The sequence below is a fragment of the Pseudomonas taetrolens genome (assembly GCF_900475285.1).
Taxonomy (GTDB): domain Bacteria; phylum Pseudomonadota; class Gammaproteobacteria; order Pseudomonadales; family Pseudomonadaceae; genus Aquipseudomonas; species Aquipseudomonas taetrolens.
The window spans coordinates 1,887,658-1,945,328 of record NZ_LS483370.1 but is presented as its reverse complement, the minus strand read 5'-3'; the positions used below and the strand labels follow the sequence as shown (position 1 = coordinate 1,945,328).

Sequence of the window (57,671 nt, the reverse complement as noted above, 5' to 3'; positions counted from 1 at the left end):
TGATGACGGTACGTCCTTCACAAATTGCCATGGGCTTTCTCCTGTAGGTTGCGGCGCGTCAGAGGCGCTCAATGATCGTGACGTTGGCCTGGCCACCGCCTTCGCACATGGTCTGCAAGCCATAACGGCCGCCGCTGCGTTCGAGTTGATTGAGCAGGCTGGTCATCAGTCGCGCCCCGCTGGCACCCAGCGGGTGACCGAGGGCGATCGCGCCGCCGTTGACGTTGGTTTTCGCCGGGTCGTAATCCAGCTCCTTGGCCCAGGCCATGACCACCGAGGCAAACGCTTCGTTGATCTCCACCAGGTCGATGTCCTGAATACTCATCCCGGCTTTTTTCAGGGCAGCGCGGGTCGCGGCAATCGGCGCCGTGAGGTGCCAGATGGGATCGTCGCCCATCACCGACAAATGATGGATGCGCGCTCTGGGTGTCAGGTTGTAACGCTTGAGCGCCGCTTCGGACACCACCAGCAAGGCCGCCGAGGCATCGCAGGTCTGACTGGAAACAGCGGCGGTGATCGATGGGAATTCGGCCGATACCGGCTCCAGCTCAGCCATTTTGGCCAGGCTGGTCTGACGCGGGGTTTCGTCATCCCACACGCCTTCACACGGTACGATTTCGTTGACGAAGCGCCGGCCGGCAATCGCATCCAGCGCGCGTCTGTGGCTTTCCAGTGCGTAGGCTTCCATCTGCTGGCGGCTGATCTGCCAGTGATCGGCGATGCGTTGCGCCGCATAGAACTGGTTTACCGGCTGGTCGCCGAAGCGGGCTTTCCAGCCTTTGCTGCCGGAAAACGGATCCGCAAAACCCAGCGGCTGGCCGGCCAGCATGGCCGACGATATCGGGATCTGGGTCATGGTTTGCACGCCACCGACGGCAATCACGTCCTGAGTGCCACTCATGACCGCCTGCGCCGCAAAATGCAGCGCCTGCTGCGACGATCCGCATTGGCGGTCAATGGTGGTGCCCGGCACGTTGAGCGGCAGACCGGCGGCCAGCCAGCTGGTGCGAGCAATGTCCCCCGCTTGCGAACCAATGGTGTCGACACAGCCAAAGATCACGTCGTCGTATTCGTTGGCCGGAATCTGATTGCGCTCGACCAGAGCCTTGAGTACATGGGCACCCAGGTCAATCGCGTGAACATGGGCCAAACCGCCCTTGCGTTTGCCGGTGGGGCTGCGCAAGGCGTCAACAATATAGGCTTGGGGCATTAATCAATCCTCGAAGGTATGGCCAGGGCCCAAAGGCGCCGCACCGCTGAGTACGTGTTCGGCGACACGATTTTTATGCAGGGCGCGGTCGCCCCAGGCGTTATCCAGCGCCCAGGCCCGCTTCATGAACATTTGCAGGTCGACTTCCCAGGTGTAACCCATGGCGCCGTGCACCTGGATCCCGTGGCGCGCTGCCAGCCAACTGGCTTCACAGCAGGCCAGACGCGCTTGCGACACCCACACATCAGCGTTTTTCTCGCTGTGGGCCAGTGCATAGGCGGCGCGATAGAGAACCGGTTTGGCGAACTCAAGCTGCGTGGCCACGTCGGCCAGGTGATGTTTGACCGCCTGAAAACTGCCGATCGGCTTGCCAAACTGCTTGCGCTGGGCGGCGTAGTCCACCGACAGGTCCAGCATCCGTTGCGCCAGCCCGAGCAGTTGCCCGGCCACCGACAACGCACCGCGGCTCAGGGTATGCGCCCATAACGCGCGGCCTGTTTCACCCTGCGCCACCAACGTGGCGGCGCTCGGTTGCCAACTGACCCGGGCCAGACGCCGCGAAGCATCAAGGCTGGCGTGCGACTGCACATCGACCTGAGCCCGAGGGACAGCGTGAACCTCATCGCCATGGGCCAACAACAGCAAGTCAGCGTGGGCGGCATCGGCCACCAGCGGATTGACCGGATGCCCGATCGCGACCCGTAGACTGCCATCGGCAATCTGCCCCAACCATTCGCCGCGCAGTGCCACGCTCTGCGGCAAACCGGCGATCAAGGCACTGGCCACGTAGGCGGTGTCGGCCAGCGAATCGGGAATGGCGTAATAACCCAGTTCCTGAGTCATTAATGACCAGGCCACATCGTCCATGCCCAGGCCACCAAAGGCTTCGGGCACCGAGAGTGCCGTGAGGCCCTGTTCGGCAATTTTGTTGCGCAGATCCGGTGAGCGCCCGACGTCGGTTTCCCAGATTTCACGGAGCATTTCCGGTGCGGCTTCGGTCATCAGAAAACGGCTGATGGCCTCGCGGAACGTTTGCTGGTCATCGGTAAAGGTAAAGTCCATACCCGGCCTCACTTCGGCAGGCCGAGCATGCGCTCGGCAATGATATTGCGCTGGATCTCGTTGGTGCCCGCGTAAATCGGCCCGGCCTGGGCAAACAGAAAGCCCTCCAGCCAGTCGTGCGCGTGCACCGATTGGTCAGTCAGTTCACCGCTGGCCCCCAGAATGCGCATCGCGGTTTCGTGGATGCGCAAATCCAGCTCGGACCAAATGATCTTGTTGGTGCTGGATTCAGCGCCAATCTGTGCCCCACGGCTCAAGCGGCCCACGGTGTGGTAAGCGGACAAGGCGTAGGCCTGGGCGTCCATCCAGGCTTTGCAGACGGCATCTCCCAGGCTTGGATCGCGGTCGGCACTGGCACGGTTGGCCTGATACAACTCGACCAGCTTGCGCGCGGTGTGCTGAAAACGCGCCGGGGAGCGCAGCAGCAAGCCGCGCTCGAATCCGGCAGTGGCCATCGCCACATGCCAGCCTTGTCCGTCATCGCCAATACGGTTTTCCAACGGAATGCGCACGTCATCGAAAAACACTTCGGCGAACGCATCCTTGCCGTTCAGGGCCTTGATCGGACGCACGGTCACGCCTGGCGCATTCAGCGGCACCATGACAAACGACAGACCGTGGTGACGGCTGGAGGTCGGGTCACTGCGAAACAGGCCAAACAGCCAGTCGGCAAAAATCGCCCGAGTCGACCAGGTTTTCTGGCCGTTCAGCACATAGCTGTCACCGTCGCGTGTTGCCTTGCTGGTGATCGCCGCCATGTCAGAACCGGCGTTGGGCTCGGACCAGCCCTGGGCCCACATGTCGACGCTGGCAGCCATGCGCGGCAAGAAACGCTTCTTTTGCGCTTCAGTGCCGAATTCCATCAGGGTCGGACCCAGCAGCAACTGACCATTCTGGTTGACCCGCATCGGGGCCCCGGCACCGTAGTATTCCTCTTCGAATATCAGCCACTCGATCAGGTCGCAGCCGCGCCCGCCCAGCTCGGTCGGCCACATCACCATCGACAGACGGTTTTCGAACAGTTTGGCTTCCCACTGGCGATGCTGCTCAAACCCCTCACGGGTGTCGTAGCTGGCCAACGGCTTGTCCGGCAGGTTGGCTGCCAGCCATTGGCGCACTTCCTGGCGAAAGGCCTTTTGTTTGGGGGAGTAAGTCAGTTCCATCGTCAGCTCCTCAGAACGTGGCGTCGCGTTTTTCAACGAAGGCGCGCCGGGTTTCGGCGGAGTCCTCAGAGGTGTAGGCCTGGAGCGTGAAGCCCTGCTCCCAGCGGTACTTGTCTTCCAGATTGCCGTCCTCGATGCCGTTCAACGCCTCTTTGGCGATACGGATCATGGCCGGGCTTTTGCTGGCGATCTTGTGGGCGATCTGCAGGGCGGTTTCACGCAGCTGCTCGCGGGGCACGACGCGCTCGATAAAGCCGTATTGCCGGGCTTCAACCGCACCGATCTTGTCGCCGGTAAAGAACAGGTAACGGACTTTCTGCACCGGAAACAGACGCTGCAAATGGGCTCCGCCGCCCATGGCGCCACGGTCCACTTCAGGCAAGGCAAAGGTGGCACACTCGGACGCCACGACAATGTCAGCGGCGCCGGTAATACCGATCCCGCCGCCCAATACAAAGCCATGAACCGCAACGATGACCGGCACCGGGTTACGGTGCACCGCCTTGAAGGTGGCGTAATTGCCGGCGTTGACCTTGACGATCAATTCGGGGTGGGCGTCCAGTTCCTTGATGTCGACGCCCGCGCAAAAACCGCGCCCTTCGGCACGAATCACGATGACGCGTACCTGTGGATCCTGGCCCAGGGCTTCTAGGGTGTGCGCCAGATCCAGCCATTCCTGGCTGTTGAGGGCATTGACCGGTGGCCTGTCGATCACCAGTTCAGCGACTCCCGCGTCGATACTGGTGTGAAATGCGGTGTGGGTTGCGCTGTTCACATGTGCTCCTGGGTTGGCAATGGCTGGGGAGCAGTATGGGAAGCCGCCCGGAGCGGATCATCGTCCGTTGAGACTAAGCACCAGCGCCCGCTGAACACCCGTGAAGACCTCGTAAAACGAGGGGGCTGCCACTCCAAACGGACTAGTCCGGCTCGGGGTTTGCGCCCGCAGGAGCCCCTTCCATGCTCACGGCCTGATCCCTACTTTTATGACGAGGAGCCTATGGAGCTTGCCCTGACTGACGAGCAGCGAATGATTCAGCAGTCCGCCGAACGCTTTTTGGCGCAGGTCGCCAGCTCCAGTGCCGTGCGCGCGGCAATGGCCAGCGAGCACGGGCATGACCCCGAAGTCTGGACACGCATCGCCCGTGAACTGTATTGGCCGGCCCTGGCGATCCCTGAAGAGTTCGGCGGCCTGGGACTGGGGTTCGTGGAAGTCAGCCTGTTGCAAGAACAGTTGGGCCGCAGCCTCCTGCCTTCAGCTTTTTTTTGCCACCTGCTGCCTGGCTATTCCCGCGCTGTTGCTCAGTGATAACAGCGCGCTCAAGGCGCACTGGCTGACGCAGATTGCCGCCGGCGAAATTACCGCCACCCTCGCCTACACCAGCTCCGCGCGCTGGGACGACAGCGCAATCACGGTATCGGCCCAAAGCTTTGCCGGTGGTTATCGTCTCAACGGCGAGTACCTGTACGTCGTCGATGGTGCCGACTGTGATTTGTTGATCATTGCTGCACGCACACCCGGCAGTATCGGTGAGGCCGGTATTCGCCTGTTCGCCCTGCCCGCCGACACGCCCGGCATCAGTCGCCGGCAGGTGCCGACACTGGACCAGACCCGGCGCCTGGCCAGCGTAACGCTCAAAGACGTCGAGCTGCTGGACGAGCAGTTGCTCAGCGAACCCGGCCAGGGCTGGCCGATGTTGCGTGACGTACTGCGTATTGCCTGTATCGGCCTGGCTGCTGAACAGACCGGTGGTGCGCAACAGTCGCTGGACCTGACACTTGCCTATATCACCGGACGCGAGCAATTCGGCCGCAGCATTGCCAGCTTCCAGGCGATCAAGCACCGCTGCGCGGACTTGATGATGGCGGTTGAGTGTGCCCGTTCGGCCAGCTACTACGCGGCATGCATCGCTACTGAGTATTTGAATATCGACGGCGATCCGAGTGCCAGACAGCAACTGGCCGAGGCTGCCGCAACCGCAAAAATCCATGCCAGCGAAGGCTTTTTCCAGTGCGCGGCCGAGTCGATCCAATTGCACGGCGGCGTCGGATTCACCTGGGAATATGACCCGCACCTGTATTTCAAGCGGGCGCGGGCCAGCGAACAGTTACTCGGGACCCCGGCATTTCATCGCGAACAATTGGCAAAACAGATTTTCGGAGAACAGCCATGAATATCGGCTTTAGCGCTGCAGATGAGCAGTTCCGTCATCAAGTTGCCGAGTGGATGCGCCAGCATCTGACCGGTGAGTTCAGCGTACTGCGTTTGCGCGGCGGCCCCGGTGATGAAGACTTCGCCCCCGAACAGCGCAAACGCTGGGAACAAGAGCTGGCAAAGGGCAACTGGATCGGTGCAGGTTGGTCAATCGAACACGGTGGCCGGGGTTTGACCATCAACCAGCAGGTGATCTTTTTTGAAGAGTATGCCCGCGCTGGCGGCCCAGGACGCATGGGACACATTGGCGAAGGCCTCGTGGGGCCGACCATTGCAGCGTTCGGCACGCCCGAGCAACAACAGCGGTTTTTGCCGCCGATTCTCACCGGTCAGCATTTCTGGTGCCAAGGCTATTCCGAGCCGGGTGCCGGTTCAGACCTGGCCAACATCAAGACCCGCGCCCAGCTCGACGTCGATACGGGGCAATGGCTGATCAGCGGCCAGAAAGTCTGGACCTCGCTGGCCCATGAGTCGGACTGGTGCTTTGTGCTGGCACGCACCGAACCCGGCAGTGTCGGCCATCGCGGCCTGTCTTTTCTGCTGGTGCCGATGAACCAGCCACAGATCCGGGTCCAGCCCATTCAGCAATTGACGGGCACCTGTGAATTCAACGAAGTGTTCTTCGACGAGGCCCGTACCTCGGGCGACAACTTGATTGGCCAGCCGGGCGATGGCTGGAAAATCGCCATGGCGCTGCTCGGGTTTGAGCGCGGGGTGTCGACCCTGGGTCAGCAGATGCAGTTTCAAAACGAACTGGACGAGGTGGTGCGCATCGCCAAAGCCAACGGTGCCGCGCAAGACCCGGTCTTGCGCCAGCGCATTGCCCAGGCCTGGAGCGGCCTGCGCGTGCTGCGCTACAACTCGTTGCGCATGTTGTCCGGGCCGCAGGACGGCAGTCTGCGACCGGAGGCGACCCTTTATAAACTGGCGTGGTCCACCTGGCACCTTGAGCTGGGCAAACTGGCCATGGATGTCATGGGGCCGGAGGCCGAGTTGCTGGACGCCGCACCGTATCAACTGACCCGTCTGCAAGCCCTGTTTCTATTCACCCGCGCTGACACCATTTACGGCGGCAGCAGTGAGATACAGCGCAACATCATTGCTGAACGTGCGCTGGGAATGCCACGGGAACCTCGCTAGCGTTTACAAGACCGCAGCCGCCCCCTGAACCTTTCGCGAAGGTTCAGGGGGAGCCCGGCATTAGCCCGCTGCCGGTTGCGCATTGAGCACCGGATCACCCGCCGGGCCGAGCACACACGAGGTGCCACCGGGGGTGTACATCATGGCCACGCACCGGTTGCAGGCGGTACAGCCACTGTGTCGGGCCAGGCCTTGGGACAATCGGTTGACGAAGTCCGGCTGGCAAATCAACCCCCGCCCCATCGCCACGGCATCAAACCCTTCAGCCATTGCCCGCTCGATGCCTTCCAGACTCGATACCCCGCCCAGGTACGCCAGCGGCAACTTCACCGCAGCCCTGACCTTGCGCGCATGTTCCAGCAGGTACAGCTCCCGGAACACGACCTCGGGCTCTTTCAGGCGCTGCAACGCCATCGCCATGCCAATCAGCGGATTGCCCGCCTTCACCCGGTTCTCCTTGGGAAATGAAGAGCCAAACATGGTGGTAATGGACTCAACGTTCATGCCCGCACTGAGTACCAGCAGATGCGCTCCCGCCGCTTCCAGCAATCTGGCAATGGCCGCGCCGTCCTGCGCGGTATTACCGCCCCGAACGCCATCCGTGATGCTGTATTTGCAGATCACCGCCAGGTCATTGCCCACCGCCTCCAGCACTGCACGCAACACCCTCAGCGGAAAGCGCAAACGGTTTTCCAGACTGCCGCCGTACGAGTCACGTCGCCTGTTATAAAGCGGGGAAATAAACTGGCTGAGCAAATAGCCGTGGCCCATGTGCAGTTCCACGGCATCGAAGCCCGCCGCACGGGCCAGCTCGGCACCCTGTACAAACTGGCCGATCACCTGCGTCATATCGGCTTCGGTCATGGCCTGCTTGCGCCACATCCCGCTCATCAGCCCGACCTTGTTGAATCCACCGCTGGAGGACAGAGGCCTGGGCGTCGAGCGTTCACGCAAAAAGGTAAAACAGCCTCCGTGGGTGATTTGTGCCGAGGCGGCAGCGCCGTGCCGATGCACGGCATCGGTCAGGGCACGCAAATGAGGGACAGTGCTTGCGTCGAGGACTATCTGCCCCGGCAGCGTGCGACCGTCCGGGCTGACCGAACAGTACGCCAGGGTGGTCATGCCCACCCCGCCTTCCGCCAGTGCCGCGTGGAGCTTGACCAACTGTCGCGAGGGAATCCCTTGGGGCGCCATGCCCTCATTGGTTGCCGATTTGATAATCCGGTTACGCAACGTCAAGGGGCCAATGGTCAGCGGTTCAAACACATGTCGGGCATTGTTCATGAGTACCTGCTCTCCCGTCTCAGAAGGTGTACTTGCCGTTTAACGACAGATAATCGCGGTCAGCCATCATGCGGCCCTGGGCGATGTCGGCCGAACTCAGGTACATCACGTAGGTCATCCCCAACTGGAAATTACCCAGGTACTTGAAGTCGCCGCCCAGGGTCAGACGCTTTTCGGCGCGGCCCAGACCCGAGTAGGCACTGCCGTCGATGTTCTGGGTCCAGGTGGCCTTGGTGGTCAGGTCCCAGCCGGCAAAGACGTTCGGGTGATCGAAATACGCACCCAATCCCAACAGCGTTGAGCCCCGGGTCTGACCGTCATAGACGAATTTGTTGAACGTGCCGTCGGTGCCTGCACCACCGCCGGTGATCGTCAGGTCATCAACCCCCTGGATTCGCTGGTGCACCACTTCGGCCATCAGGTTGGTCTGTTGCGCCATGAACGAAGGGCCAAGGATATACACCGCGTTCAGGTTGCCCTGCCACACCTGTCCACGTGCCGGGGCGCCATTGCTCAAATACACCGCCGCTCCGTCGCGGTAGCTCAGGTCACCGGCAAACTGCACCGAGTCACCGACCTTGGTGGTAAAGCTGGCCCCGGTGAGTTTGATGTTGTCGAAGTAGCCCAATTGATAACTCGGGCCGTTACCGCCACCGCCGACTTTGCCCAGCGAGGAATAGTGGGTCTGGCCGGTAAAATCGAAGAACAGTGCCGGTACGCGGTCGTGGTAGCGGTAATGAAACAGGCCGATCTCGGTATTTTGCGTCAGCCGGTAACGGGTGCCGAGGCCCCACTCTCCGCTGTCGCCCGGCTTGACCGAACCGGCATAGTCCACGGCCCGGAACGACGGGTCTGGAAGGTTCTGGATAATGCCCGGTGCCAGGCGATAGAACTCGGCGCCCGGGCCAAAGGTGTCACTGCCAAAGTAGTCGCCCACCGGGTTGAGCTGGGTTTCTTCCCACTTGTACTGGTAGAAGCCAAGCAAGGCCAGGTCATCGTTAATCGACCACGACCCCGAGATCTGCCCCACCGGCAAGTAAGCGTCCTTGGCTTCAGTGCCGGGAACGTTGAACTTGGTTGAATCGACCGGCGCCTGGCCTTGGCTGATGTTCGGCCAGAACAGGCTTTCGCCCCAGGCCACCAGGTGCCGCCCGGCCTTGAGGGACACGTATTGGTCGTCGTTGACGGTAAAATCACCGTACACGTAGGCATCCAGCAGGCGCGCCTTGCTGCCACTGAGTTTGCGCGTGTCGCTGCTGAATTCGTTGTAACGCCCGGTCTTGTTGACCGTGTCAGGCGAATTGTTGTCGTTGCGCTGGTGATAGACCTCGTCATAGAAATGACTGCCACGGACCACGGCACCGAGGTTTTCGTGCTTGAGCATCAACTCGCCAAACACACTGACCCGGTTGTTGATCAGCGATCCGCGCTTGAAGTTGCGGGTGGCGTCGTCGTTGTTGATGTCATTGAGGTATTCGTGATCCGGCTTTTCGGTACGCATCGAGGCCGTGTAGTTCACGGTCAACGATGAGTCGAGGGTGGTGTTCTCGCCCAGTTCGATGGTCGGTGCCGCCAGCGCCATCCCGCCGCTGATACCCGCCAGCAGGCCGGTGCCGACCACCTGGCAGGTGCTGCGTTTAACTCGGTGGTGCCTAAACATGCAGTGCTCCTTTTTATTGTTGTTTGCTCATGTCCAGCAGATCCTCGAGCACGGCCCGGCCAACTGCGCGCAGGCTGAGCCTGCGGCAGGTCGGAACACACCGTGTCGGGGGGGATTACAAGGTTATTTACCAGCCCGGCGAGCCGCTTCCGGACCAAAGTCGCCCGGTGCAAAACCGCCCTTGTTCAGCACATAGCCGTTACGCTGTTCGTTGATCAGGTTGAAGGCCAGATAGCTGCCGGCGTTCAGGTCGTGATACAGGCCAACACCGGCCTGCCAGCTCTGGGTTTCCGGGGCGTAGAAATAATTGACCATCGAGGTGCGCCACAGCTCGCCACGGTTGTCGTAGTTGTCGCCCATGATCGGGAACCAGGTGTCTTCATCGATGTACATCGTGCGCTTGCCATACAAATGCCGATTGCCCGGCTTGAGTACGCCTTCAAGCACCCACACCCGGTGCAGCTCGTAGCGCATGTTGTCGGGGTTGATATGACCCGAGGTCAGCATGTCGGCGTACTTGAGGTTATTGGCGTGCAAGCGTGCCGTGTTGTAGGGGATATACAGCTCTTTCTTGCCCACGATGTTCCAGTTGTAGCGCTGGGCCGAACCGTTGAAAATCCGCACTTCGTCAACCGTGATCGAACCGCCCGACCCCGGAAATGCCATGTCGAAACCGTAGCCCGGAGACTGGCGCACACGACGCGTCCCCGGATCGTAGCGCCAGCTCTGGCGCGGCTCGGTCTTGTCGTTCCAGTATTCTGTACCGGTATTGATTTCTCCCTTGTCACGCTGTGGCAACAGGGTTTCGTTGCGGTAGAACGAAGAGTTGCCCGTGGTATCGCCAATCCTGCCCGGCTCCAGCCCCGGCGCCAGGTTGCGCGAGTGCACGCGGCCCCAGTTTATATTGCCGCCCTTGAGCACGTAGGCGTTGTCCGAGATGTATTCTTCAGTCCAGGCACGCACGGTGAACAACGAAGCATTTTTCAGCAGCTCGATGCCGTTTTGCGGGATTGGAAAAGCCACCCCGCCGGTTCGGGCGACAACCCCTTCACCGTCGTCAACCAGCTTGGCCACTGTGGCGTTTTCCTGAGTCGCCTTGCACACCGTGTCAGAGAACCGGAAATCCCGGTGCGACGGGTAAATCGGCATGCGGAAGCTTTGCGGGTAGAGCTTGAACAGCGCTTTTTGCCCTTCGGAGAGGTGCGCAGCGTATTGGTCGAGGTTTTGCGAGGTAATCACGAACAACGGCTTTTCGCCGGGATAAGGATCCAGCGGATGCTTACCGGTGCCCTCGAACTTCATCCCCGGTGGTGCACCCAGCCATTGGCCGCTGAAGGCCGGAATCGTGCCTTCGGCATTCCCTTCTTTTTGTGCACCGACGCAGGTCAGATCCTTGCCCAGCCGGGCAACCTGGTCGGCCGGGGCCTGGGCGTGAGTCAGCCCACTGTAGCCGTGTAAAGCCAGCGCGACTGAGAGCCAGCCGCTTACCCGAGAAAGACGTCGCATGAGGTGTTCTCCTTTTTATTGTAATAACGCCAAACCCCGTAGCAGCTGTCGAAGGCTGCGTTGGAGCGCGAAGCGGTCCTGATGGAGCGACTCAATCTGCCTGAACGGTGGTATCAAGCGATTGACTCGCGCTACGCGGCCGGATGCAGTCTTCGGCAGCGGCTACAGGGGATCGGTCAGCCACCAACGGCTTGCCCAGGTTGAACCAGGCAGCCAGGGCAGGCAGCAGGAAGATCGCACCCAGCACGTTGACCATGAACATGAAGGCCAGCAGCACACCCATATCGGCCTGGAACTTGAGCGGTGCAAAGACCCATGTGCACACCCCCAGTGACATCGTCACGGCGGTAAACACCGCTGCCGTGCCGCGCTGGCACATGGCGCGATAGAACGCTTCGCGCAGGTTTTGCCCCTCAGCCATCTCGTGCTCGATGCGCTCGTACAGGTAAATGCCGTAATCCACGCCGACACCGACACCCAGTGCCATGACCGGTAGCGTTGCCACCTTGAGGCCGATACCGAGCATCGCCATCAGCGCATTGCACAGCACCGCGACGATGGCCAGCGGCACCAGGATGCACAGCACGGCGCGCAGCGAACGGAAGGTCAGCAGGCAAAACAGCGCCACGGAGAAGAACAGCGCGGCCAGCATGACCACCTCGGCCTGCTTGACGGCCTCGTTGGAGGCCGCCATGACCCCGATATTGCCACCCGCCAGCCTGAAGTCCACGCCCGGCACATTGATCCCGGCAATCACGCGCTTGGCTTCGCTCAGTACGTGGGCCACGGTGGCGCCTTCGTGGTCGGTCAAAAACACCAGAATCTGCATTTTCTGACAGCCATCCGTCACCAGCCCCGAGTCCGGCGAGTAGGCATACGCGCCCTGCTGCAAACCCTGGGCAGACCCGGGGATTGCTGCCCAGCGAGGATTGCCTTCGTTGTTGCCGGAAATCACTTGCTTGCTCATTCCAGCGACGCTTTGCACCGATTGCACACCGGGCACTTCGCGCATTTTGAAATCGAACGTCTCGACGGCACGCATCACCGCCGGGTCGAGGCAGGCCTCGCTGCGATCGGCAATAGTCAGGAACACCGACAACACATCGAGGCCGATCGAGTAGGTGCTGATGATCTGCTGGTTGTCCTGGTTGTAACGCGAATCTGCCCGCAGCTCCGGCGCGCCGGCACCAATGTCACCGGTGGCCAGTTCCCGCGCCTTGATCGCGCCCAGGGCCAACAGCAACAGGCTCAAGGCAAACACCCACAGTGCCGGCCCCGGGGTCGCCAGCGCCGACAGACGCCACCACAACGGGTGACGCTGGTGCGCCAGTGGCACGGGTTCGCTGAGCAAGCGGGGTTCGAGCGGCAAGTGGGCAATGATCAAGGGCAACATGATTTTGTTGGTGATGATCATCAGCATCACACCGATACAAGCCGTGACCCCGAGCTCATGCACAATGGGAATGTCGATCAGCATGATCACCCCGAAACCCAGGGCATTCATCAGCAGCGCCAGCGCGCCGGGAATGAAAATCTTGCTGAAGGCCGCCTTGGCCGCATTGACCGAATCGCTGCCGGCCAGCACTTCCTGCTTCCAGGCATTGGTCATTTGCACCGCGTGGGAAACGCCAATCGAAAAAATCAGAAACGGCACCAGAATCGACATCGGATCAATCCCGAGCCCGAGCAACGGCAACAACCCGAGCAGCCAGATCACTGGCAGCAAGGCGACAAAAAGCGCCACCAGGGTCAGGCGCAATGACCGCGAATAGAGCCACAGCAACACACCGGTAATCACGAACGCGATGGCAAAAAAGCCCATCACCGTGTTCAGCCCCTCGACCACATCCCCCACCAGTTTGGCGAAGCCGACGATGTTGATCTCAATGTCAGCGCTGCTGTATTGGCGGCGGATCTCTTCAAGACGCTGGGCAATTTGCACATAACTCACCGGTTGCCCGGTTTTGGGATCAACGTCTTGCAGATCAGCCCGTACCATGGCCGATTTCAGATCGTTGGCCAGCAAGCTGCCGATCTGGCCTGAACGCGCCGCATTGCTGCGTACCTGCTGCAAGTCTTCCGGAGTGGCGGCGTATTGCGGCGGCACCACCAGGTCACCGACATAACCGTCTTCGGTGATTTCGATATAGCGCACGTTGGGGGTGAACAGCGACGTCACGCTGGGACGGCTGACCCCGGAAATGAAGAACACGTCGTCCGTGACCTGTTGCAAGGTCTGCAGGAACTCGGGGTTATAGATATCGCCCTCGCCTTTCCAGTGCACGCTGACCAGCAAGCGATTGGCACCGGTGAAGACCCGACTGAACTCGAGAAAGTTGAGCATGTAGGCATGCCGCACCGGGATCTGCTTGTTAAACCCGGGGTCCAGCCTGACATGGGTGGCGCTGTAGCCCAGCCCCAGAGAGATCAACAGGAACAGTCCCAGCAGCAGCTTGCGGCGTGCCATCAACTGTTCGGCACAGCGGTTGACAAAACGCTGCATGGGGGTGAGATGAAGCGCGCTGGCCGTCACGGCCTTGCACCCTCAATGATTACCGCACAGCCGCACACGGCAGATGAAAAGACCCATGCCTTCATCCTCGCAATCCCTCACATTCTTCTTGTTTTAGGGTCCGGCTGTGGTGGCCAGCCAGCGTAGAGCGGGATCGATCATCAAGTGCGGGCAGGACGCGATACATCGTCCATAAGGCCTAGGCCATTTGGAGGGAGCATTTCACAGAGGCAACTGCGGTGAGCATCCCGCAGGGTTGCGCTTGAAGGCCCTTCGGGCCTTATCGCAGCCTGCGGCAGCGGCTACAAAAAGCATTCGTCGCGGCGGGATCAACGGCAACGAACATCCTGTAGCCGCTGCCGCAGGCTGTGACGGGCTGCGCAGCAGCCGTAAAGCGGGGTTCAGACCTGCGCGGTCGTCTGAAGGCGTTCGAGTTCGCGACGCACCATGCTCGCGTATTCGGCGGGTCGCAAGGCATACAACTGTCCGGCAACCCAGGTGAGCCATGCGCCTTGCAATGCGGACTTTTGCGCGAATAACTGCGCAGCCTTGGCCTGTGCCTGCTCAAGGTGCTGGCGGTGAAACTCGCTGCGCGAGGCTGTCACTCTTTGCTGGCCTTGAACGTCAGCTCGCCCTTGGGCCATTTGGCAGCCTTGGCGGTGACGGCTTTCAGGGTTTTGGTCAAACCCTCTTTAAGCTGTTCCTGGGCGGCGAAGATCAACATCACGGTTTGACCTTCCTTGAACACAATGCCCTCGCCCAGCGGCGAAGTGACATAGGCGTATTCGCCCAGGCCATAAATAGTCATTTTGATTTCGCGAAACTTGATTTCGAACTTGCCACCTTCGCGACTGGGCAAGACAGCTGCGCGAAAATGATCACCGACCTTCAGTTCCAGGCCTGGTTTGTCATCCACTACCAACGCTGCATCCGTATCGATTTCAGCGATGTAAATACCTTCTGCCGTTTGTTCGGTGATGTACACAAAACGCGATTGGAACAGCTTGACCAATCGTGCCCGCAAGTCACCCAACACGAACAACGCATGCATCTCCAGATTGCTGACTGCCAACGAAAAACCCTCGAAAACTTGAAGTGAAACTGCCCGAAAAAAAGACAGGCAGCAAAAAAAGCCTGAATGACCTGCTTAAAAACCCGAGTACAACAAGGTCGCCTGACGGCCTGGATCAGGCGTGGCGTATGACATCAAGACGCATAGATTCCCGGTTTGATCCCTGGCAAACAAACGGCCGGAGCAGATGAAATTTAACCGGGACTTGAATCAACGCAAACAGGCTAAAGAACACACCGAAAAAGCCTGCGATCAAAGACGTAACGTCTGGCGCTGTGTTTTTTAAATAAACCTTACAAATACAAGAACAACAACGGCTGCCAATTCTAGTGCACGTGCAGCCCGTGGGCCATTCAAACAATGCCCTGACATCAAAGCGCATGAGGACAACACCCGTGAATCGACCTGACACCCCTGCAGCGCAGCCATTGGGCAGTGAAAGCCTGCAACCGCCCACTTCCAGCGGGCCATTCTACCGACTCACACCCGAAGTTGGGTATATGCATCCACGCTTGTTTCAAGTGATTGCCGTCAGCCAGGGGTTTTTCCATATCCGGGAGGCCGGTACAGGTCAGGTCAAAGGCTTTCGATGCACCTATAGCGATGCCTGCGCACTGGCCGAGCACTTCGAAAAGGCCTTGCCCTAGGTTTTCTGGAGCCTTCAGCGGCGTTTTTACAGGGCTTTCGTCGCCTGAAGGGTGATCACCGCGCCACGAGGTGTCAACTGCTGCCATACTCGCACGAAAATCGACCTGGCCCATGCCGCCAGATCGTCTGGACTCCATTACCTCCAAGGGAAAGTGACACGTGACGGAATTTGATATTGGCGAGTTTTTTATCCGCGGTGAGTCCAAAGAAGTCGACGGCGAGTTTCAGGCTGTGATTGTGATGCGGGCCAAACCACCGCTCACCACTGTCACTTACCATCAGGTCGAAAAGGATCGCTGGTTCAAGACTGCCGAGGTCGCGGATATTGCGGCAAAGGAATCAGCAAAGGCCTTGAAGGCTGCTGTTGATGAAGGCGCGCTCAACATCTGAACCGAACACGCTGTGGCGGCTCCGTCACAGCGTCCGCCCTCGAGGCATCCTGCATGATTCCCCTCCTCGCCACCGGGCACGCGCCAGTAATCGGCTACGCTGCAGTCCCGGCATATGACGGCTTTGAACCCTTGACGTTCACAGGCCTCATATACCTTGAGCCCACCCTTTTGCAGAGGACATGAACATGGACGAAACCCCGAACACCCTTGAACACCTGTTTGAGCAACTTGGGCTGGCCGCCGATGAAGCCTCGATCGAGGCGTTCATTGCGAGCCATTCGCCGCTGCCCGAAGACGTCAAGCTCGCCGATGCGCCCTTCTGGTCATCTGCACAATCACAATTTCTGAAAGAAAAACTGCTGGAGGACGGCAGCTGGGCCATTGTCATTGATGAGCTCAACCTGAGTCTGCATCAGGCGCGTTGAGCCTGCGGCATGGCGATGGGGCTGGCGCCCAGTTGCGCCAGCCACGCTTCACGGCACTCCTCCGCTTCCAGCCGGCTGGAATAAGCCGTACCGCGCTGCTCACCATTGACCAGTACCACCCAGCAGGCCTTTTGACCTGCCTCGCGCAAATTTTTTGGAACACCGCTGCCGATCATCACGGCGACATCAACCTGGTTTGACATGATGGTCACTCCATCTATTTAGTTAGTCTCCTAACGATGTCAGCCATATTAATGTCTAAATGCCGCTAGAAAAAGCGCGCTATCGCAGAGATCAATTGCATGAACTGTAACAATCCCTGCGTAGACTCAGGCAAAGCCGGGGGCCTTTTGCTCGAAAACTGAGCGACCGCCCTCTTGCGGTATGTCGAAAAAAACCTTGTCCAGCACCCCGGTCCCCTCGCCAATTGCCGCGTTCCAGTTAGCAGACAGATGGACATAGCGCTGACGCAATACGCGCTCTTGCGCCTGAGTGAATGTCGGAGTCGTGCCCTTTGCTAGCTGGCCCTCAAGCCTGCGCTCCAACGCCAGCAGCTCATCGGGCAATCCGCTCTCTGCATCATCGGCCAATGGCCGCAGGGGCACGCCGTTCTCGCGCGCCAGGCGGTGCATGAGGCGCAAATACACCCGGGAAAGATGGCCATACAGCTGACGCTGCATAAAAACCGCCGCCTGTACGCGCTTCATCGGGTCTTTGCGCGAGCCTTCCCTGACTGCGTGGCTGCGCACTTCCAGCAAGCGCTCCGGATCAAGCGGGTCAAGCAGATCCCTGGCCTGCCATTCCTTGAGCTGGGCCGCTGCAGTTTTCCAGGCGTGTGTCAGCTCGAAGGGCGTGGACGGGGCCACCAGGCTGGTCTCCCAGCGTGTCACATACACCTGTTCTGACATCTGCAGCGGATAACCGCCCCCCACATCGGCATGTGCGCCGGGCACTGCGATATCCATGGGCCATTGAGGCGCGATACGGCTCAAGGAAAAATTGCGCCGCTGCTCATCACGCGCACTCAGTTGTACCACCTGCTTCGCACTATCCGGCCCCAGATAAAGGTTGAGCCCGGGATTGATGTCGTCACTGACATCTCCCAGGTCGGTCAATCCACCCATGGCCGCCACGGTATCGAACAAGCCGATAAAGTTGATGGTGCACTCGAAACCGGGGGCCAGGTTGTGCCGGTCTTCAAACCGGGTCGCGTTGACCAGATTGGCAAAGTGGCGGGCCGCGGCTGCGCCACGGCTGAAACCAAACAGGTCCAGCTGCACATCGCTCAGGGTGTGTTCGGGCAGTTGCTGCACAAAATGCTCGAGGCATTCAGCCAGTTGCGTCCGGGCTTGCGCTGCCTTGCCCAATACGCCCGTGCTGCCACGGCCATAGGTCTGCGCCGGAAAACGGGTATCCCCCGCGCCGGTAGTGGTGCCGATACCGCTGATGTAGAGAGAGGTCACTGCCATGCCATTGGCATCGAAGGTCGACTGCACGGGGTAACACTGGTGCAACCTGGCGATATTGGTCGGCACTTTGGCATGGCTGCTGTCGGCATCGATCACCTTGCCTCGCGCCTGACGCTCCAGCCCCGACTGGCTGTTGAACTGGTTGTTGGCCGTTCCATCGAAAAAAATACCGATACGCAACACGCGTCGTGTGTTGCTTGAAGTGCTCATGAATCTTGCCCTCTGTATATTCGTCCTCGCGCAATGATGCAGCGCCAGCGACTAGAGTGCTGATCAGCAGCGACCGGTTCAAGGCTTACGGGTTGTTTCAGAAAGGGATTACAACAGGGTGCGAGCCAAACGTGCGAGTAACGGCTGAATCCAATTGGCTGCCGGAACCGCTGGGTGCGGCCCCGGCAAGGGCAAGCCCTTAGGCCTGACGCTGGTGCTTGTCGATTTGCTCGTGACGCTCTTGAGCTTCGATGCAGTACTTGGTGGTTGGGCTGATCAGCAGGCGCTTAAGGCCAATGGCATCGCCGCTGTCATCACACCAGCCGAAGCTGTCTTCTTTAATGCGCTCCAGTGCTTGTTCCAGCTGAGGCAGCATGCGCTGATCGCGGTCGATCGAGTTCACCAGCCAGGTGCGCTCCTCTTCCACCGAAGCGGCGTCCGCAGGGTCGGCCGGGGTGTCCAGGCTTTCGATCGCGATGCGGTTCTGCTCAATGCGCTCGTGGGTTTCAACCTTCATGTTTTGCAACAGCTCAGTGAAAAAAGCATGTTGCTCGGCATTCATGTAGTCATCCGCCGGCATGGCCAGCAACTTATCCTTTGTCATTGATTTCTCTATAAAAAATACGTGCATTAAGGCTAATTGGGGAGCGTTCCGACCGATCTTCATCCCAACCAGTTAGGTGCCATCTCTTTAAAGCGCCACCCGGCACTCAATTTAAGAGGGGCGGCAGTCTAAGGCCGAGTTATCGAGTCAGCAACCGAAAAAACAGCTATTTGTCCAGCAAAACATGGAAAGTGATGAAAAAAGTGTCTTGCGGGGCCTAATGGAGTGCGTTTATAGCAAGAAATTCAATGCCGGCGCTAAAAATGACAACACCACGCTCGAAGGCGTGGTGTTTTGAATCGCAGCGTGGCGACTCGGTAAACAGGCTCAGCGCTTGAGTTTTCGCTTGTTGCGGTATTGGTCGATGACGACCGCGACGACAATGATCAAGCCTTTGATGATGTCCTGGATATACGCGTCGACCCCGACGAAGGTGAAGCCGCTGGCCATGACCCCGAGGATCAGCGCACCAATCACAGTGCCGGTGATGCGCCCTACTCCGCCCGCCAGGCTGGTTCCGCCAATGACCGCTGCGGCAATGGCGTCCAGCTCATACGACATGCCCATGCCCGCTTGCCCGGTGGCAGCTCGTGCCGAGGCCACGACACCGGCCAGGCCCGCCAGCAGGCCGGCGATGCTGTAGACGATGATCAAGTGACGCTTGACGTTGATGCCCGAGGTGCGCGCCGCTTGCATGTTGCCACCGATGGCGTAGGTGTACTTGCCATATTTGGTGTAGCGCAGTGCGATGTGGAAAATCAGCGCCACCACCAGAAAAATGATGACCGGCATCGCGCCGTTGCCAATGGCCGTATACGACTCCGAGAGCATGCTCACCGGCTGGCCCTCGGTGTAGTAACGCGCCAGGCCTCGGGCCGACACCATCATGCCCAGCGTTGCAATGAACGGAGGTATACCGGTGATGGCGATGATGCTGCCGTTAATCGCTCCCGCCAGCAGGCCCACGCCAAGCCCCGCGATCACCGGTATCCATACTGGCAAATCAGTCAAGGAGGGGAAAACCGCCCGGGTGAAGTCCGAGGTTTGTGCCAGGCTGGCGGCGATCATCGCCGAGAGGGCCAAAACCGAGCCCGACGAGAGGTCGATGCCGGTGGTAATGATGACCTGAGTGACACCAATCGCCAGCAGCCCGATGACCGACACCTGCAAAATCATCAGCACCAGGCGCTGGGAATTCATCAGGAAGCTCTGGTCTCGTACGATCCAGCCAAACACTTCAAATACCAGACCAATGCCTATCAGGACCAGAAAGATGCTCAGCTCGGTCGGAAACCGACGGCGGTTCCGGGATTTCGGTTCAGCCGCGGTCGGCTTGTTTTCGGTTATCGCATTCATGGACGTTGCTCTCTCATTCTGCTGCGCCACGGGCCCGGTTGCAGCCACTGCGCTGAAATCGTTAATGAATCGCCGTGATACCGGACGCCAGTTGCATGACGCGCTCTTGAGTCGCCTCGCTGCGGTCCAGCGTGCCCATCTGCTCACCTTCATGCATGACCATGACCCTATCGCTCATGCCCAGAACTTCAGGCAGTTCCGAAGAAATCATGATCACGGCCATGCCTTCGCTGGCGAGGAAGGAAATCAGGCGATAAATCTCGACCTTGGCGCCGACATCGATGCCCCGGGTCGGCTCGTCCAGGATCAGCACGCGCGGGTTGGTCATCAACCAGCGCGCCAGCAACGCCTTTTGCTGATTGCCGCCCGACAAGGTGTCGATGCATTGCTCAAGCGAAGGGGTTTTGACCCGCAACTTCTTGCACATGTCTTCACACAAGGCGCGCAAGGCTTTTTGCTGGATAAAACCGTTACCGGCGTAATGCGGCAGAATCGCCATTTCCATGTTTTCCAGCACTGACAGGCAGGGGAACAGCCCGGTCAACTTGCGGTCTTCGGTGAGCAGTGCAAAGCCCTTCTCAATTGCCTGGTTGGGGCTGCCGATGCGCACCGCCTGGCCGTCGAGATGAATCTCGCCGCCCGTGCTGGGGGTGATGCCGAAAATGGCTTCCGCGATATTGGTCCGCCCGGAGCCCATCAACCCGGCAATCCCGAGGATCTCGCCAGCGTGCAGGTCGAACGAAACTCCTTCAAAAATCCCGTCCAGGCTCAAATCCCGCACCGACAACAGCAACTCACCCAGCGGGCTCTCGCGCACCGGAAACAGCTGGGTGAGCTCACGCCCGACCATCATCGAAATCAGGCTGTCGCCGTTCATGCTGTCTGCCCGTTGCAGGCCGATGTAGGCACCGTCACGGAACACCGCCACTTCATCGGCGATGCTGAAGACTTCGTTCATTTTGTGAGTGATATAGATGATGCCTTTGCCTTGGGACTTGAGGTCGGCAATGATCGAAAACAGGTGGGCGACTTCCTTGTCGGTAATCGCCGAGGTCGGTTCATCCATGATCAGGATGTCCGAGTCATACGACACGGCCTTGGCAATTTCGACCATCTGGCGCTCTGCAATGCTCAGGTTGCCCACCAGTTCCTGGGGATCAAGGTTGATCCGCAAGCGTTCCAGCAACTGCGCTGTACAACGGAACATTTCCCGGTGGTCGATCATGTGCAGGCCGTTGAGTTGCTCACGACCGATCCAGATATTTTCGGCGATATTCATGTGCGGCATCAGGTTGAGTTCCTGATGGATCATGGCAATCCCGGCCTGCAGCGCCGCCAGCGGCCCGGCAAACGTCACCGGTTTGCCCCGCAGCCGCAGCTCACCGGCATCGGGCTGGTAAATGCCGGCGATGATTTTCATCAGGGTCGACTTGCCTGCGCCATTCTCGCCCATCAGGGCCAGCACCGAACCCGGGCGCACCCGTAGTTGCACATCATCGAGCGCCACCACGCCGGGGAAGCCTTTGCTGACGTTGATCACCTCCAGCAGGTAAGGCGCCTCTTCATTGACCGCCGTGGGGGTGGGCGCCACAGTCGGGGTGCTTGAAACCGTCGCTGACGCGAGCATAGCCAGTACTCCTCGATTGCCCCGATCAATGCCCGGGGCTGTGGGCAAGGCTTGGGCCTCGCCGCCTATTGTTTTTATGGGTTGAGTGAACGACTACTTGAAGTCTTTGGCGTTGTTCAGGGTGATCAGTTGGAAAGGCACCCAGACCGCCTGATCAACCGGCTCTTTCTTGATCATTTTCATGGCCGTATCGACTGCGCCATAAGCTTGGCCCTTGGCGTCCTGGAACACCGAGATTGCCAGCTCACCCTTCTCCACTGCACGCACGCCGTCCGGCGTACCGTCAACACCGGCAATCAGTACCGTGCCCTTGGCGACACCCGCCTGTTTCAAGGCCATCGCAGCACCAATGGCCATCTCGTCGTTATTGGAGACCACTGCATCGAACTTGCGGCCCTGAGTGATCCAGTCGTTGGTCAAGGTCATGGCCTTGTCCCGCAGCCAGATCCCGGTCTGTTCCTGGTCAACCTTGATGTCCGGGTACTTGGCCAGGACCTCTTTCACACCCTTGGTGCGGTTGGTGGTGGAATTGTTGGCCAGGTCGCCCAGCAAAATCACGATGTCACCCTTGCCGCCCAATTTGTCGGCCAGGTACTGCATCTGCATTCTGCCGGCCTCCAGATCGTCGGAGGCCACGGTGGCGACGCCTTGAGGCAAGGTCGCGTCATCAGGACGGCGATTGACATAGACCAATGGGATGCCGGCCTTGACCGCCGCCTTGGTAATACGCCGGGTGGCGGCAGTGTCCACAGGATTGACCACAATCGCGTCGACTTTTTGCCCGATAAAGCTTTCTACCTGGCTCAGTTGCTTGACCACGTCAGCACGGGCGTCTTCAAACTGCAGCTGGACGCTTTCGGGATAGGATTTGGCTTTTTCGTTCATCGACTCACGCAGGTAAGTCAGATAGGTGTCATCGAACTGAGACATGCTGACGCCGATTTTAATGTCGGCGAGGGCCGAGCCGCTGGCCAGCAGCATCGAGAGGGCAAGGGAAGTAAAGCGCAGGCGGTGTTTCATACAGGCAGTCTCCACATTCTTGTTGGTTTTATGGATGCGGCAGTGTCGGTAACCTGAAAAAGACTCTATTGGAAAATATTTTCTATATCAACACATTTTAGAATTTTTTAGACAAATCGTTCTATTTAGGTCTGGCCAGCCAGCCTGACCACCTGCCCGGTCTCGTCACTCAACCGCGCCGCGTCCAGCACACGCAAGGTTTGCAGGACGTCCTGAGGGTCGACCGGCAACGCGCCCCGGCCTTGCGCGGCGGCGATCATTTGCAGGTAAAACTGCTGCCAACAGCCATGCTCGGTGGGTACGCGCTCACGCTCCTCGCCCTGCTCGAACCAGCCCCAGCGTCGATGCTCTTCGGCCCCCCAGCGCTCACCTTCGGTTTTCGGGGACAACCCCGCGAGCACCGCCGCTTCCTGACCGTCAAAGCCTTCAACGCTGTAGCTGCCCAACGTCCCGCTGACTCTGAACCGTGGCCGCGGAGTGTTTTGCAGGCAACTGCCGCCCACATGGGAAATCACCCCACTGGCATGGGTCAAGGCCATAAAGAACCCGTGGTCGATCTCCGGGTGTTCAGGGGAGCAGGCCCGCTCGGCATAAACCGATTGCACCGGGCCAAATAATTGCAGCGCCTGGTCCACCAGATGACTGCCCAGATCCCTGAGCCAGCCACCGCCGCTGGCATCCCCCACCGAGGCTGGCGAAAAACGTTCGATAAATGACTCAAAGCGTGTGACGTGCCCCAGCGCCCCGCTCTCTAGCAGTTTGCGCACGGTGAGGAAATCCGAGTCCCAGCGTCGGTTCTGGTACACGCTGAGCAGCACCCCCTGGCGCCGGGCAGCGTCCACCAGACGCTGTGCCTGGGCCGTATCGGCCGCGAAGGGTTTGTCGCTGACGACCGCCACCCCGTGTTCGATGGCCTGCATGACGAGTTCCGGACGGCCTTGGAGCGTGGTGGAGATCACCAGCAGATCCACCCCCGCCTCAACCAGTTGACCGAGGTTGTCAAAGGCGTTTACGCCGGGGTACCCGGCTGCCAGCAACTGACGCCGCTCGGGTGAACGGGTCACCACCCCGGCGAAGGTCACGCCCGGCAAACTGGCGATCAGGGGAGCATGAAAAAAACGGCCACCATGGCCGAAACCAACGAGTCCAATACGCATAAGTATTCCCTGTTGTTATCGACGCAAGTCGGGATCTGTAGCCGCTGCCGAGGTACGAGGCTGCGATCGGCGACGATCGTCGTACAGTCCGAGGGGGCGATGTTTCAGACAAGCCTCGGGCGCTGCGCTCGAGGCACATCTGGAACATTTGCCTTACCCGTAAAAACGCGGCCGCTCGGGCAGCGCCACGTTGACAATCGCCCCGCTCTGCTGGGCCTCGATACAGGCATCCGCCGCGACGGCTGCTGCATAACCGTCCCAGGCCGAAGGACCGCCAACCTGTCCCGCGCGTACCGCGTCAATAAAAGCTTGGAGTTCGACGTCGTAGGCCCCGATGAAACGGTCTTTCCAGTCCATCAAGATGGCATTGGACAGTTTGGCGCCACTGCGCAGTTGCACCTGCGATGGCTCCGGCAATTTGGCGATGCCGGTTTCACCGACCACCTCACACTGGATGTCATAGCCGTACTGGCAGTTGACGAACACTTCCACATCGATGCGTGTGCCTTTGGCGGTTTCCAGCAGCACGATTTGCGGATCTCTCAAATGCGCGAGGGCTTTGCTGGTTTTACGCGGAAACACCACTTGCACCGAAACATAGTCGTCGTCGAGCAGCCAGCGCAGTACGTCCAGCTCATGGATCAGAGTGTCGGTGATCGCCATGTCGGTTTTGTAGTTTTCACCCACCCGCGGGTTACGGTGTGCACAGTGCAGCATCAACGGTTCGCCGATCTGGCCGCTGTCGATCACCGCTTTAAGTGCCTGGTAGCCTTGATCGTAGGGACGCATGAAGCCCACTTGCACCAGCCGCTTGCCATAGGCCACTTCGGCGTCGACGATGGCGCGGCAACCGGCGGCGGTGACCGCCAGCGGTTTTTCACAGAACACCGGCTTGCCCGCCTGGATCGCCGCCAGCACGAACTCTTCGTGGCTAGGGCCCCAAGACGTCACCAGCACCGCCTCGACTTCAGGCGCAGTGATCAGTGCCTGACCGTCCGGGTAAACCTCGGCCGCCAGCCCAAGCTCAGACACTACCTGGGCGGCTTGCTGCAAGTTGATATCAGTGACCGCCACCACCTGGCTATTGAGCAAGGTCTGACTGCACCGGCGAATATGATCACGACCGATAGCGCCGGTACCGATCACGCCAAGTTTGAGAGGTTGAGTATTTGACGACATGTGCGGACTCCTGTTGGATTTTTTGTCAGAGACGGATCAGTACTGGCGTGCCTTGGAAAGTGCGATGTTCGACTGGTGTGCCGCGGCGTCCGTGCGGGCGCTGGTGGAGACTTGTGCCACACCGACCCGCCACCAGGTCAGGTAGCTGTGAATCATGGTTTTGGGCAGCACTTTGATGTCGATCAGGGTCGAGACGCTCTGCAAGCGTGCATCAGCCAGGGCCGCATGCAGTTGCTCAAGAGTGCTCACTTTGTAGGTCTTGCAGCCATAGGCCGCAGCGCTCATGGCGAAATCGACCGGCACAAAACCGCCGTCGAGCTTGCCGGTTTCAGGATTGCGATAGCGGAACTCGGTGCCAAAGCTGTCCATCCCGTTGCCCATCTGCAGGTTGTTGATGCAGCCAAAGGTCATGTTGTCGAACAGCACCACGTTGATCTTGCGCCGCTCCTGAATCGAGGTGGCGAGTTCGGAGTGCAGCATCATGTAGGAGCCGTCACCGACCAGCGCATAGACCTCACGGTCGGGCTCGGCGAGTTTGACCCCCAGCGCGGCGTTCACTTCATAGCCCATGCATGAATAACCGTATTCAACGTGGTAAGTGTTCACCCCCTTGCTGCGCCATGCCCGCTGCAAGTCACCGGGCAGGCTGCCGGCCGCTGCGACAATCACCGCATCCTCGGCCAGGGTGTGATTGAGTCCCCCCAGTACCTGGCTTTGGGTCAGGCAGGAACCGGTCAGCTCGATAAACTCGCGCAGCACGGCCGGGTCCAGATGGTCTGCGATCTCGGGGGCAAAGTCCGGTTGCTGATAATCCACCTGATACACCCGGTCCACTTCGGCTTCCAGCCGGGCTCTGGCTTGTTGCGGTGCATCGCCCCACTCGGAACGATAACCACTGCTGGCCAGGACCTCGGTCAATGCTTCAAGCCCGGCCCTGGCATCAGCCAGTAGCTGCACGCCATCCAGTTTGAGGGCATCGCACGGGCTGATATTCAGGTTGAGAAATTCTGCCTGCGGGTGCTGGAAGAGTGATTTCGACGAGGTGGTGAAGTCGGTATAGCGCGTACCGATGCCGATGATCAGGTCCGCGTCCCTGGCCAACAGGTTGGCGGCCAGGCAACCGGTTTCGCCGATGCCGCCAACGTTCAGCGGGTGCGCCGAGACGATGGCGCTTTTACCGGCTTGGGTTTCAGCGAACGGAATGTCAAAGCGCTCGGCAAAAGCCTGCAGTGCCGCATTGGCACCGGCGTATTTGACCCCGCCACCGCAGATGATCAGCGGTTTGCGCTTGCGTTGAACGATGGCCTGGGCGTCAGCCAGCATGGCTTGGGTCGGTAAGCGCCGGTCAATGCGATGCACACGCTTTTGCAGAAAGTAATCAGGGTAATCGTAGGCTTCAGCCTGCACGTCCTGAGGCAAGGCCAGCGTCACGGCGCCAGTCTCGGCCGGATCGGTCAGCACCCGCATGGCGTGGATCGCCGCACTCATCAACTGTTCGGGACGGTTGATACGGTCCCAGTATTTGCTTACGGCCTTGAACGCATCGTTGGTGCTGATGCTCAGGTCATGGAACTGTTCGATCTGCTGCAGCACCGGATCAGGCTGGCGGCTGGCGTATACGTCACCCGGTAATAGCAGCAGCGGAATCCGGTTGGCCGTGGCAGTGGCCGCAGCGGTCAGCATATTGGCCGCCCCCGGACCGACCGACGAGGTGCAGGCGTAGATCTTGCGCCGCAGGTTTTGCTTGGCAAAGCCGATTGCCGCGTGGGCCATGCCCTGTTCGTTGCGGCCCTGGTGCACCACCAGGTCACCGCTGTCCTGCTCCAACGCCTGCCCCAGGCCCAGCACGTTGCCGTGGCCAAAGATGGTGAACACACCGGCGATAAACTTGCTCTCGACCCCGTCCACTTCAACGTATTGGTTATCGAGAAATTTCACCAGGGCCTGGGCCATGGTCAATCGTGTCGTACTCATGTTTGCACCCTAAATAAGTACAGGTTCCTGCCGCAGCAGCAGCTGCAGTGAATGGCAAAGCCGTTACAGGGTCTGTATCAGGTCAATGCTTTTTGTAAGTGACTGATGCTTGCTCCCAGCGCCTGCCCGACGTCGGCCAGCTCATGCACGCTGTCTGCAAAGGGTTCAAACGACACATAGCCGGTGTAGCCCGTACTGAGCAAGGTATCGATTTGCGCCGTATTGCCCAGGATGTCGCCCTCGCCTACCAATACCCGATGCCCGTCGCGAATGGTGGTCAATGGCGCTTGCGCGTCTTCCACGCCGGAGATGTGCACCAGCCCGGTCAGCTCCGGGAAAAACTCATGCTCACCCGCCAAATGATGGTGAAAGGTGTCGTGAACCAGACGGAACACATCCAGTCCGCCAATTGACTTGATTGCCTCGGCAGCCGTGCGCTTGTGGCGCAGCGAACACTCTTCAAACCCCAGCGGCTCGATAAAGCCGAGAATGCCGTGATCACGCAGGATCGGCGCTAGGGCGCTCAAGGCCGTGCGCAAGCCACTGGCGCGCTCGGCAGGCGTGCGGGTATCTGCCACATCGTTCAGCGGGCACATGACCAATCCCCGGGCACCGCAATCCCGGGCGTATTGCGCCAGATGCAACGCCTGTTCGCGACGCTGGTCGTTCCACACATCGAAGGGATACAACGCGTTGATCGACAGCACGCCGATCCCTTGCGCCGCGCACAGCGCACGGACCTGTTCGGGGGGTGTGCCGTCTTCGATCTCAACCCCGTGAAGGTCGTTGCGAATCTCAATGGCATCGGCCTTGAGCGTGACGGCCAGGGTAATAAAGTCCGCCAGTGGCATTCGGGGGGCGACCATTCGATTCAGAGCAAAACGCAGTGGCTGGCGCATAATCTTTATCCTCCAATACCGTGGGCTTGTCCGGGTTATTTGGCAGTCGGCATGCTGAATTCAGGGCCTTTGGCGATGCTGTCGGGCCAGCGCTGCATCACACTTTTGTAGCGGCTGTAGAAGCGGATGCCTTCTTCGCCATAAGCATGGTGATCACCGAACAACGAGCGTTTCCAGCCACCAAACGAATGCCAGGCCATCGGTACCGGGATCGGAACGTTGATCCCGACCATGCCGACCTTGATGGTGCGGGCAAAGGCCCGGGCCACGCCGCCGTCGCTGGTGAAGCAGGACACACCGTTGCCGAATTCGTGAGCGTTGATCAGCGCCACCGCGCTGGCAAAGTCCGGCACCCGAACCAGCCCCAGCACCGGTCCGAAAATTTCCTGGCGGTAGATGCTCATCTCGGGGGTGACGTTGTCGAACAAGGTGGCGCCGACAAAGAAGCCCTGCTCGGCACCCGGCACTGTCAGATCGCGACCGTCCACGATCAACTGCGCCCCCTGAGCCACGCCCTCATCGATAAAGCCGATGACCTTGGCCTTGTGCTCGGCGGTCACCAGCGGTCCCATCTCGCTGTCGGGCTGCAGGCCGTTGCCCACTTTGAGCTGATCGATGCGCGGCAGCAGTTTTTCAATCAGGCGGTCCGCCACATCGCCCACGGTCACGGCGATCGAAATGGCCATGCAACGCTCGCCCGCCGAGCCGAAAGCTGCGCCGATCAATGCATCCGCCGCCTGATCCAGGTCCGCATCGGGCATCACGATCATGTGGTTTTTCGCACCGCCCAGTGCTTGTACGCGCTTGCCCCGCGCAGTGCCCTGCTGGTAGATGTACTCGGCAATCGGGGTGGATCCCACGAACGAAATGGCTTCGATATCCGGGTGCTGCAACAGGTCGTCGACCGCGCTCTTGTCGCCCTGCACCACGTTGAATACGCCATCCGGCAGACCGGCTTCGGTCAGCAGGCGGGCCATCAGCAGGCTCGCCGAAGGATCACGCTCGGACGGTTTGAGGATGAAGCAGTTGCCCGTCACCAAGGCCAGCGGGATCATCCACAACGGCACCATGACCGGGAAGTTGAACGGCGTTACCCCGGCACACACCCCCAGCGGCTGACGCAGGTTCCAGTTATCGATACCACCACCGATGTTGTCACTGAAATCGGTCTTGAGCAGGTTGGGCGCACCGCAGGCGTACTCGACGATTTCAATGCCGCGGGTCACTTCGCCCTTGGCATCGGAAAACACCTTGCCGTGTTCGCGGCAGATCATTTCGGCCAGTTCATCATGGTGCTCGTCGAGCAGTTGCTTGAACTTGAACATCACCCGCGCACGGCGCAGCGACGATTGCTCGGACCAGGCCGGGAACGCCTTCAGCGCTGACGCAACAGCGTCATCCACCGTCTGCCGGGTGGCCAGAGCAACCCTGGCCTGTACGGCGCCCGTCGCCGGGTCGAAGACATCACTGAAGCGTTCGCTGCCTGAATCCTGAACGCGGCCGTTGAGGTAATGGCCGATAACCGGGGTAGTGCTCATTGTTCTTGTTCTCCGAAAACGTTAGAGATCCATCAGCCAGCTGTGCTGCGGATCGTTGTGGAATTGCCAGACGCGCTTGGGCCCGGCCATGACGTTCAGGTAGTAGGACTCGTAGCCATAAGGCACGCTGACCGGGTGATACCCTTTGGGCACCACCACCAGATCGCTGTTCTCTACTGCCATGGCCTGATCGAGGCTGCGGTCATCGGTGTAGACCCGCTGGAACACAAAGCCCTGAGGTGGGTTGATCTGGTGGTAATAGGTTTCTTCGAGAAAGCTCTGGTGCGGCAAGTCATCGGTGTCGTGCTTGTGCGGCGGATAGCTCGACGAGTGCCCCGACGGCGTACGCACCTCGACCACCAGCAGTGAATGCGCAGGCTCGGTATCCGGCAGGATGTCGCACACGTAGCGGGTGTTGGCGCCTTTGCCGCGCACGCTGCGTTTCATCGTGTCGGGCTTGATCAGGCGTGCGCCCAAACCGGCACTGGCCAATCCGGGGGCTGAACACACGGCAATTTGCACCTCGCTCAATGCCAGCACTTGTGCCTGGCTGCCGGGCGGCAAATAGACGGCAAACGGCGACTTGTCTTCGAACACCGACTGCCGGTCACCGATGTTTTCCCAACTGAACGCCCCCTGCCCCGGTTCTTCTCCCGTCACCGTAACCCGGCCGCCGAGCAGTACCAGACACAACTCATGGTCACCGGCACTGACGGGCAGGCGTTCGCCGGCGGCCAATTGATAAGCACTGAAACCCACGTATTCCAACGTCCCCTCGGGCAATTGCACCAGGGTCTGGCCGGCAGTCTGACGCTTGATCAACAAGTTCATTGGCCCGTCCTCGCATCCAGCAGGCCACGCAGGGTTTGATAGCCTTTTTGCGCATAGGCATAGCTCGGGGCCACAGCCGGGTCCTGCTCTGCCTCGACCACCAGCCAGCCCTGGTAATTGGCGGCCATCAACACATCGAGCAAAGAAGCGAAGTCGATGTCGCCATCACCCGGTACGGTGAACGTGCCGTTGATGATGCAGTCAGGGAAACTCCACAAGTTATTGCGCGCCAACTGCACCACCGCCTTGCGCACATCCTTGAAGTGCACATGACAGACGCGGTCGATGTGTTTGCGCAGCACCTCGATCGGTTCGCCGCCGCCCATATAGCAATGCCCGGCGTCGAACAGCAGGCCGACGTCACGGTTGGTCAGGCTCATCAGGGTGTCGATATCGGACGGTGATTCGACGTAGGCCCCCATGTGATGGTGGTACGCCAGGCGCACGCCCTGGGAAAGGGTGAACTGCGCCAGTTCGTTGAGTTTGTCGGCGTAGGCTTGCCAGGCTTGCTCAGTGTGAAAGCGCGGACGCTCGATCAACGGAATACGCTGGCCCTGGATCGAGTCAGCCACTTCGCCATACACCAGCACCTTGGCGCCATTTTCGGCCAGCAGCTGTACGTGGCTGGCAATCGCATCAATTTCTTGCGCGGCCGAACGCCGGGCCAGACGGCTGGAGTACCAGCCCGAAACCAGCGCCAGGTCGTAGGGCCGCAACACATCGCCAACCCCTTTGGCGTCCTTGGGGAATTTACCGTTGAGTTCGAAACCTTCGTAACCGATCTGCTTGCCTTCACTGAGCGCAGTGCTCAACGGCGTCTCGCCACCCAATGACGGCAAGTCATCGTTACTCCAGGAAATCGGGTTGATGCCAATACGGATAGCGGGCATGGCTGCACCTATTATTGTTTTCTGAATAAAGTATCTGCAGGGACGGGATCGCTGCGGTGCATCAGATGCACCGTGTTGCCTGCATCCCGGGCAAGCTCGCGCCTACAGCTTCAGCGACGGGCGGACTGCCAGGACTCGATCAACTGCACGAACGTTCCCTGCACCCGTTCGATCAGCGCCCGGTCATCGATTTCTCCGGCCAGCCAGGCGCGGCTGGGCTCCTGAAAAATCGTCCGGCCCACCGCGAATCCACGGCAGGTCGTGCTCTCCCGGGCTTGCCGGAACCCTTCGGCAAGCACCTCGGGCGGTGCATTCAGCCCCAGCAGCACCACGCCCCGGCAATACGGGTCGCGTTCCTGAATCAAGGCATCGAGTTGCTGCCAGACTTCTGCGGGTTGCGCTTCGATTTTCCACCAGGCCGGGAAGATCTCGAGGTTGTACAAACGCTTGATGGCGCGGTACAGCACGTTGGGATGCGTCGAAGGGTGGTCTTTGGGCGGGATGATCTCCAGCAGCAGTTCATGGCCGCTGGCCTGCGATGCCTGATACAAACCCTTGATTTGCGCTTCCTGCTCGAGACGCAGCAGCGGTTCGTCATCGGGATGAAACTGCACCAGGCATTTAATGATCTGTTCCTGCGGCCAGGCGATCAGGTTGCTGCCAATCGAGCGACCGTGCTCAAACGCCAGTGGTCGCGAACCCTGAACCTCCACCGGGCGTGCAATCCACCAGCCGCGGCCTGTGGCCTCGTTCAGTGAATCCTGACCGAAGCGCTGGTCTGCCAGCAAACCGACATCGGCGTCGATGCCCTGCCGCCGCAAGTCGCCTTCGACCTGTTCGACCGCGCGGATGAACAGCTGCTTGAGGGCACCAATACAGGTGTGATCACGGCCGTACTGCTGCGCGATTTCAACCAGCTGCCAGCGGTGATCGAAGGCGAACACAAACAGTTGCTTCCACTGTTTGCGCGGTACGCTGACCTGATGCAGGCGCTGCAGAGCCATGTCCTGATCGGGACGGGTGATCGGCACCGGGCTGTTGAACAGGTAGTCGAGTTCGGCCCGGGTCGGCATGGCCGGGGCACAGGCGTGACGTGACACCACGAGCCCGCCGCAGGCATTGGCCAACTGGCAGCAGCGTTCGTCGCTCGCCTCTTCCAGCCAGCCACTGAGGAAGCCGGACATAAAGGCATCGCCGGCACCCAGCACGTTCAGCACCTCGACCCGCACACCCGGGTAAATCGAGCCGTCTTCAAGCCGGGCCGGGATCTCGCCGTGAATCACTGTGCACCCCTGAGGGCCGAGCTTGACCACCAGAGTTGCGGGGGTCAGTTGCCGAACAGCGCGCAAGGCTGCGAGCAAGTCGGTGCCACCGCCGGCAATCAGGAACTCTTCCTCTGTGCCCACGATCAGGTCAAAGCGCGGCAGAATCGACTGCACATGGGCAGTGACCTTGTGGTCGGCCACAAAGCGCGTCTCGCCATCGGCCTTGCCTGCCAGCCCCCAGAGGACCGGACGGTAATCGATGTCGAGCACGCGCTTGACGTTGTGCTGCTCGGCGTAATCGAGTGCGGTGATGCTGGCCTGATACACGCCCTCCGTGGAGAAGTGGGTACCGGTAATCAGCAGGGCCTTGCTCGAGGCGATGAAGGCCGGATCGATGTCTTCGGCCCGCAGGGCCATGTCCGCGCAGTTTTCGCGATAGAACACCAGCGGGAAGGTTTCGCGATCCTTAAGGCCCAGCAACACCAGTGCGGTCAGGCGCTGCGGATCGATGGTGATGGCACTGACGTCGCAACCTTCTCGAGCCAGGGACTCGGTCAGAAAGCGCCCCATATGGTCATCGCCCACACGGCTCAGCATCGCCGAGCGCAAGCCCAGCCGCGCCGTACCGAAGGCTATGTTGGCCGAGGAACCGCCCAAGTACTTGGCGAAACTGCTGACATCTTCCAGGCGCGCCCCGACTTGTTGCGAGTAGAGGTCGACGCCCAGGCGTCCAAGGCAGATCAAATCCAATTCACGCCCTGTGGCAAAACGAGTCTGTCCCATGCTGGCTCCTGTTATTTTTATCAGCCTGCACTCATCACCTCACACGGCCTGAGCGCTCTAGGTGGGATGAAGACTAAAACGTCAGCGCACAATAAACAATATTTATTCCATAAATTTTTAATGTAGAATTTTTGTTCCATATCCAGCAGCAACTGGTGATTCACTGCCCTGTAACGATTCAGCGAGCAGGGACTGAATCGCTGGTCAGGATTTTTTCAGCGCCTACCCTGTAGACTGAGCACGCTAACCGGTTACCTGCCAATGCTTGTGTCGAACCCGCAAAGAGCCATTCATAAGGACTCATCTATGTCACCCAGCGATCAGCCAGAGCGCGAATTGCCCAACCCTGCGCTCAATGCCGAGGGTTTATTGCAGCTTATAACCGAGGAGTACGAGAGCCTGCCGCGACAGCTCAAGCGTATTGCCAGTTACATGAGCCAGCAAAGCGACCGCATCATGGTTGACCGGATCAGTGATATCGCCCGCGAGTGCGAGGTCCACCCTTCGGCCATCGTGCGTTTTTCGCAGCGCTTCGGATTCAGCGGTTTCAGCGAAATGCAGGCCCTGTTCCGCGAGGCGTATACCCACAAGGCAACCCCGGTCCAGAACTACCAGCAGCGTATCCGCAGCATGATCGCCAACAAGTCACAAAAAGCCAGTGGCGGCGATCTGGCGCGCGAGTGCATCAATGCCACGCTGTCGGGCATCGAGCGGCTTGGCCTTGAACTCGATGATCAAGCCTTCGACAAGGCGGTGGATCTGGTGGTGAATGCCGACAACATCTACGTGGTCGGCGTACGTCGCTCCTTCGCTGTTGCCGACTACCTGGTGTACAACCTGCAGCACACCAACAAGCGGATTCATCTGGTCTCCGGGCTGGGCGGCAGCTACCGCGAGCAGATGCGCAGTGTGCGGGCCAACGACCTGGTGATCGCCATCAGCTTTACGCCTTATGGCAAGGAGACCCAGCATTGCCTGCGTATTGCCCAGTTGCATCAGGCCAAAACTCTGATCATCACCGACAGCAACCTGTCGCCCCTGGCCAAAAGGGCAAACAGCGTGTTGCTGGTCAATGAAGGCAGCTCGTTTGCGTTCCGGTCGCTAAGTGCGACCTTGTGCCTGTGCCAGGCACTGTTCATTGCCGTGGCTTATCGCCTGGAACTCAAAGTCGACGAAATCCACGAACAAGTAGGCTTTGAGGATTAGGTTCTCAATTAGTAACCATTTCAACGCCTGGAAACCCACGGTTATCTTTGGACGGATGTACTGCCCTGTAGGGCGTTACATCGGAAACCCGTATGCCTGAAAACAATTGAGGGTATGAATCAAGGCACTCAATACTCTTGCCATATGGATTGAATAATCCTACGAACTTCTCCGTAAATCTTCTTTTCAGCTACGCACAGCCTGACAATACCGGGCAGGTTTCGCGTTTTACAATCGCTGACACAAATCCCAGATCGCAACCAGAGTAAATGGTCCATGTGTCACCGCGTGTATCGCAACGCTAAACACCGGTGGCTCTTTCCACGCTGGTGATGAGCCTCTGCGGCGCAGACCAGCCCTGCACAGAAACGGTTGTACGCCGTGGACACCTGCCCTGCATGCGCTCATTACAGTGTTATCAAGGATCTGCCCCCCACCCCTGAAGAGCCTTTCCGAACGGAGCATGCCCCATGAATTATTCCCTGCTGGCCAATGCCGAGCCCCCGCTGCGGGCCCTTGCCGAACCTTGCGCGCTGGGAAATCAGGGGCATGGCCAGACAGCCCCCCTGTGCCTGCCCGAACTGGGCAACCTGATCAAATTGCGTGACGCATTGCTGGTGCTGAAAGGACCATTGGCCAACTGTCCAGGATTGCGCAGCCTGATTGAGCATCGATTGCTGGGCAATGACGTGCATGATCGCATTCTGGGCAAGCGGTCCGACACTCCATCCACCCGCGCGCCTTAAACAATCAAGCCTGGCGGCCACAGGCCCGAGCTGTTGATTTCGCCCAATAACTCAAAATTAATGCATTCAAGCATCATTATTATGAATTTGCGGATTGTTTTTACGGTGTGCACACTGCACAGGTTCCTCCCCCAAATGAAGGGACATTTCAAGGGCTTGCCGGAAACCCCGCCAAGCCCTTTTTTTATCTGTTTCGCCGCCAAACCGGATTGTTCTCACCATGCAAAACCGCTGGATCAACCGTTTTATCCCCCCCGCCACCCACACCCGTCCCACCGAATGGAGCCGTGCCGCACTGGGTGTTTCCCTCGGTACCCTGTTCAGTGTCTGGGTTTGCAGCCTGTTCTTTGGCCTGCCTGTCGCCCTGCATTTGATCGGCCCGCTGGGGGCATCAGCCGTTCTGCTGTTTGCGGTGTCATCCGGCGCGCTGGCGCAGCCCTGGTCGATTCTGGGCGGCTACTTCTGTGCCACTCTGGTGTCCTTGTCGGTGGTGCATTTCTTCGGCCGCGACCTCGACAGCGCCTGCCTCGCGGCTGGCCTGGCACTGATCACCATGTGCATGCTGCGTTGTCTGCATCCACCTGCCGGTGCCCTGGCGTTGCTGGTGGTTCTGGCTGACCCGGACAGCGCCAGCCTCGGCTGGGCAGTGCTGGCCCCTGTCATGCTCAGCGCGGCGTGCATGCTGCTGGCGGCCCTGGCCTACAACAATCTGACGCGGGTGAGCTATCCGAAAAAACCGGCAGAGCCCAGCCCTCCTCTCGTTGCCCCAGCGGTGATCGGTGATCCGGGTATTACCGCCGAAGACTTGCAGCTGGCTCTGGAAGACATGGATGCTTTCATTGACGTGACAGCCGAAGATCTCGAAGCCCTGATCCGGGCCAGTGAACAGCACGCTCGCAGACGCAGCGTCGGCGAGGTATTTGCGCAGGCCAATTGAGTTCAGGCCGGGCGCGGGCACTATCGATAAACCGTCAACTCCTGCTAGGGTTATCAGCACCCAGTCCGGGCTCAGAGGCCGCTTGCAGCAGTAGCAAGCGACCTCCTGCCCTGTTGACCGCGATCAAGGCCTGCAATGCTCAAAGCCATCGAAACTGATATTTCAAAACAAGCCCGCCTCAGCGCCTTGCAAGCCGAATTTGCCCAACATGATTTCGAAGAACTGCGTACTTTTTGCCGACTGACCTACATCGCCAGCACTTTTATCTGGCTGTTGTTTGACCTGATTGTCAGTTTCAAAGGCCAACAGGGCTTTACCGGGCTGTCAGTGTTGTTGCTTGGCACCATGATGATGGCCACCCTCATTCTGGGTTTCATCGTCGAGCACCGGCATTTCGACGTGCTCAACGTGTTTTTTGTTGCCGTGATGGCTCTTGGCATTCGCTATATCGTTGATGGTCTGCCGGAAGAAGTGCAACCCATCTGGCTGGTTCTGGCGACCGCCAGCATTTTCTACAGTGCCTCTGTGCTGCCCTTGAGCCGCTGGGCATTCCTCGCCGTTGTGCTTCTGACCTGGCTGACGCTCAATCCTTTTCTGATGACCTCCGCTGAGGTCCTGGATCTGCGAGGCTCACTGATTCTGTGTTTTTATGTGTTCCTCAGCAGCGTGACGATTTACTGCTTTTTCAAATTGCGCCAGGTGAAGCTGTACAACTTCACCCTGTCCAAATTGTTGATGAGCCAGGCATACATGGATGCCCTGACTGAGATCCCCAACCGCCGCTCTTTCATGGCCCAGGCCACTCAGGTTCTGCTGGCCCGTCCGCGGGAGCACGATCACTACCTGGCGATGATCGACATCGACAATTTCAAGAAGATCAACGATCAGTATGGCCACGATGTGGGGGATGAAGTGCTGGTACGCACCGCCGTCTGTATCAAATCGGTGATGGCCGGGCATCAATATGCCCGCCTGGGCGGAGAGGAATTTGCCGTGTATTTGTCAGGCGTGCGTCGTACCGATGTGGAGGCCCTGATGACCACCCTGTGCCGGCAAGTGCGCGAGGATCCGCACGAACATCCGGTCACCGTCAGCATCGGGCTCACCCGCCTCGACGATGACGAAAGCCTCAACCAGGCGCTGGCCAAGGCTGACAAGGCGTTATACGCCTCCAAACATAATGGCAAGGACCGGTTCAGCTTCTACCTCTGAACCTGCACGCGTCGACACGCAGAAAATACCCAGGGTTTTTGCGACGGCTGCGTCGCCGGACGCGGCCTCGCTTCGCTCGACCGCTGCTACGGATCGTCCTTATTTGTAACCGCTGCCGCAGGCTGCGATGGATAGCGCGGCCCCTCCTTTTCGCAGCCTTCGGCAGCGGCTACAGGGTCATTGCGAATCCGGGGCCGTTGACGTTCGGCGGCGGTTATTTTCATTGGCACTCAGGTCGGTATTGCCGTCCCAGCCACCACCCAGTGCAGCGATCAGTTGCACGCTGGCAATCAGCCGGCTTTGCAGCAAGTTGAGCACGCTACGTTCGGTGGTGAGTGCGGTGGTTTGCACCGAGACGACGTCGAGGTAGGCAATCAGGCCGGCCTTGTACTGATTGCTGGTCAGGCGCAATGACTCACGGGCCGACTCCAGCGCCTGTTCCTGCACCACTGATTCGTCCCCCAGTACCTTCAACTGCACCAGGTAGTTTTCCACTTCGCGAAAACCATCGAGTACGGTCTGCCGGTACTTTGCCACCGTCTGGTCATACAGCGCTTCGTTACGGTCGACCTCGGCAGAGCGTTGGCCGCCATCGAACAGTGGCAAAGCAATTTTCGGCCCTACCGACCAGAAACGGTTGGGCACGCTGATCCAGTCGTCATAGGTACTGCTGCTGTAGCCGCCCGAAAGGCTCAGGCTGAAATCCGGGTAATAGGCGGCCTTGGCAACCCCGATATTGGCATTGGCGGCGATGATCGAGCGCTCGGCCGAGGCGATGTCCGGGCGACGTTCGAGCAATTGCGATGGCAGGCTCACGGGTATCTGCGGCAACGCAGGTACGGTATCGACTTCGGCCAGGCTGAAGGCCGAAGGCGCTTGTCCGGTCAGCACCGCAATCGCATTTTCAAACTGGGCCCGCTGCCAGATCAAGTCGATCAGGCTGGCCTGGGTATTACGCAATTGGGTTTGTGCCTGGGCCACGGAATCCTTGCCGGAAATCCCGGCTCGGTACTGGTTGTCCGTCATTTTCAGTGAGCGCTGATAGGCCTCGACCGTGGCCTCCAGTAAGCGTTTTTGCTCATCGATGACGCGTAACTGCAGGTAGTTCTGCACCAACTCGGACTGCTGGCTCAGGCGCATGGCCGCCAGGTCGGCCAGGCTGGCTTCAGCGGTGGCTTCGTTGGCTTCGAGGCCGCGCCGCAGCTTGCCCCAGACATCGGCCTCCCAGCTGACACCAACCTGTGCATTGTAGGTGTCACGAATCCCGCTGCTGGAACTGCTCAAGCTTGAGCTGCTGCTGCCGGTGCCCTGACTGGAGCGGGTTTTACCCACGCTCAAGTCAGCACTCGGGAAAAAAGCCCCGCGTGCAGTGCGCACCAACGCCTGGGCCTGACGAAACTGGGCTTCGGATTGGGCAATGGTCTGGTTGGAGCGGTTGAGCTGCTCCACCAGGCCATTAAGCTGCTGATCACCGTACAGCTCCCACCAGGCGCCGCGGGCCAATGCATCACTCGGGTTGGCCTGGGTCCAGCCGGCAGCTTCCTTGTATTGCACCGGAGCCGCGAGTTCGGGCCGCTGGTAGTCCGGGCCAATCGCGCACGCGCTGAGCAACAAGCCTGATATCACCAGCCCCAGCAGACGCGAGCCTCGGGCCAGGGCCCAGCGTTGGGACGACAGTGCCGGAGCAAGGTTTAGCAAACGAGAGGTCATAGCGGAGTTTCCAGAGCAGCATCAGTGCGCACACCGCGCCATTTGTTGAAGCGATGGCGTGTGCGATCGAGATAGAGGTAAACCACCGGAGTGGTGTAAAGGGTCAGGATCTGGCTGAAGATCAGACCGCCAATGATGGTCAGGCCCAGAGGCTGACGCATTTCCGCGCCTTCTGCAGTGCTGAGCATCAAGGGCAAGGCCCCCAGAATGGCTGCCAGGGTGGTCATCAGAATCGGCCGCAAACGTTGCAGGCACGCGCTGCGGATCGAAGCCTCGGGAGCAAGGCCCGAATGCCGCTCGAGTTGCAGTGCAAGATCGATCATCAAGATTGCGTTCTTCTTCACCACGCCGATCAGCAGGAACAGGCCGAGCAGTGAGATCAGGCTGAACTCGCCTCCCGTCAGGTAGATGCTGAGCAAGGCGCCCACCCCGGCCGACGGCAATGTCGACAGAATGGTCAGCGGGTGGATGTAACTCTCGTAGAGAATCCCCAACACCAGGTACACCGCCACCAGCGCACCCAAAATCATGAACGGCTGACTTTTTTGGGTCGCGGCAAAAGCATCGCCGGTGCCGGCCATTTTGGCGATCACATCTTCCGGCAAGCCCAGCTTGGCGATGGCCCGTTCAATGGCCGCGGTGCCCTGCTCCAGTGATACACCGGGTGCCATGTCAAACGAGATGGTTTCCGATGCAAACTGCCCTTCGTGCTCGACCCGGTCGTCCTGCAGGCTATTTTCGTAATGGGCAATGGTCGATAACGGGATCCGCTGGCCATCCGCAGTGATCACCTGGACCTGATTCAGGGTCTGCGGGTCCTGGGCGTATTTGGGGTTAACCTCCATCACCACCTGATATTGGTTCAGGCTGTCATAGATGGTCGAAATCTGCCGCTGGCTGTAGGCGTTGTTCAGCACCGAGGTGACCATGTCCATGTCCACCCCGAGACGCTTGGCCTGATCGCGGTCGACCACCAGCGTCACTTGCTGGGCGCCCCGCCCTTCGCGGGCATCGATGGCGGTCAGCTCGGGCAAGGCTTTAAGCGCAGCCACGACCTTCGGGTACCAGATACGCAGCTCGTTGAGGTCGCCACTTTGCAGAATGTAGGAGTACTGCGAACTGGTTTGCTCACGACCGCCGCCAAACTGCAGGTCCTGGTCAGCCATCAGCATCAGGCGTCCGCCCGGCACTTTGGGCAAGCTCTCACGCAGGCGTTCGATGACTTTTTGTGCCGAGATCCCGCGCTCCGAGACCGGCTTCAGACGCACGATCATAAAGGCATTGTTGGTCCCGCCATTGCCCCCGATAAAACCTGCAACGCTCTCCACCGCCGGGTCGGCCAGCACGGCCTTGCGGAAGATTTCCATCTTGGGTTGCATCACGCTGAACGACAGGCCGTCATCGCCGCGGACAAATCCGATCAGTTGCCCGGTGTCCTGTTGCGGCATGAAGGTTTTAGGCACCACCACATACAGCGCCACATTGACCCCGATGGTCACCAGCAGGCTGAACAGGGTCAGGCGCTTGTGACGCAACACCCAGTCCAGGCTACGGGCATAGCCGCGAACCATTCGGTCATTGAGGTGCATGCTCCAGCGCTGCATGGCATTTTCAGTGCCCGGCACATGGGGCTTGAGCCAGCGGGCACAGAGCATTGGCGTCAGGGTCAGCGACACCACCAGCGACACCACAATCGAGGCGGCCAGGGTGATGGAGAACTCTCGGAACAGACTTTGGACAATCCCCCCCATAAACAGGATCGACAGGAACACGGCCACCAGCGACACGTTCATCGAGAGCAGGGTAAATCCGACCTCCTTTGCCCCCAGGTACGCCGCTTTCATGGGGGCGATACCGTTATCGATATGGCGGGAGATGTTCTCCAGCACCACAATCGCGTCATCCACCACCAGTCCGGTCGCCAGAATCAGGGCCATCAACGACAGGTTGTTCAGCGAGAACCCGTACAGGTACATGATGGCAAAGGTGCCAACCAGTGACACCGGCACCGCCAGGGTCGGGATCAACGATGCCCTGAAGTTACCCAGAAACAGAAACACCACCAGAATCACCAGGGCCACGGCAATCAGCAGGGTCATCTCGGCTTCGTGCAGGGTGGCCTTGATCACCGGCGAACGGTCCATCGCCAGGTTCAGTTTGACGCTGGCCGGTAACACGGCCTCCAGTGCAGGCAACTGGGCCTTGATCGCATTCACGGTCTCGATGATATTGGCCCCGGCCTGACGATTGACCACCAGCAATACCGCCGCATCGTTGTTGAAGAAACCGCTGTTATAGCGGTCCTCGACGCTGTCCCTGACCCTGGCCACATCGCTCAGACGCAAGACTGCACCGTCCTGGTAACGAATGACCAGCGGTTCGTAGTCCTTGGCTTTTTCCAGTTGATCGTTGGCCTGGATCTGCCAGTTGCGCTCCCCGTCAGACACAGCGCCCTTGGGCCGGCGCACGTTGGCGCTGGCGATGGTGCTGCGCACATCATCCAGTGACACACCGTACTGATTGAGCAGTTGCGGCTCCAGCTCAATGCGCACCGCCGGCAACGAACTGCCGCCGATCTGCACTTCACCCACACCCGGCACCTGGGACAGGCTTTGCGAAAGGATGGTCGAGGCCAGGTCGTAAAGCTGGCCCTTTTCCAGCACATCGGACGTCAGTGACAGCACCATGATCGGCGCCTGCGACGGATTGATCTTTTTGTAGGTCGGCATGCTGCGCATGCCGCTGGGCAGCAGGTTGCGCGAGGCATTGATCGCCGCCTGCACCTCACGGGCTGCACCATTGATGTCCCGGTCCTGGTCAAACTGCAAAATCACCCGCGTCGAGCCCTGGCTCGAGCGGCTGCTCATGGTGTTGATACCGGCAATCGAGCCGAATGAGCGTTCCAGCGGGGTGGCCACACTCGACGCCATGACCTCGGGGCTCGCCCCCGGCAAACTGGCAGACACCACGATGACCGGGAAATCAATCTGCGGCAGCGGTGATACCGGCAGCAGGCCAAAGCTCACGCCCCCCAGCAACATGATTGCCAGGCTGAGGAGCATGGTCGCGACGGGACGCTTGATGAAAGGCCCGGACAGGTTCATGCCGAAGCCTGCTCGGCCTTGGCCGCATCACCCCGCCAGCGGCGGCCCATTCGATCGAAGTACAGGTAAATCACCGGCGTGGTGAACAACGTCAACACCTGACTCACCAGCAAACCGCCGACCATGACCAGACCCAGAGGCTGACGCAACTCAGCGCCGGAACCGGTGGCGAGCATCAGCGGTACGGCACCGAACAGCGCCGCCAGTGTGGTCATCAGAATCGGCCGGAAACGCAGCAACGCAGCCTGGTAAATCGCCTGCTCCGGGGCCATGCCCTGATTGCGCTCGGCATCGAGTGCGAAGTCGATCATCATGATCGCGTTCTTTTTCACGATGCCGATCAGCAGGATGATGCCGATGATGGCAATCATGCCCAGGTCATTGCCACTGAGGATCAGCGCCAGCAAGGCTCCGACCGCCGCTGAAGGCAAGGTCGACAGAATGGTGATCGGGTGGATGTAGCTCTCGTAGAGCACGCCAAGCACGATGTACATGGTGACCACCGCCGCCAGAATCAGCAGCAAGGTGCTCGACAACGATGCCTGGAACGCCTGCGCGGCGCCCTGGAACTCCGTCTTCACGCCCACCGGCATACCGATGTCTTTTTGCACCTGATCAATCAGCTCCACCGCCTGACCCAGCGCCACGCCGGGTGCCAGGTTGAACGAGACCATGACTGACGGGAACTGGCCGATATGCGAGATTGCCAGCTGCGCCTGGCGCTCCTCGACCCTGGCCAGGCTCGACAGCCTGACCTGGCCGCCGTCGGTGGTCTTGACGTGAATCTGGTCCAGCGCCTGCGGGCCGATTTTCTCGCCATCTTTAGCCTGCAATACCACACGGTACTGGCTGGCCTGGGTGTATATGGTGGAGATCTGCCGCTGGCCGAACGCGTCGTACAGCGCATCGGTGATGTTGGCCACCGTCACCCCGAGGCGGGAGGCCGCATCGCGGTCAATCACCAGAAACACCTGCAACCCCTTGTCCTGCAGGTCGCTGGCAACATCGACCAGTTCTGGCTGGCTGGACAGCGCCGTCACCAGCTTCTGGCTCCAGGTGCTCAACATTTCGGCATCCGGCGACGACAGGCTGAACTGGTACTGGGTGCGGCTGACGCGGTCTTCGATGGTCAGGTCCTGCACCGGTTGCATGAACAGGCGAATGCCTGCCAGCTTGTCGAGCTGCGGTTGCAGGCGGGCAATCACCTCGGAGGCACTGTCGCTGCGCAGGCTGTGGGGCTTGAGGTTGATCAGCATGCGGCCGCTGTTGAGTGTCGGGTTATCCCCGTCCACACCGATATACGAGGACAGGCTTTCGACATCCGGATCTTGCAGGATAATCGCACCGAGCTCTTGCTGACGCTGGCTCATGGCGCTGAACGAGATCGACTGCGGCGCTTCGGAGATGCCCTGGATCACACCCGTGTCCTGCACCGGAAAGAAGCCTTTGGGCACCACCATGTACAAAAATACGGTCAGGGCCAAAGTGCCAACGGCCACCAGCAGGGTCAACGGCTGGTGCTTGAGCACCCACTGCAACATGCGCCCGTACTCAGCGATCATCCAGTCGATGAAGGCACCGCTGGCGCGGTAGAAGCGGCCTTGCTCTTCTTCTTTAGGCTCGGCCTTGAGCAAGCGGGCGCACATCATCGGCGTCAGGGTCAGCGAGACCACCAGCGAGATCAGGATGGCCACGGCCAGGGTGATGGCAAACTCGCGGAACAGACGCCCCACCACGTCAGCCATGAACAGCAACGGGATCAATACCGCAATCAGCGACAGGGTCAGCGAGATCAGGGTGAAGCCGATCTGCCGGGCGCCCTTGAGCGCGGCCTGCATCGGACTGTCGCCTTCCTCGATGTAGCGTGAAATATTTTCCAGCATGACGATGGCGTCATCCACCACAAAGCCGGTGGCAATGGTCAGCGCCATAAGGGTCAGGTTATTGACCGAGAAACCGGCCAGGTACATCACGCCAAACGTACCGATCAGCGACAGCGGCACGGCCACCGACGGAATGATCGTGGCACTGACGCGCCGCAGGAACAGGAATGTCACCATCACCACCAGGGCGATGGCGATCAGCAACTCATGCTGCACATCGCGCACCGAGGCGCGGATGGTTTGCGTCCGGTCGGTCAGGACCGTGACATCAATACCCGCTGGCAGGTTGTCGGTGATGCTCGGCAACAGCGCCTTGATCCGGTCAACCACCTCAATCACGTTGGCACCCGGCTGGCGCTGGATATTGAGCAGCACGGCCTGGTTTTCATTGGCCCAGGCGGCGAGACGTTCGTTCTCGGCACCGTCGACGATTTCTGCCACGTCTTTCAGGCGCAGCGGCGCACCGTTGTTGTACGCCAGGATCAGCTCGGCATATTCCTGCGGGGTTTTCAGCTGGTCGTTGGCGTCCAGCATCGACACCCGGGTCGGACCGTCAAAGTTGCCCTTGGGCTGGTTGACGTTGGACGCACCGATCAGTGCGCGCACATCCGACAGGTTCAAGCCATTGGCGGCCAGTGCCTCAGGGTTGACCTTGATCCGTACCGCCTGGCGCTGACCGCCGGCGATGCTGACCATGCCGACACCGCTGATCTGGGCAATTTTTTGTGCCATGCGCGTGTCGACCAGGTCATTGAGCTTGGGCAGCAACATGGTCCTGGAGGTGATTGCCAGGGTCAGCACCGGGGTATCGGCCGGGTTGACCTTGTTGTACACCGGGGGGGCCGGCAAATCGCTCGGCAACAGGTTGCTGGCAGCATTGATCGCGGCCTGCACCTGTTGCTCGGCGACGTCCATATTGATATCGAGATTGAAGCGCAGCGTCAGTACAGAGGCCCCGCCGGAGCTGGTCGAAGCCATTTGCGTCAGGCCCGGCATTTGCCCGAACTGGCGCTCAAGGGGCGCGGTCACCGCACTGGTCATGACATCCGGGCTGGCGCCGGGGTACAGCGTCATGACACGAATGGTCGGATAGTCGACCTGAGGCAAGGCAGACACCGGCAACATGCGGTAGGCAATGATCCCGGACAACACAATGGCCAGCATGCACAGCGTGGTTGCGACCGGACGCAGGATAAACAGCCGCGACAGATTCATTCGTGCGCCTTGGCCGGCGCAGCACCGGTGTCAGACCCGCCCTGTAATTGCGCGGCAGGCGTTTGCGGCACTTCAGCGCTGTCGCTCACCACTTCCACCGCGCCACCGTCACGCAGACGATCTGTGCCTTCAAGCACAACACGGTCACCGGGGGCCAGGCCTTCGTCGATCACCGAAACATCACCGTCCGTGACTCCGACTTTAATCGTACGGATCTTGACCTTGTTATCGCCATCCAGCGCGTAGACGAACGAGCCGTTGGTGCCGTACTGGATGGCGGCCGCAGGCGCAAGCACCACGTTTTTAAGGGTTTCAGCCAGCAGGCGCACATTGACGAACTGGTTGGGGAACAGGCTTTGATCGCGGTTCTCGAACAACGCCTTGAACTTCAAGGTGCCGGTAGTGATGTCGATCTGGTTGTCGATGCTGCTCAACACCCCTACCGCCAGCTGTTTGCGATCTCCCCGGTCCCAGGCCTGAACCGGCAGGCTCGCGCCGCTGCGATAACGGGCCAGCACCAATGCCAGATCACTCTCGGGCAAGGTAAAGCTGACCACAATGGGCTCGGTCTGGGTAATCACCACCAAGGCCGTGGTGTCGTTGGCCGCGACCAGATTACCCATGTCCAGTTGACGCAAGCCGACACGGCCGCTGATTGGCGCACGAATCTTGGTGAAGTCGAGGTTGAGCCTGGCATCGTTGACCGCTGCCTGATTGGTCTTGACCGTGCCTTGAAGCTGGCTGACCAGTGCCTCGGCGGTATCGAGGGTCTGTTTGGCGATGCTATCTTCCGCGTACAAACCACGGTAGCGCTGCACATCGACCTGAGCATTGCGCAACTGGGCCTGGTTCTGCAGCAGCGTACCTTCCGCTTGCAGCAGCGCGTTCTGATAGCTGCGCGGATCGATTTCAGCCAGCAAGTCACCCGCCTTGACCATTTGCCCTTCTTTGAAGTTGACCTTGACCAGTTCCCCCGCGACGCGGCTGCGCACGTTGATCGTATTCAGCGCAGTCACGGTCCCCAGAGCCTTGTAATAGACCGGAAAATCACCGCGCGTCACGTCTGACACCCGTACCGGAACGGGCAAGGTCGAGCCGCCGAAGCCGGGACGCATCATCCCCGAACGGCCGGTCTGCCCGGCGGACTGTGCCGTCTGTGTATTTTTCGAAGTCGACGGCCATAACCACCAGCACACGCCAATGACAATCAACAAGACCAGCAGGCCAACCAGCCAGCGACGAGATGTGGGGGAAACAGAGGATTGCATGGAGTGACCAACCATTGGGCGCGAGGGCTTATTTTCAGAAGGCTGAACGATAAGCAGTGTCGACGGTTATGAAAAGACTCTTTACCGGCTATTTACGTTAGAGGCTCTCTATTGCGAGCTTCAGAGCCGTCAGCCGTGATGTCATCTCGGGGAGGTTAGCGTCTGTTGAAGGGAAAACAGGGCGTGACTCACAAAAAAAAAACGGCCTGGCAATCAAGGCCAGGCCGTTTTGGGCAGTGCGGTACGACTTACTTCAATACGGCCAGTGCGGCTTCGTAGTTCGGCTCTTCAGCGATTTCTTTGACCAGCTCGCTGTGCAGCACGTTGTCGTTTTCGTCCAGAACCACAACTGCACGGGCAGTCAGGCCGGCCAATGGGCCGTCAGCGATGGCAACGCCGTAGTTTTCGATGAACTCACGACCGCGCAGAGTCGACAGGTTCTGAACGTTTTCCAGGCCTTCTGCACCGCAGAAACGCGCTTGTGCAAATGGCAGGTCAGCCGAGATGCACAGTACGACGGTGTTTGGTACCTGGTTGGCCTGGGCGTTGAACGTGCGCACGGAGGTCGCGCAGGTCGGGGTGTCAACGCTTGGGAAAATGTTCAGCACTTTGCGCTTGCCTGCAAAGTTCGCCAACGTCACATCGGACAAATTACCTGCAACCAGCGAAAACGCCGGCGCTTTGGAGCCTACTGCTGGCAGTTCGCCGTTGACTTGAACAGGGTTGCCTTTAAGCGTCACTTGAGCCATGAACGATGTCCTTCTTAACAGTTTTTTGAAGAGGCCGAAGTTAAACACGAATCAGGCGGCCGACCTATGCGTCAGGCACATAATTTGTCATGACATGCGTTACAAAAAGACTATTCCCTCCCCTGTTGTTACCCAATGCCTGCCTTAAACAGGTCTGTGTTCCGTTTTGCATGCCCGCAGTTGCCAACGGGCATGTAAGAGGACGTGACAGAGCCAGCAGCGGCAGAGCGAGTTATTTTTTCAGTTTCAAGTAAGACTGGTGCAGGTCAGAGGCCCAACCATCGATCACCTGCTTCACGTCATCGGTCTCGAGCACCTGGCTGTCATTTTCCAGCGGCTTGCCAGTGCCTTTGCGCACAACCTGGGCAACCACGGCCTGGGTCTGCCCATCAAGGAATACCGCCTCGGTCGCCAGCGTGGTTTCCTGATCACGTATCCCCGACGCCGTACTGACGGCCGCTGCCACCAGCGCCACAGGGATCAGTTCGTAAGGCTTGAGACCTTCGGTTTTGCTGCTGACTGCGGTAATCGCCGGACGCACGACAATCACTCCCGGCCCGGGCGCGCTGGCCAGTGGCAACGATTTGCCCAGCTCACGCTTCAACGCCTGATCGTAATAGCCGGTAATGCCGGTCAATGTGCTTTTCGGGATTTTCGCCGTCGGTTGCGGCGCCGGATAGAACTGGCTGGGTTCAATATAAACCTGGCTGTACTGGTCCACATTCAGTTTGGGATCAATCCAGCGCATCACTTCTGCGCCCGACGGTGAGCGGGCCTCTTTGAGACGGCTGTAATCCTTCAAAAACCCGGAATATTCATCTGGTTGCTGGACTTTGCTCGCACAACCGATCATCCCGATCGAAGCAATACACACTGCACTGATCATTAATCCAAGCTTCATGCTGTCACTCCCGCTGAGGTGCAATCGTATGCACGTGGAGTCTTAGGTATAGCTAAACCTTGATAACGTGCTGCAGATCCCGGTTTCCTTCACTGCCCTGTGCAGATTTAATCTGCCGCACGAGTTGCACAATGAACGTCTTCGACGGCATTCTGATGCTCTGAGAACTTTAAATCGAAGACACGCTCAATCTGTACATTCATTAATACTTTTCCGACAGAGACGCTCATGACTTCCAAGCTGGAACAACTCAAACAGTTCACCACCGTGGTTGCAGATACCGGCGACCTCGACGCGATCACCCGCCTCAAACCCGTGGATGCCACCACCAACCCTTCCCTGCTGCTCAAAGCGGCTGCCATGCCGGGTTATACCGAGCTGCTGGCAAACGCCATCGCCCACGCCAAGGGTGATGTCGGCCTGGCTTGCGACCACTTCGCGGTGTCTGTGGGTAGCGGTATCTTGAAAGTGATTCCGGGCCGTATTTCGACAGAAGTCGACGCCCGCCTGTCGTTCGATGAGCCCGCCCTGCTGCAAAAAGCCAATCAGTTGATCGAGCTGTATGACAAGGCTGGCGTAGGCCGCGACCGCGTACTGATCAAGCTCGCGTCGACCTGGGAAGGCATCCGTGCTGCCGAGAAGCTTGAAAAAGCCGGCATCCAGACCAACCTGACCCTGTTGTTCTCGTTTGCCCAGGCCGCTGCCTGCGCCGACGCCGGGGTCTTTTTGATCTCGCCGTTCGTGGGCCGCATTTACGACTGGTACAAGAAGTCCACCGGCAATGAGTACACCGGTGCCGATGATCCAGGCGTGCAGTCCGTCACCCGCATCTACGACTACTACAAGACCAACGATTACAACACCGTGGTCATGGGTGCCAGCTTCCGTAATCTTAACCAGATCGAACAACTGGCCGGTTGCGATCGCCTGACCATCAGCCCGGACCTGCTGGAGAAACTGTCCCAAGAACAAGGCACGCTGGAGCGCAAACTGAACCCGGGCAAAGGCGGCGAGCCGCGCCTGATCCTCAATGAAGCGCAGTTCCGCTGGGCCTCCAACGAAGACGCCATGGCCACCGAGAAACTGGCCGAGGGCATCCGCCAGTTCGCGCGTGACCAGGAAAAACTCGAAGCGTTGCTGGCGGGCAAATAACCCGGGATTATCCAGTGAGTGGAACGTCGCCTCGTTCCACTCGTCAACGGCTACAAATGACCTTGTAGCCGCTGCCGCAGGCTGCGAAGACCTTCAGACGGTTTACGACGGCTGCGCCGCCGGACGCGGCCTCGTTCTACTCGACCGCTGCTACAGGCTGGGTCCGAAGGCCCTTCAAGATGTCAGAATCACCCTGAATCCGTAACAGCAGTCGAGCGCAGCGAGGCCGCGTCGGGGCTTTACGGCGGGTTACGGAAAACGGGGGGCGCTGCTACGAACGGTCCCTGTAGCCGCTGCCGCAGGCTGCGAAGACCTTCAGACGGTTTACGACGGCTGCGCCGCCGGACGCGGCCTCGTTCTACTCGACCGCTGCTACAGGCTGGGCCCGAAGGCCCTTCAAGATGTCAGAATCACCCTGAATTCGTAGCAGCAGTCGAGCGCAGCGAGGCCGCGTCGGGGCTTTACGGCGGGTTACGGAAAACGGGGGGCGCTGTGCCCCCCTCGCAGCCTTTGGCAGCGGCTACAGGATTCCCACCGGCTTCAGCGCATCAGCGAGTGGGCCAGCGAGTAAACCAGCGACGAAATAGCTACCAGGCCTACCAGTGTGACAAACACGTTGGAGATAGGGCCCGAGTACTGGCGCATGGCCGGCACGCTACGAATAGCGTACATCGGCATCAAAAACAGAATGGCGGCAATCACCGGACCACCCAGGGTTTCGATCATGCCCAGAATGCTTGGGTTAAGGGTTGCCACCGCCCAGCACACCACCAGCATGAAGGCTGCGGTCATGCGGTCCAGGGACTTGGCTGCCGGACGCTTGCCAGTTTTGAGGATCAAACCCTTAAGCCCTTCGCTGGCACCGATATAGTGGCCCAGGAACGACTTGGCAATGGCCACGAATGCAATCAACGGCGCCGCAAAGGCGATCGTCGGGTTGCTGAAGTGGTTGGCCAGGTAGGACAGGATCGACAGGTTCTGCGCTTTGGCTTCTGCCAATTGCGCTGGCGTCAGAGTCAGCACGCAACTGAACACGAAGAACAGCACCATCACCACCATCAGCACGTGCGCTCGGGACAGTATCTGCGAGCTGCGCTCTTCGGCGTTGACGCCATAGCGACGCTTTTGATCCACCGCGAAGGCCGAGATGATCGGCGAGTGGTTAAACGAGAACACCATCACCGGGATGGCCAGCCACAAGGTGTGCAACAAGGCCGAAGGTTCAGGCATGCTGCTTGCAGTGCTGAGGATGCCGCCATTCCAGTGCGGGATCAAAAATACCGCCAGGAACAGCAATGCCACGATAAAGGGATAGACCATCATGCTCATGGCCTTGACGATCACCTGTTCGCCGCAGCGCACCACAATCAGCAGGCCGAGGATCAACAGCAGCGACAGGATTGCCCGTGGCGGCGGTGTGATCGACAGCTGGTTGAGCATAAAGCTGCCAACGGTATTGGTCAGTGCCACACTGTAGATCAGCAGGATCGGGAAAATGGCCAGGAAGTACAGCAGCGTGATGACAGCACCGGCCTTAAGACCGAAATGTTCTTCTACGACATCCGTGATGTCTGAGCCTTCACGCCCGGACAGGACGAAACGGGTCAGGCCTCGATGCGCATAAAAGGTCATCGGGAATGCCAGCAACGCCAGGATCAATAGCGGCCAAAAGCCGCCAAGCCCTGCGTTAATCGGCAAGAACAAGGTACCTGCGCCGATAGCCGTGCCAAACAGGCCCAGCATCCAGGTGGTGTCATGACGGTTCCAGCGACTGAGGGTCGCAGGTGTCTCGTCGAAGCGTTCGTCGACGCTATTAGCCTGGTCATTCATCCGGTCGAATCTCCGCTAGCCGGTCGTTACCACGCAGCCGGGGCGGACAAAAAAACACCTTACTGACCACGCCCCAGCCATAAGAGGGGCGCGATTGTCCGGGATTAGACATAAGAAGCAAAGGTTTAGCTGAGGAATGGTGCAAATGATCTCTCTGCCCAAAGCAAGACCTGGACACCTACTGATACACTTTTGAAGCCTAAAAACCGCGCACAAGGCCTGTCGCCCATGACGTTTTCATACCGCTGCACCGCATTGACCGGACTGCTCCTGGCCCTCGCCCTGCCCTCTGCGTGGGCCGACGCCCCGCTCATCACCTGGCCCGGTGACTGGGAAGTGCAAGACGTCCCGCCGGCTCCCGATAACAGTGGCCAACGGCAACGGGCCGTGAAGAACGATGCCAATGGCGACCCCTTGATGGTCATGGAGCTGACCTCGACCACGCTGACGCCGGAGCATCAGGTGAATATGGAGGCGGTCTTGCTGCAAATGCGCAAGACCCTGCAGCAAAACTTCGCAAAAGCCGGTTATCAAAGCGCCTGCAATAAAATTCACAAAAGCACCCTGGGGGGGCTGGAAGCGTTGGAAACCCGCTGCAAAATTACCCAGAACGGCAACCATGTCATCACTCAGACACTGGTGGCCGCGACCCGGGAAGGCAAAGCCTATGCCTTGTCCTACGCTGGACCGGCACAGGGCTATACCGCCACCGAGCCCGAAGTCCAGGGCATCCGTGCCAGCCTGCAGCTGAAATAACCCTTGCTTACGGTGAATCCCGACCCAACCTGACAAAACTGTCATCTTGTTATCAGCCACCTGACAGTACGCGTCGGGCAGGCTGACATTATCTGAAAATGGCGCACCAACGCCTACGACCTCCAGAGGAACTCGATGAAAACCCCATTGCGCCTTGTCGCTCTCTCGGCCCTGCTGCTGACCTCGATGGCCCAGGCTGCTGAACAACTGACCATTGACGTACACCGCGACGCCAATTGCGGCTGTTGCAAAAGCTGGATTTCTCACCTGCAAGCCAATGGTTTCAAGGTCAATGACCATGTTGAAGCCGACATGAGCAGCGTCAAACAGCGCCTCGGTGTCGCCCCGCGCCTGGCGTCGTGCCACACCGGTGTGATCAATGGCAAATTCGTTGAAGGCCACGTGCCCGCCGATCAGGTCGTTGCCCTCACCCGCCGTGATGACCTCAAGGGCATTGCCGTACCGGGCATGCCAACAGGTTCCCCGGGCATGGAGATGGGTGATCGCAAAGACGCGTTCCAGGTCATCGGTTTGCGCAACGACGGACGGGACGAGGTGCTTGCCGAATACCCTGGCAACTAAGGCCATGCACCCTATTGGTGCAATCACACTACATACCCGATGAACACAGGCGCGCAATGCGCCTGTGCCTGCTCATGGGGCACGCAACCGGTAAATGCTGCAGTTCATCTGACGACTCGGTACATCAATTCTGACGCAGGCCCGTCACCGTTGGGCAGAAGGCCGTGTTTGAGCCCTCGCCTGCCTTGCCATCTCTCCTACACTGATTCCGGCATGTATTTCAGCCATTAAAATTGGAACCTTCAACAACTGCGATTTGTCGGTTAAAGAATAGGACCAGGCTTTTTGGTGCAGTCCTTGCACAGCTTTTTTTGCCTTTGGGGTCGTATGGCCATTGGTCGCTTTACCGAAACAGGCAGTGTTGTGCATTAACCCACAGGAAGTGAGTACACACCCGGCTTCGTGCCTGGGGCAGATCAATAAATACAATGGAGAGAACCATGATCAGTGCTGCTGCGCCTACTCCCCCTGAAAGTCTTGACTCGTTGGTCAATGACGCAATTACTGTCTCGGGTATGGCCCCCTCGAACAAAGCAGCGCTCCCGGGCCGCAGTGCCAGCCCGCATAAAAAGAAGGTGCTGTTCGTCACGTCCGAGCTGGCCGACCTGATCAAGACCGGCGGTTTGGGAGATGTTTCAGCGGCCCTGCCGCGTGCCATGCGCCACCTGCATGATGTCCGGGTGTTGATTCCCGGCTATACGCAAGTGATGAACAGCGATAACCCAATTCATGTCATCGGCGAGCTGGGTGGCCATGCGGCCCTGCCAGCCTGCAAGATTGGGCGCATGGACTTGCCGGACGGGCTGGTGGTCTATGTACTGATCTGCCCCGAACTGTATGAACGGGAAGGCACACCTTACGGCGCGAATAATGGCCGCGACTGGCCGGACAATCACATCCGCTTCGCCCGCCTTGGGCTGGCCGCCGCAGATATCGCAGCCAACCTGGCACAGATTCACTGGCAACCCGATCTGGTACATGCCCATGACTGGCCGGCCGGACTGGCTCCGGCGTACATGCATTGGCGCGGTCAACGCACGCCGACACTGTTCACCATCCATAACCTGGCCTACCAGGGCGTAGTGAGTCTGGCCTGCTGCCCGGAGCTGGGCATTCCGCCCCATGCACTGCAACAGGAAGGCATGGAGTTCTACGGCAAACTGTCGTTCCTCAAGGCCGGGATGGCTTACGCCAGCCATATCACCACGGTCAGCGCGACCTATGCCGCCGAGATCACCACGCCAACGTTTGGTTGCGGGCTGGACGGCTTTCTGGCCTGTAAAACCCAGCAAGGTCTGCTCAGCGGTATTCCCAACGGCATCGATGACAGCTGGGAAGCCTCGACCGATCCGCATTTGATCGCGCCGTTCAATATCGGTGACTGGCAGGGCAAGGCCTTGAATGCCGACTATGTGCGCACCCTGTTTGAGCTCAAGCCTTGCACAGGTCCCTTGTTCGCCGTGGTTTCCCGCCTGGTGTACCAAAAAGGTCTGGACCTGACCGAAGCCGTAGCGGACTACATCGTCGCCTCTGGCGGGCAGATCGTGATCATCGGTCGTGGTGAACCAGAGGAAGAACAGGCCATGCGTGAGCTGGCACTGCGCTTCCCCGGGCAGATCAGCGTGCGCATCGGTTTTAACGAAACCGATGCCCGGCGCATATTCGCTGGCAGCGACTTTTTATTGATGCCTTCACGCTACGAACCCTGTGGCCTGAGCCAAATGTATGCGCAACGTTTCGGCTCACTGCCCGTGGCACGCAACACCGGCGGCCTGGCTGACACCATCGAAAACGGGGTCACCGGTTTTCTTTTCGATGAGTCCACCGTAGAGAGTTACAAGGAAGCCCTCTGCCGAGCGTTCAAGGTGTACGCATTTCCGGGGCTGTTCAACGCGATGCGTTGCCGCGCCATGTCTGCACCGTTTCACTGGTGCAAAGCCGTGAAACCCTACGCGGAGCTCTATGAACAACTGGTCGTGAACTCGCGGAGCAGAGCCGTAAATCCCTGACAAGAGGCCTATATCGATGCCTTTACGGACATTGGAAACATGGCCCCATGGTGCTCACTTGCTGGGTCCCCGGCACACGCGATTTACCCTGTGGGCGCCCGATGCACAGGCCGTCAGCGTCGCGTTCAAAGAAGGTCACTCGCTGGCGATGCAGCCTCAGGCCAATGGCTGGTTCTTACTGGAGACCCCCTGCGGCGCAGGTACGCAGTATCGCTACAGCATCGATGGCGCCGTTGAAGTGCCCGATCCGGCATCACGCGCTCAGGACGGCGGGATTGCAGGCTACAGCGTGGTGGTCGATCCGCAGGATTACACCTGGCAGCACCCTCGCTGGACCGGCCGCCCGTGGCATGAAGCGGTTATCTACGAGCTGCATGTGGGCGTGCTCGGCGGGTATGCCGGCGTCGCCCGGCAGCTACCGCGTCTGGCGCAACTGGGAGTGACGGCCATTGAACTGATGCCGCTGGCCCAGTTCAGCGGTGAGCGCAACTGGGGCTACGACGGCGCCCTGCTCTATGCGCCGCATGACACCTACGGTTCGCCCCGTGAACTCAAGCAACTGATCGACGACGCCCACGGCCTCGGGCTGATGGTCATGGTCGACGTGGTGTACAACCACTTCGGCCCTGAAGGCAATTATCTGCCACGTTATGCCAGCCCTTTTTTTCACAAGGACACCCACACACCGTGGGGCTCGGGCATCCATTACGAGCGCCGTGAAGTAAGGGATTTTTTCATTGATAACGCGCTGATGTGGCTGCGGGACTACCGGGTGGACGGGCTGCGCCTGGATGCGGTGCATGCGATCAATCATCCCGACTTCCTGCAGGAGCTGGCCGATCAGGTCCGTCACCAGGTCGACCCCGCCCGCCACGTATGGCTGACCCTGGAAAACGAGTTCAACCAGGCGTTTTTGCTGGGCGAGGACTATGACGCGCAGTGGAATGATGATGGACATAACGTGCTGCAGCACCTGCTGACCGGAGAAACTGACGCCTATTACGCCGAGTTTGCAGAAAACAGCACCGAAAAGCTGGCACGCTGCCTGAGCCAGGGCTTTGTGTTTCAGGGGCACAACGACCGACACGGCCGTGCTCGCGGCGAGCCAAGCGCTCATCTGCCGCCGACTGCCTTCGTATTGTTTTTGCAAAACCATGACCAGATCGGTAACCGCGCCCTGGGGGAGCGGCTGCATCGACTGTGCCCGCCCCAGGCCTTGCGGGCTGCAACGGCCCTGCTGTTGTTGTCACCAATGATCCCGCTGCTGTTCATGGGCGACGAAATGGCTGCGCCTGAGCCCTTTTTGTTTTTCACCGACTACACCGGCGAACTGGCCCTGGCCGTGAGCGAGGGCCGACGTAAAGAATTTGCCGAGTTCAGCGCCTTCTCCGGCCTGGACAGTCCGGTGATTCCCGATCCGAACGACCGGGCCACCTTCGTGGCTTCACGGCCCCGGCTCGAGCCCCCGCAGCCAGGGCCGCACCACGACATGCAAGCGCTGTACGAGCAACTGCTGCAGATCCGTCAGCGACACATCATTCCCCGCCTCGGTGCAGTACAGGCACTGGGGTCGCAGATCCTGGCCGAAGGCGCGGTATGGGCACGCTGGCGCATGGCCGATGACCGTGTGCTGAACATCGCCTTGAACCTGTCTGCGCAGCCGGCCCCGCTTGACCCGCCGGCCAATGCCCACGTGCTGTTCCAGAGCCCTTGCGCAGTGCTCGAACACCTGCAAGCCACTCACCTGTTAGCGCCTTATAGCGTTTTAGTCAGCCTGACCATTTCCCCCTCACTGGAGAGCGCCCATGAGCACAGCCCAACTTGAAATTCTCGCCAGCCGCGCAGGCCTGGCCGTGGATTGGGTCGATGCCAATGGCCAGCCACATCATGTTGCCCCGCACGTTCTGGTCGCGGTGCTGGCCGGCCTGGGCCTGCAGGCCGACACCGCGGAAGCGATTGAGGCCAGCCTGCTGAATTTGCAACTGGAACAACAAGACAAACGCCTGCCGCCACTGCTGACCGCAGATGCGGGTAGAGGTCTGGACCTGACCCGTTATTTTTTCCCCCATAGCCAGTGTGTCATTCACCTTGAAACCGGCGGCACACTCTCTATTCAGCTGGACGCAGACGCCTACCTGCCGGGAATGGTCCCGGTCGGTTATCACCGGGCGCAAATAGAAGATCAGCACTTCACCCTGGCAGTTGCCCCGCAACGCTGCTTCAGCATGGCCGATGCCGTGCAAACCAGCACACCCCGTACCTGGGGCTTGAGCGTGCAAGTGTATGGCCTGCAACGCCCTGGAGACGGAGGCTTTGGTGATACTCAAGCCCTTGAGGATTTCGCCGTAGCGGCCGGAGAACGCGGGGCGGATGTACTGGCGATCAGTCCGCTGCATGCCATGTTCAGTTGCGACCCTCATCGATACAGTCCGTATTCACCCTCCAGCCGCCTGTTTTTCAACAGCCTGTATGCCGCACCCGCCAGCGTACTGGGCGAAGACGCCGTAGAACGGGCGATTGATCAGATCGGGCTGCGGGACGAACTGCAGAGGCTTGCACAACTGCCATTGATTGACTGGCCCGCCGCAACCGTGGCCAAGCAATCCTTGCTGCGCCAGTTGTATGAAAATTTCCTGCTCGATGAACCGCCGACCCTGGGTGAGTTCAATATGTTTCGCGACACTGGCGGCGAAGCCCTCGAAAACCATTGCCGCTTTGAAGCGTTGCAGGCGCGCAATGCGGCCGAGCACCAGGCCATTGACTGGCGCCACTGGCCCGAGCAATGGCGCGACCCCAATAGCCCGGCGCTGCTGGTGTTCGCTGACGAGCACAGTCACGACATCGGCTATTACGCGTTTTGTCAGTGGCTGATTGCGCGCGGCCTGTCACAGGCGCAAAAAGCCGCCCGCGACAGCGGTATGGCCATCGGCCTGATTGCTGACCTCGCCGTGGGCGCTGATGGCAGCGGTAGCCAGGCCTGGTGCCGCCAGGACGAACTGCTGGCACATCTCACCGTCGGCGCCCCACCCGATCTGCTGAACCGTACCGGGCAAGGCTGGGGTATATCGGCGTTTTCCCCGGACGGACTCAAGCGCAACGGGTTTCGTGCCTTCATCGAAATGCTGCGGGCCAACTTTGCACATGCAGGGGGGCTGCGAATCGACCATATCATGGGCCTGCAACGACTCTGGGTCATCCCCTTGGGCGCGTCCCCCCATGAAGGTGCCTATCTGTATTACCCGGTCGAAGACCTGTTGCGTCTGTTGGCGCTGGAATCGGTGCGGCACCGGGCCGTGGTGCTGGGCGAAGACCTGGGCACGGTC

46 protein-coding genes and 1 pseudogene (2 of these 47 only partly in view) are annotated in these 57,671 nt (G+C 59.6%); 15 read left to right on the top strand and 32 right to left on the bottom strand.

What is annotated here, in order from left to right; translation table 11 throughout:
* The 5 genes in view from DQN55_RS09055 to DQN55_RS09035 are tightly spaced (at most 27 nt apart) and all read right to left on the bottom strand, a layout consistent with a single transcriptional unit that may run on beyond the window.
* On the bottom strand, window positions 1-31 hold the beginning of the coding sequence (locus DQN55_RS09055) for an SDR family oxidoreductase (protein ID WP_048383394.1). It extends 848 nt beyond the left edge of the window; the window shows 31 of its 879 coding nt (coding positions 1-31); the start codon lies at window positions 29-31; its stop codon lies beyond the left edge, outside the window.
* A 27-nt stretch (window positions 32-58) separates the two neighbouring features.
* Window positions 59-1,210 carry an acetyl-CoA C-acetyltransferase gene (locus tag DQN55_RS09050; RefSeq protein ID WP_048383393.1) on the bottom strand — a complete coding sequence of 384 codons (1,152 nt, stop codon included), beginning with the start codon at window positions 1,208-1,210 and terminating at the stop codon, window positions 59-61.
* A 3-nt stretch (window positions 1,211-1,213) separates the two neighbouring features.
* Complete coding sequence (locus DQN55_RS09045) at window positions 1,214-2,272, bottom strand: acyl-CoA dehydrogenase family protein (protein ID WP_048383392.1); 1,059 nt, start codon at window positions 2,270-2,272, stop codon at window positions 1,214-1,216.
* Window positions 2,273-2,280: 8 nt separating this feature from the next.
* Window positions 2,281-3,435 (bottom strand): acyl-CoA dehydrogenase family protein, encoded by a 1,155-nt coding sequence (locus DQN55_RS09040; protein WP_048383391.1) that lies wholly within the window; start codon window positions 3,433-3,435, stop codon window positions 2,281-2,283.
* Window positions 3,436-3,445: 10 nt separating this feature from the next.
* Window positions 3,446-4,210: an enoyl-CoA hydratase family protein gene (locus tag DQN55_RS09035; RefSeq protein ID WP_048383390.1), complete on the bottom strand. Its 765-nt coding sequence runs from the start codon at window positions 4,208-4,210 to the stop codon at window positions 3,446-3,448.
* Window positions 4,211-4,432: 222 nt separating this feature from the next.
* Here DQN55_RS09035 and DQN55_RS09030 point away from each other — a divergent pair.
* A pseudogene (locus DQN55_RS09030) lies at window positions 4,433-5,606 on the top strand (acyl-CoA dehydrogenase family protein).
* Complete coding sequence (locus tag DQN55_RS09025) at window positions 5,603-6,787, top strand: acyl-CoA dehydrogenase family protein (RefSeq protein WP_048383388.1); 1,185 nt, start codon at window positions 5,603-5,605, stop codon at window positions 6,785-6,787. The pseudogene DQN55_RS09030 and the gene DQN55_RS09025 overlap by 4 nt, the downstream one beginning before the upstream one ends.
* 60 nt (window positions 6,788-6,847) lie before the next feature.
* Here DQN55_RS09025 and DQN55_RS09020 read toward each other — a convergent pair whose 3' ends face one another.
* From DQN55_RS09020 to DQN55_RS08995, 6 genes are all read right to left on the bottom strand, one after another.
* Entirely contained in the window at window positions 6,848-8,071 is a 1,224-nt protein-coding gene (locus tag DQN55_RS09020) for an NADH:flavin oxidoreductase (RefSeq protein WP_048383387.1), read from the bottom strand.
* 19 nt (window positions 8,072-8,090) lie between these two features.
* Window positions 8,091-9,731, bottom strand: coding sequence for a DUF1302 domain-containing protein (locus tag DQN55_RS09015; protein ID WP_048383386.1), 1,641 nt, complete (start codon window positions 9,729-9,731; stop codon window positions 8,091-8,093).
* A gap of 123 nt (window positions 9,732-9,854) precedes the next feature.
* Window positions 9,855-11,237, bottom strand: a complete 1,383-nt coding sequence (locus DQN55_RS09010) for a DUF1329 domain-containing protein (protein WP_048383385.1) — start codon at window positions 11,235-11,237, stop codon at window positions 9,855-9,857.
* A gap of 91 nt (window positions 11,238-11,328) precedes the next feature.
* A complete protein-coding gene (locus DQN55_RS09005; RefSeq protein ID WP_048383443.1) occupies window positions 11,329-13,740 on the bottom strand; it encodes an efflux RND transporter permease subunit in 2,412 nt (803 codons plus the stop codon).
* 410 nt (window positions 13,741-14,150) lie between these two features.
* Complete coding sequence (locus DQN55_RS09000; RefSeq protein WP_082150773.1) at window positions 14,151-14,393, bottom strand: hypothetical protein; 243 nt, start codon at window positions 14,391-14,393, stop codon at window positions 14,151-14,153.
* Entirely contained in the window at window positions 14,351-14,821 is a 471-nt protein-coding gene (locus DQN55_RS08995) for a hypothetical protein (protein WP_074702905.1), read from the bottom strand. Before DQN55_RS08995 ends, DQN55_RS09000 begins: the two co-directional genes overlap by 43 nt.
* A 395-nt stretch (window positions 14,822-15,216) precedes the next feature.
* On the opposite strand from DQN55_RS08995, the gene DQN55_RS08990 reads away from it, so the two are divergent.
* From DQN55_RS08990 to DQN55_RS08980, 3 genes are all read left to right on the top strand, one after another.
* A complete protein-coding gene (locus DQN55_RS08990; RefSeq protein WP_053070950.1) occupies window positions 15,217-15,468 on the top strand; it encodes a hypothetical protein in 252 nt (83 codons plus the stop codon).
* Between the two features lie 160 nt (window positions 15,469-15,628).
* Window positions 15,629-15,859, top strand: a complete 231-nt coding sequence (locus DQN55_RS08985) for a hypothetical protein (RefSeq protein WP_048383382.1) — start codon at window positions 15,629-15,631, stop codon at window positions 15,857-15,859.
* Window positions 15,860-16,046: 187 nt separating this feature from the next.
* Window positions 16,047-16,286, top strand: a complete 240-nt coding sequence (locus DQN55_RS08980) for a DUF2789 domain-containing protein (RefSeq protein ID WP_048383381.1) — start codon at window positions 16,047-16,049, stop codon at window positions 16,284-16,286.
* Here DQN55_RS08980 and DQN55_RS08975 read toward each other — a convergent pair.
* From DQN55_RS08975 to DQN55_RS08910, 14 genes are all read right to left on the bottom strand, one after another.
* A complete protein-coding gene (locus tag DQN55_RS08975; RefSeq protein WP_048383380.1) occupies window positions 16,274-16,489 on the bottom strand; it encodes a hypothetical protein in 216 nt (71 codons plus the stop codon). The genes DQN55_RS08980 and DQN55_RS08975 overlap by 13 nt on opposite strands.
* A gap of 126 nt (window positions 16,490-16,615) precedes the next feature.
* On the bottom strand, window positions 16,616-17,965 hold the full coding sequence (locus tag DQN55_RS08970) for a phospholipase effector Tle1 domain-containing protein (RefSeq protein WP_048383379.1): 1,350 nt from the start codon (window positions 17,963-17,965) through the stop codon (window positions 16,616-16,618).
* A 199-nt stretch (window positions 17,966-18,164) separates the two neighbouring features.
* Window positions 18,165-18,569 (bottom strand): TraR/DksA family transcriptional regulator, encoded by a 405-nt coding sequence (locus tag DQN55_RS08965; protein WP_048383378.1) that lies wholly within the window; start codon window positions 18,567-18,569, stop codon window positions 18,165-18,167.
* Window positions 18,570-18,896: 327 nt separating this feature from the next.
* Window positions 18,897-19,925 carry an ABC transporter permease gene (locus tag DQN55_RS08960; protein WP_048383377.1) on the bottom strand — a complete coding sequence of 343 codons (1,029 nt, stop codon included), beginning with the start codon at window positions 19,923-19,925 and terminating at the stop codon, window positions 18,897-18,899.
* A gap of 61 nt (window positions 19,926-19,986) precedes the next feature.
* On the bottom strand, window positions 19,987-21,552 hold the full coding sequence (locus tag DQN55_RS08955) for a sugar ABC transporter ATP-binding protein (protein WP_048383376.1): 1,566 nt from the start codon (window positions 21,550-21,552) through the stop codon (window positions 19,987-19,989).
* A gap of 93 nt (window positions 21,553-21,645) precedes the next feature.
* Window positions 21,646-22,572 carry a sugar ABC transporter substrate-binding protein gene (locus DQN55_RS08950; protein ID WP_048383375.1) on the bottom strand — a complete coding sequence of 309 codons (927 nt, stop codon included), beginning with the start codon at window positions 22,570-22,572 and terminating at the stop codon, window positions 21,646-21,648.
* Window positions 22,573-22,697: 125 nt separating this feature from the next.
* Window positions 22,698-23,729 (bottom strand): Gfo/Idh/MocA family protein, encoded by a 1,032-nt coding sequence (locus DQN55_RS08945; RefSeq protein ID WP_048383374.1) that lies wholly within the window; start codon window positions 23,727-23,729, stop codon window positions 22,698-22,700.
* Between the two features lie 153 nt (window positions 23,730-23,882).
* Window positions 23,883-24,908, bottom strand: a complete 1,026-nt coding sequence (locus DQN55_RS08940; protein WP_048383373.1) for a bifunctional inositol 2-dehydrogenase/D-chiro-inositol 1-dehydrogenase — start codon at window positions 24,906-24,908, stop codon at window positions 23,883-23,885.
* Between the two features lie 36 nt (window positions 24,909-24,944).
* Window positions 24,945-26,882, bottom strand: coding sequence for a 3D-(3,5/4)-trihydroxycyclohexane-1,2-dione acylhydrolase (decyclizing) (gene iolD, locus DQN55_RS08935; protein WP_048383372.1), 1,938 nt, complete (start codon window positions 26,880-26,882; stop codon window positions 24,945-24,947).
* Between the two features lie 77 nt (window positions 26,883-26,959).
* On the bottom strand, window positions 26,960-27,781 hold the full coding sequence (locus tag DQN55_RS08930; protein WP_048383371.1) for a TIM barrel protein: 822 nt from the start codon (window positions 27,779-27,781) through the stop codon (window positions 26,960-26,962).
* Window positions 27,782-27,816: 35 nt separating this feature from the next.
* The gene (locus DQN55_RS08925) at window positions 27,817-29,319 is read right to left on the bottom strand and encodes a CoA-acylating methylmalonate-semialdehyde dehydrogenase (RefSeq protein ID WP_048383370.1); all 1,503 of its coding nucleotides are present in this window, start codon (window positions 29,317-29,319) and stop codon (window positions 27,817-27,819) included.
* A 21-nt stretch (window positions 29,320-29,340) separates the two neighbouring features.
* A complete protein-coding gene (gene iolB, locus DQN55_RS08920; RefSeq protein ID WP_048383369.1) occupies window positions 29,341-30,150 on the bottom strand; it encodes a 5-deoxy-glucuronate isomerase in 810 nt (269 codons plus the stop codon).
* The gene (iolE, locus tag DQN55_RS08915) at window positions 30,147-31,040 is read right to left on the bottom strand and encodes a myo-inosose-2 dehydratase (RefSeq protein ID WP_048383368.1); all 894 of its coding nucleotides are present in this window, start codon (window positions 31,038-31,040) and stop codon (window positions 30,147-30,149) included. The genes iolB and iolE overlap by 4 nt, the downstream gene beginning before the upstream one ends.
* Window positions 31,041-31,150: 110 nt before the next feature.
* A complete protein-coding gene (locus DQN55_RS08910) occupies window positions 31,151-33,088 on the bottom strand; it encodes a bifunctional 5-dehydro-2-deoxygluconokinase/5-dehydro-2-deoxyphosphogluconate aldolase (protein ID WP_048383367.1) in 1,938 nt (645 codons plus the stop codon).
* 306 nt (window positions 33,089-33,394) lie between these two features.
* Between DQN55_RS08910 and DQN55_RS08905 the strand changes: the two genes are divergently transcribed.
* From DQN55_RS08905 to DQN55_RS08890, 4 genes are all read left to right on the top strand, one after another.
* Window positions 33,395-34,294, top strand: a complete 900-nt coding sequence (locus tag DQN55_RS08905; RefSeq protein WP_048383366.1) for a MurR/RpiR family transcriptional regulator — start codon at window positions 33,395-33,397, stop codon at window positions 34,292-34,294.
* 470 nt (window positions 34,295-34,764) lie between these two features.
* Window positions 34,765-35,040, top strand: coding sequence for a type VI secretion system contractile sheath small subunit (locus DQN55_RS08900; protein WP_053070949.1), 276 nt, complete (start codon window positions 34,765-34,767; stop codon window positions 35,038-35,040).
* Between the two features lie 220 nt (window positions 35,041-35,260).
* Window positions 35,261-35,977 (top strand): HPP family protein, encoded by a 717-nt coding sequence (locus DQN55_RS08895; RefSeq protein WP_048383365.1) that lies wholly within the window; start codon window positions 35,261-35,263, stop codon window positions 35,975-35,977.
* Window positions 35,978-36,112: 135 nt separating this feature from the next.
* Window positions 36,113-37,189 (top strand): GGDEF domain-containing protein, encoded by a 1,077-nt coding sequence (locus DQN55_RS08890; protein WP_048383364.1) that lies wholly within the window; start codon window positions 36,113-36,115, stop codon window positions 37,187-37,189.
* A 177-nt stretch (window positions 37,190-37,366) separates the two neighbouring features.
* Here the strand turns inward: DQN55_RS08890 and DQN55_RS08885 are convergent, their stop codons facing one another.
* The 6 genes from DQN55_RS08885 to DQN55_RS08860 all read right to left on the bottom strand — a co-directional run bounded on the left by DQN55_RS08885 (window position 37,367) and on the right by DQN55_RS08860 (window position 48,019).
* Window positions 37,367-38,899, bottom strand: a complete 1,533-nt coding sequence (locus DQN55_RS08885; RefSeq protein WP_048383363.1) for an efflux transporter outer membrane subunit — start codon at window positions 38,897-38,899, stop codon at window positions 37,367-37,369.
* Entirely contained in the window at window positions 38,896-42,003 is a 3,108-nt protein-coding gene (locus DQN55_RS08880; protein ID WP_048383362.1) for an efflux RND transporter permease subunit, read from the bottom strand. Before DQN55_RS08880 ends, DQN55_RS08885 begins: the two co-directional genes overlap by 4 nt.
* Window positions 42,000-45,101: an MdtB/MuxB family multidrug efflux RND transporter permease subunit gene (locus tag DQN55_RS08875; RefSeq protein ID WP_048383361.1), complete on the bottom strand. Its 3,102-nt coding sequence runs from the start codon at window positions 45,099-45,101 to the stop codon at window positions 42,000-42,002. The genes DQN55_RS08880 and DQN55_RS08875 overlap by 4 nt, the downstream gene beginning before the upstream one ends.
* The gene (locus DQN55_RS08870; RefSeq protein ID WP_048383360.1) at window positions 45,098-46,384 is read right to left on the bottom strand and encodes an MdtA/MuxA family multidrug efflux RND transporter periplasmic adaptor subunit; all 1,287 of its coding nucleotides are present in this window, start codon (window positions 46,382-46,384) and stop codon (window positions 45,098-45,100) included. The genes DQN55_RS08875 and DQN55_RS08870 overlap by 4 nt, the downstream gene beginning before the upstream one ends.
* A gap of 233 nt (window positions 46,385-46,617) precedes the next feature.
* Entirely contained in the window at window positions 46,618-47,118 is a 501-nt protein-coding gene (tpx, locus tag DQN55_RS08865; RefSeq protein ID WP_048383359.1) for a thiol peroxidase, read from the bottom strand.
* Between the two features lie 232 nt (window positions 47,119-47,350).
* The gene (locus tag DQN55_RS08860) at window positions 47,351-48,019 is read right to left on the bottom strand and encodes a DUF3313 domain-containing protein (protein WP_048383358.1); all 669 of its coding nucleotides are present in this window, start codon (window positions 48,017-48,019) and stop codon (window positions 47,351-47,353) included.
* A 228-nt stretch (window positions 48,020-48,247) separates the two neighbouring features.
* On the opposite strand from DQN55_RS08860, the gene tal reads away from it, so the two are divergent.
* A complete protein-coding gene (tal, locus tag DQN55_RS08855) occupies window positions 48,248-49,171 on the top strand; it encodes a transaldolase (protein WP_048383357.1) in 924 nt (307 codons plus the stop codon).
* Between the two features lie 540 nt (window positions 49,172-49,711).
* On the opposite strand, the gene DQN55_RS08850 is transcribed toward tal, so the two are convergent.
* On the bottom strand, window positions 49,712-51,001 hold the full coding sequence (locus DQN55_RS08850; protein WP_048383356.1) for a serine/threonine transporter: 1,290 nt from the start codon (window positions 50,999-51,001) through the stop codon (window positions 49,712-49,714).
* Window positions 51,002-51,229: 228 nt separating this feature from the next.
* Between DQN55_RS08850 and DQN55_RS08845 the strand changes: the two genes are divergently transcribed.
* From DQN55_RS08845 to malQ, 5 genes are all read left to right on the top strand, one after another.
* A complete protein-coding gene (locus tag DQN55_RS08845) occupies window positions 51,230-51,757 on the top strand; it encodes a DUF4946 domain-containing protein (protein WP_048383355.1) in 528 nt (175 codons plus the stop codon).
* 135 nt (window positions 51,758-51,892) lie between these two features.
* Complete coding sequence (locus DQN55_RS08840) at window positions 51,893-52,339, top strand: DUF411 domain-containing protein (protein ID WP_048383354.1); 447 nt, start codon at window positions 51,893-51,895, stop codon at window positions 52,337-52,339.
* A gap of 440 nt (window positions 52,340-52,779) precedes the next feature.
* The gene (gene glgA, locus DQN55_RS08835) at window positions 52,780-54,348 is read left to right on the top strand and encodes a glycogen synthase GlgA (RefSeq protein WP_048383353.1); all 1,569 of its coding nucleotides are present in this window, start codon (window positions 52,780-52,782) and stop codon (window positions 54,346-54,348) included.
* Between the two features lie 16 nt (window positions 54,349-54,364).
* Window positions 54,365-56,173 (top strand): malto-oligosyltrehalose trehalohydrolase, encoded by a 1,809-nt coding sequence (gene treZ, locus DQN55_RS08830; protein WP_048383352.1) that lies wholly within the window; start codon window positions 54,365-54,367, stop codon window positions 56,171-56,173.
* On the top strand, window positions 56,154-57,671 hold the 5' portion of the coding sequence (malQ, locus tag DQN55_RS08825) for a 4-alpha-glucanotransferase (protein WP_048383351.1). The gene runs 564 nt beyond the window's last position; the window shows 1,518 of its 2,082 coding nt (coding positions 1-1,518); its start codon is at window positions 56,154-56,156; its stop codon lies off the right edge, out of view. Before treZ ends, malQ begins: the two co-directional genes overlap by 20 nt.

Bases quoted from the DNA above. Each gene is read 5' to 3' on its own strand.
- DQN55_RS08900 (WP_053070949.1), top strand. From the start codon at position 34,765: ATGAATTATTCCCTGCTGGCCAATGCCGAGCCCCCGCTGCGGGCCCTT.
- DQN55_RS08840 (WP_048383354.1), top strand. From the start codon at position 51,893: ATGAAAACCCCATTGCGCCTTGTCGCTCTCTCGGCCCTGCTGCTGACC.
- DQN55_RS09000 (WP_082150773.1), bottom strand. From the start codon at position 14,393: ATGGCCCAAGGGCGAGCTGACGTTCAAGGCCAGCAAAGAGTGACAGCC.
- DQN55_RS08975 (WP_048383380.1), bottom strand. From the start codon at position 16,489: ATGTCAAACCAGGTTGATGTCGCCGTGATGATCGGCAGCGGTGTTCCA.
- DQN55_RS09020 (WP_048383387.1), bottom strand. From the start codon at position 8,071: ATGAACAATGCCCGACATGTGTTTGAACCGCTGACCATTGGCCCCTTG.
- DQN55_RS08970 (WP_048383379.1), bottom strand. From the start codon at position 17,965: ATGAGCACTTCAAGCAACACACGACGCGTGTTGCGTATCGGTATTTTT.
- DQN55_RS08860 (WP_048383358.1), bottom strand. From the start codon at position 48,019: ATGAAGCTTGGATTAATGATCAGTGCAGTGTGTATTGCTTCGATCGGG.
- DQN55_RS08940 (WP_048383373.1), bottom strand. From the start codon at position 24,908: ATGTCGTCAAATACTCAACCTCTCAAACTTGGCGTGATCGGTACCGGC.
- DQN55_RS08850 (WP_048383356.1), bottom strand. From the start codon at position 51,001: ATGAATGACCAGGCTAATAGCGTCGACGAACGCTTCGACGAGACACCT.
- DQN55_RS08870 (WP_048383360.1), bottom strand. From the start codon at position 46,384: ATGGTTGGTCACTCCATGCAATCCTCTGTTTCCCCCACATCTCGTCGC.
- iolE (WP_048383368.1), bottom strand. From the start codon at position 31,040: ATGCCCGCTATCCGTATTGGCATCAACCCGATTTCCTGGAGTAACGAT.
- DQN55_RS09005 (WP_048383443.1), bottom strand. From the start codon at position 13,740: ATGCAGCGTTTTGTCAACCGCTGTGCCGAACAGTTGATGGCACGCCGC.
- DQN55_RS08910 (WP_048383367.1), bottom strand. From the start codon at position 33,088: ATGGGACAGACTCGTTTTGCCACAGGGCGTGAATTGGATTTGATCTGC.
- treZ (WP_048383352.1), top strand. From the start codon at position 54,365: ATGCCTTTACGGACATTGGAAACATGGCCCCATGGTGCTCACTTGCTG.
- DQN55_RS08955 (WP_048383376.1), bottom strand. From the start codon at position 21,552: ATGCTCGCGTCAGCGACGGTTTCAAGCACCCCGACTGTGGCGCCCACC.
- iolB (WP_048383369.1), bottom strand. From the start codon at position 30,150: ATGAACTTGTTGATCAAGCGTCAGACTGCCGGCCAGACCCTGGTGCAA.
- DQN55_RS08905 (WP_048383366.1), top strand. From the start codon at position 33,395: ATGTCACCCAGCGATCAGCCAGAGCGCGAATTGCCCAACCCTGCGCTC.
- DQN55_RS08965 (WP_048383378.1), bottom strand. From the start codon at position 18,569: ATGACAAAGGATAAGTTGCTGGCCATGCCGGCGGATGACTACATGAAT.
- DQN55_RS08875 (WP_048383361.1), bottom strand. From the start codon at position 45,101: ATGAATCTGTCGCGGCTGTTTATCCTGCGTCCGGTCGCAACCACGCTG.
- DQN55_RS09025 (WP_048383388.1), top strand. From the start codon at position 5,603: ATGAATATCGGCTTTAGCGCTGCAGATGAGCAGTTCCGTCATCAAGTT.
- DQN55_RS08945 (WP_048383374.1), bottom strand. From the start codon at position 23,729: ATGCGTATTGGACTCGTTGGTTTCGGCCATGGTGGCCGTTTTTTTCAT.
- DQN55_RS08950 (WP_048383375.1), bottom strand. From the start codon at position 22,572: ATGAAACACCGCCTGCGCTTTACTTCCCTTGCCCTCTCGATGCTGCTG.
- DQN55_RS09050 (WP_048383393.1), bottom strand. From the start codon at position 1,210: ATGCCCCAAGCCTATATTGTTGACGCCTTGCGCAGCCCCACCGGCAAA.
- DQN55_RS09015 (WP_048383386.1), bottom strand. From the start codon at position 9,731: ATGTTTAGGCACCACCGAGTTAAACGCAGCACCTGCCAGGTGGTCGGC.
- tal (WP_048383357.1), top strand. From the start codon at position 48,248: ATGACTTCCAAGCTGGAACAACTCAAACAGTTCACCACCGTGGTTGCA.
- DQN55_RS08880 (WP_048383362.1), bottom strand. From the start codon at position 42,003: ATGAACCTGTCCGGGCCTTTCATCAAGCGTCCCGTCGCGACCATGCTC.
- DQN55_RS09040 (WP_048383391.1), bottom strand. From the start codon at position 3,435: ATGGAACTGACTTACTCCCCCAAACAAAAGGCCTTTCGCCAGGAAGTG.
- DQN55_RS08895 (WP_048383365.1), top strand. From the start codon at position 35,261: ATGCAAAACCGCTGGATCAACCGTTTTATCCCCCCCGCCACCCACACC.
- DQN55_RS09010 (WP_048383385.1), bottom strand. From the start codon at position 11,237: ATGCGACGTCTTTCTCGGGTAAGCGGCTGGCTCTCAGTCGCGCTGGCT.
- DQN55_RS08980 (WP_048383381.1), top strand. From the start codon at position 16,047: ATGGACGAAACCCCGAACACCCTTGAACACCTGTTTGAGCAACTTGGG.
- glgA (WP_048383353.1), top strand. From the start codon at position 52,780: ATGATCAGTGCTGCTGCGCCTACTCCCCCTGAAAGTCTTGACTCGTTG.
- DQN55_RS08925 (WP_048383370.1), bottom strand. From the start codon at position 29,319: ATGAGCACTACCCCGGTTATCGGCCATTACCTCAACGGCCGCGTTCAG.
- tpx (WP_048383359.1), bottom strand. From the start codon at position 47,118: ATGGCTCAAGTGACGCTTAAAGGCAACCCTGTTCAAGTCAACGGCGAA.
- DQN55_RS09045 (WP_048383392.1), bottom strand. From the start codon at position 2,272: ATGGACTTTACCTTTACCGATGACCAGCAAACGTTCCGCGAGGCCATC.
- DQN55_RS08960 (WP_048383377.1), bottom strand. From the start codon at position 19,925: ATGAATGCGATAACCGAAAACAAGCCGACCGCGGCTGAACCGAAATCC.
- DQN55_RS08890 (WP_048383364.1), top strand. From the start codon at position 36,113: ATGCTCAAAGCCATCGAAACTGATATTTCAAAACAAGCCCGCCTCAGC.
- DQN55_RS08885 (WP_048383363.1), bottom strand. From the start codon at position 38,899: ATGACCTCTCGTTTGCTAAACCTTGCTCCGGCACTGTCGTCCCAACGC.
- iolD (WP_048383372.1), bottom strand. From the start codon at position 26,882: ATGAGTACGACACGATTGACCATGGCCCAGGCCCTGGTGAAATTTCTC.
- DQN55_RS08930 (WP_048383371.1), bottom strand. From the start codon at position 27,781: ATGCGCCAGCCACTGCGTTTTGCTCTGAATCGAATGGTCGCCCCCCGA.
- DQN55_RS08845 (WP_048383355.1), top strand. From the start codon at position 51,230: ATGACGTTTTCATACCGCTGCACCGCATTGACCGGACTGCTCCTGGCC.